This window comes from Zoogloea sp. (genome assembly GCF_030157465.1).
Classification (GTDB): domain Bacteria; phylum Pseudomonadota; class Gammaproteobacteria; order Burkholderiales; family Rhodocyclaceae; genus Zoogloea.
In genome coordinates, this window is the sequence record NZ_JAOAUU010000060.1 from 114,366 (window position 1) to 157,264 (window position 42,899).

Sequence of the window (42,899 nt, forward strand, 5' to 3'; positions counted from 1 at the left end):
GCCGACTTCCGCAACCGCTTCGGCCCGGAGCGTCGGGTGCTCCTTGCCGCCAGCACCCGCGAGGGCGAGGAAGGGCCGCTGCTCGAAGCCTTTGGCCGCCTGTGCCCGCCGGATGTGCTGCTGGTGCTGGTGCCCCGCCACCCGCAGCGCTTCGACGAGGTGGCCAAACTGGTCAAGCGCGCCGGCCTCAGCCTGCAAAAGCGCTCGAAAGATGTTCCGGTAATGGCCGAAACCCGGGTCTGGCTGGGCGATTCGATGGGCGAGATGTACGCCTATTACGCCGCGGCCGGCGTGGCGGTGATTGGCGGATCATGGGAGAAACTCGGCGGGCAGAACCCCATCGAGGCCAGCGCGGTGGGCTGCCCGGTGATCCTCGGCCCCCACACCTTCAATTTTTCGGTGGTGTGCGAGCAGGCCATCGAAGTCGATGCCGCCCTGCGCGCCGACAACATCGAGAACGGCATTCAGGCCGCGCTCGAAATCCTCGACAACCCGGCCCGCCGCAAGGCCATGGGCGAGGCCGGCAGCCGCTTCGCCCAGTCCCACCGGGGCGCCACCGGGCGCACGATGGACCTGCTGACCCCGCTCCTCAAAACAGCCCAGCCGCGCAAGCCTGGGCAACGCGAGTAAGCGCAGCCCCGGCTAACGCATCCAGTAGTCCAGCACCCAGCCTGCAAAAATCGCCGCGCCCACCCAGTTGTTGTGCAGGAAGGCCTTGAAGCACTTGGGCCGGTCGCGCTCGCGGATCAGCGTGTAGTGATAGGCGATGATCCCGGCCGACACCACCAGCCCGGCCAGAAAGATCGCGCCGCCGCCGGTGGCGAGGCCGACCCAGCCGAGAATCAGCAGGGTTGCCGCGTAGCACGCCATCACCGCCGCCACGTCAAAGCGGCCAAAGGTGATCGCCGAGGTCTTGATGCCGATCTTCAGGTCGTCGGGGCGATCGACCATCGCGTACTCGGTATCGTAGGCCACCGCCCAGAACACGTTGGCGAGCAGCATCATCCAGGCCTCGAGCGGAATGTCGTTCTGGAAGGCGGCAAAGGCCATCGGAATGCCAAAGCCGAAGGCAATCCCCAGGTAAGCCTGGGGAATCGCGAAAAAGCGCTTGGTAAAGGGGTAGCTCCCGGCCAGGAAAACCGCCGGCACGCTCATCGCGATGGTCAGGCCGTTGAGGGGCAGCACCAGCAAGAAGGACAGCACCGACAGCCCGGCCGCCAGCCACAGCGCCTCTTTCGGGCTGACCCGCCGGGCCGCCAGCGGGCGGTTGCGGGTGCGCTCCACATGGCCGTCGAAATCCTTGTCCGCGTAGTCGTTGATCACGCAGCCGGCCGAGCGCATCAGCACCGTGCCGATCACGAAGATCGCCACGATCCACGGCGCCGGCCGCCCGTCGCTGGCCACCCACAGCGCCCACAGGGTCGGCCACAGCAGCAGCAGGATGCCGATGGGCTTGTCGAGGCGCATCAGTTTTTCGTATTCGGACAGGCGCTGGCTCAGGGTCAGGGACGGGGTCGAGGAAGTCATGGGGCCAGGTTCAGGATTGCAGGCAAAAAGATTTCGGTGATCAGGAGCGGCACGCCGCCCCGGTGAAAGGCCGAACGCCGCGCCCACAGGGCGGGCAGATCGTCATGGCCGGTGGCGCGCGCGGCATGATGCCAGCGCGAATCGCGGGCATCCAGGCGGGCCGCCTCCAGCGGCGCACGGCGCACCCGCGGATCATCGAACAGCACCGCCGCCAGCGGCCGCCCGCCCAGGCCGCGCAACAGGTGCCAGGCGGCCGGAACCGTCGTCTCCGCCACCAGCGAGCGGGCGAACACCACCGGCTCGCCGTCGGCGATCAGCAGCACTTCGCGCTGCCACACGCTGCCGTGGCGATGCACACCGAGGGCCGCCAGCTCGTCGGGCAGCACGGCGCCCTTGCCCTGAAAAACCACCTGCAACGAAAACTGCCCGCAGCGGGCCCGGATACGTGCGGTGAGCGAACTATCGTCGGTCAGCCAGCCGCGCATGCCGCGCGGCGCACGCCAGGCCGCCATACGGAAGGGATCACGGCCCGGAAAATGGGCGAGGGTCATGGAAAGCGGAAAAGGGTTGAAGCGGGCGCAATTGTAGGGGGTCAGGGCACGACTTTGTAAGGGCGAACACCCACCGCCGCACCCTCACGCCTTGAGCAGCGAGGCGCGTCCGCCGAACCAGCGCGCGGTCACCGCGTCGGCCACCCGCGGCGCGTCCTGCAGGATTTCCTCGGCCAGTCCGCGGGCGATTTCCACGAGGCCGGCGTCTTCTTCCAGGTCGGCATAGCGCAGCAGCGGCACGCCGCTCTGGCGGGCACCGATGAATTCGCCGGGGCCGCGGATGCGCAGATCCTCGCGGGCGATGATGAAGCCGTCGGTGTGCTCGTAGATCGCCTTGAGGCGCTCGCGGCCGGTTTGCGACAGCGGCTGGGCAAAGATCAGGATGCAGGCCGACTCATGGGCCCCGCGCCCCACGCGCCCGCGCAACTGGTGAAGCTGGGCGAGGCCGAAGCGTTCGGCGTGCTCGATGACCATCAGGCTGGCGTTGGGCACGTCCACGCCCACCTCGATCACCGTGGTCGCCACCAGCACCTTGATGTCGCCCGCCACAAAAGCCGCCATCGTCGCCGATTTGACGTCGTTCTTGAGGCGGCCATGCACCAGCCCGACGGCCAGATCAGGCAGCGCGGCAGACAGCATTTCATAGCTTTCTTCGGCCGTCTTGAGCTGCAACGCCTCGGATTCCTCGATCAGCGGGCACACCCAGTAGGCCTGGCGACCCGTCACGCAGGCGTCGTGGACGCGGCGAATCACCTCCTCGCGACGCGCCTCGGCCACCAGTTTGGTCACGATGGGGGTGCGCCCGGGGGGCAGTTCGTCGAGCACGGAGACGTCGAGGTCGGCGTAGTAGCTCATCGCCAGCGTGCGCGGAATCGGCGTGGCGGACATCATCAGCATGTGCGGCGATTCGCCGGCCTTGCCCTTTTCGCGCAGGGCCAGGCGCTGGCGCACGCCAAAGCGGTGCTGTTCATCGACCACCGCCAGCGCCAGGCCGGGCAGGGTGACCGGATCTTCGATCAGCGCGTGGGTGCCCACGGCCAGCAGGATTTCACCGGCGGCGAGGCGCGCCAGCGTGGCCTCTCGTTCTTTTTTCTTGCGGCTGCCGGACAGCCAGGCCACCTCCAGCCCGATCGGCGTGAGCCAGTCGGTGAGCTTGCGGTAGTGCTGCTCGGCAAGGATTTCGGTGGGCGCCATCAGCACCGCCTGGCGCCCGTTTTCGGCCGCCTGCAGCATGGCCAGCGCGGCGACGCAGGTTTTGCCGCTGCCCACGTCGCCCTGCAGGAGGCGCTGCATCGGATGATCCGAGGCGAGATCGGCGGCGATCTCGGAAAAAGCGCGGCGCTGGGCGCCAGTCAGCGCAAAGGGCAGCTGCTTGAGCAATTCGCGGGTCAGCGTGTCCCGCTGGGGCAGGCTGGCGGCGTTCTTGGCCCGGCGGGCGGCGTAGGCCCGGCGCAGCGAAATCTGCTGGGCCAGCAGTTCATCCAGTTTGATGCGCTGCCAGGCCGGATGGCCGCGATCCTCGATGTCGAGGATGGACACCGACGGCGGTGGCGCGTGCAGCATGCGCAGCGCGTCGGGCAGCGCCGGCAGGTTGAGGTTGCGACGCAGCGCCTCGGGCAGCTCGTCGCGCATGTCGTTGTGGCGCAGCGCGCCGGCGATGATCTTGCGCAGCGCCGACTGGGCGAGGCCCGCGGTGGTCGGGTAGATCGGCGTGAGGCTTTCGGGCAGCGGCTCGCCGGCCGCCACCGGCTTGATCCGCGGATGGATCATTTCGGCGCCGAAAAAACCGTCGCGCAGCTCGCCAAAAATGCGCAGGCGGGCGCCGGCGGCCATCTGCTTTTGCTGGCTGGGGTAAAAGTGCACGAAGCGCAGCATCACCTCGCCGCTGGCATCCGCGGCGCGGGCCACCAGCTGGCGGCGCGGCGGCGGCGTGACTTCGCAGGACAGCACCTCGACCTCGCACTGCACCGCAATGCCGGGCCGGGCGTCGGCCAGCATGGTGAGGCGGGTTTCGTCCTCGTAGCGCAGCGGCAGGTGCAGGATCAGGTCGGCCGGCGAAAAAACGTCGATCTTCGCCAGCCGCTCGGCGAGCTGCGGCCCCACGCCCGGCCAGCCGCGCACCGCCGCCTTTTTGGGCGGCGCGGCTTCAGGCGCAGGATCGGCCGGCTTTTCGCCGACGGGCTCGACGAGCACGGGCTCAGGCTCAGCCGATGACGAGGATCGCGTCGGCCTCGACGACGGCGCCACGGGGCAGCTCCTTGACGCCGACGGCGGCGCGGGCTGGGTAGGGCTCGGCAAAGTAGCGGGCCATCACTTCGTTCACCTTGGCAAAGTTGGCCAGGTCGGTGAGGTAGATGGTCAGCTTGACCGCGTCGGCCAGCGAGCCGCCAGCGGCTTCGGCCACCGCCTTGAGGTTTTCGAAAACGCGCACGGTCTGGGCTTCGAAGCCTTCGATCATCTGCATCGTCACCGGATCGAGGCCGATCTGGCCGGACAGGTAAACCGTGTTGCCGGCCTTGACGGCCTGGGAATAGGTGCCGATGGCGGCGGGGGCGCTGGGGGTGGCGACGATCTGTTTGGACATGCGGGAAGGCTCCGGTGGTTGGAATCGCAACGGGAAGTTTACTGCGGGCGAGTTTACCGGGGGAAATGGCCGCGCGGCGCAGCGCATGGGTGGAAGGACGCAGGAAAAGCGCGCTAACCTAGCGGTTTGCCGCTTTTACGTACCGATCCCATGCCCTTGCCCGACACTTTCGCCCGCGCCCTCGCCGACCGCTTCGGCAAGCGCTTTTCGGCCGCCGAAGCCGTGCGCGCCCACCACGGCCACGACGAATCCCATTTTTCCGACGCCCTGCCCGACGGCGTGGTGTGGCCGCATTCCACCGCCGAGGTGGTCGAAATCGTCAATCTGTGCCGCGAACACCGCGTGCCGCTGATCCCCTTCGGCGTCGGCAGTTCGCTCGAAGGGCACATTCTCGCCACCCACGGCGGGCTCAGTATCGACCTGTCGGAGATGAAGCAGGTGGTCGCCATTCACGACGAAGACATGGACGCCGTCGTCCAGCCCGGCGTGACGCGCAAGACGCTCAACGCCGCGCTGCACGGCAGCGGCCTGTTCTTTCCGATCGATCCGGGCGCCGACGCGTCGCTGGGCGGCATGGCCTCGACCCGCGCCTCCGGCACCAACGCCGTGCGCTACGGCACCATGCGCGAAAACGTGCTCGGGCTGGAAGTCGTTCTGGCGGACGGCCGCGTCATCCGCACCGGCGGCCGCTCGCGCAAATCGTCGGCCGGCTACGATCTCACCCGCCTTTTCGTGGGCTCGGAAGGCACGCTCGGCATCATCACCGAACTCACCGTGCGCCTGCACCCGCTGCCCGAAGCCGTATCCAGCGCCACCTGCGCCTTCCCGGATGTCGCCAGCGCCGTGCGCACCGTCATCCAGACCATCCAGCTCGGCGTGCCGGTGGCGCGCATCGAACTGCTCGACGCCCTCACCGTGCAGGCGGTCAATCGCTACAGCAAAACCACGCTGCGCGAATCGCCGATGCTGTTCTTCGAATTCCACGGCTCGCCCACCGGCGTCGAGGAGCAGGCCCACACCGTGCAGGACATCGCCCGCGACAACGGCGGCCAGGATTTCGAATGGGCCACCCGCCCCGAAGACCGCACCCGCCTGTGGCAGGCCCGCCACGACGTGCTCTTCGCCAGCCTCAACCTGCTGCCCGGCTGCCGCGGCATTTCCACCGATGTCTGCGTGCCCATCTCGCGCCTGGCCGAAGCCATCGCCGGCACCCAGCAAGACATCGCCCAGAGCGGCCTCATCGCCCCCATCGTCGGCCACGTGGGCGACGGCAACTTCCACGTCGTGATCCTCACCACGCCGGACGACCCTGCCCAGGTTCACGCCTCGGAAGAACTCGGCCGGCGCATCGTCGAGCGCGCCCTCGCCCTCGACGGCACCTGCACCGGCGAACATGGCATCGGCATCGGCAAGCGCGATTTCCTGCTCGCCGAACACGGCGAAGGCGTGGCCGTGATGCAGAGCCTCAAAGCCGCCCTCGATCCGCTGAACATGATGAATCCGGGCAAGATTTTTGCCCTGCCCGGCTAAGCGCCAAGCCTGCGCACGCATCCACCCCCGGGCCTGCGTGCGCGGGCTCGTGATAAAATTGCTCCCCGCCCAAGGCGCATGCAACACCCCGCCCGCCAAACCATCCGGAACACCATGACCACGACGCCCACCGACGCCGCGCAGACTCCCCCTCCGTCCATTGCCGACATCGCAGAAATCATCGTGACCGCCCTGGGCCTGGAAATGACGCCCGACGAGATCGACCCCGACGCCCCCCTCTTCGGCGAAGGCCTCGGCCTCGACTCCATCGACATCCTAGAGATCGCCCTGGTCATCTCCAAGCGCTACGGCATCCAGCTGCGCGCCGACAACGACAACAACACCACCATCTTCAGCTCCCTGCGCAACCTGACCGACTACGTGGTCAGCCAGCTCGAGGCATGACCGGCCCGCGCGAGCCGCTCCTTGCGCTGTTGTTGCCCGCCCTCCTTCTCGTCGCCTACGACGGCCTGGTTCACTACGTCAGCACCATCCCCAACGCCGCAAACTGGGCCGTGGCGGTCACGCTGCTGCCGGCCCTCGGCATCGGGCTCGGCCTCGTTGCCCGGCGGTTCGGCCCCCTTGCCGCCGCCCTCGGCGGGCTTGCCCTCGCTCTATTCGCCACCTTTTTCTGGCCCGCCTTGCAGCACCGCCTCGGCCTTCAGCCCGGCGGCCATCTCCGCGGGCTCTACCTCACCCAGTACCTCGCCACCAACCTGACGCTCGCCCTGTGGTTCGGGCGCACCCTCGTCGGCGGGCGCACCCCCGCCTGCACCGCCTTCGCCGCCGCGCTCCAGCCTGCAGTCAGCCCGCTTGTGGCGCGCTACACTCGCCGGCTCACGCTCGCCTGGACCGCGTTTTTCGTGCTTTCGGCCGCCACCTCCGCGCTGCTCTACGCCGTCGCCCCGGCCGCCGTCTGGTCTTTCTTCTCCAACCTTTTCTACCTGCCCTCGCTGGCGCTGATGTTCATCGTCGAAGGCCTGATCCGGCGCGTCGCGCTGCCGCCCGAAGAGCGGCACGGCATCGTCGAATCGATCCGCGCCTACATGGCCAGCACCCGCCCCGGCCCCCCGATCCGGCAATGACGCCCCAAAGCCTCCCGCTCACCGACCACCCGACCCCGGACAGCATCGTCGCCTGGTGCCCCGACGGCCCGGTCAGCCGCGACCGCTTCCTCGCCGACGTGGCCCGGCTCGCCGAGCTTTTTCCCCCCGGCGGACACATCCTCAACGTCTGCCAGAACCGCTACCACTTTCTCGTCGGCCTCTCTGCCGCGGCGGTCAGCGGGCGGGTCAGCCTGCTGCCCCCCAACCTCACCGAAGAAACCATCGCCCGGCTCGCCGCCGCCACCCCCGATCTCGTCTGCCTCCATGACGGACAGGGCGCCGTCGGCACCCTCCCCAGCCTCGCCTTCCCGCCCCCCGCACCGGTCGGCAGCGGCCATCTCCCGGTGCCGCTCATCCCTGTCGACCAGGTCATCGCCCACGTCTACACCTCCGGCTCCACCGGCGTGCCCGGCACCCACCATAAAACCTGGGGTTCCCTCGTCACCAACGGCCTCGCCGCCGCCGAGCGCCTCGGCGCCGCCGGCCACGCCCTCGTCGGCACCGTGCCGGCCCAGCACATGTACGGCTTCGAATCCACGGTGCTGATCTGCCTCCACGGTGGCGCCGCGCTCTCCAGCGGACATCCCTTCTACCCCGCCGACATCGCCGCCGCGCTGGCTGCCGTACCGCGCCCGCGCGCCCTCGTCACCACGCCCTTCCACCTGCGCGCGCTGCTCGACGCCGACGTCGCCGTGCCGCCCCTCGACTTCATCCTGTCCGCCACGGCGCCGCTCTCGGAAGACCTCGCCCGTCGTGCCGAAGCCGCCTTCGGTGCGCCGCTGCTCGAAATCTACGGCTGCACCGAAACCGGCCAGCTCGCCAGCCGGCGCTCCACCGCCACCCGCCTCTGGCACCTTCTCGACGACGTGCGCCTGTCGCCCCTCGGCGAGCGCCACGCCGCCAGCGGCGGCCACGTGGAAGGCCTGGTACCCCTCGGCGACGTGCTCGAACCCGTCGACGAACACCACTTCATCCTCCACGGCCGCGACGCCGATCTCATCAACATCGCCGGCAAGCGCACCTCCCTCGCCTACCTCAACGAACAACTCTGCGGCATCCCCGGCGTTATCGACGGCGCCTTCCTGATGCCCGACGACGAACCCGACGACCACGTCACCCGCCTGCGCGCCGCCGTCGTCGCCCCCGGCCTCACCACCCGCGACATCCTCGCCGCGCTGCGCCTGCACATCGACCCGATCTTCCTGCCGCGTCCGCTGATCTTCGTCGACCGCCTGCCGCGCAACGCCGCCAGCAAACTGCCCCGCGCCGATCTGGCGGCGCTGTTTGCCGCCTACGCTGCGGGTCACGGATCCGCCCGATGAACAAAATCCGCTGGACGGTCCCGTCCGACCACCCCGCCTTTCCCGGCCACTTCCCCGGCCGCCCGATCCTGCCCGGCGTGGTGCTGATCGACCAGGCCATGCGCCTCGCCCCGCTCGCCGCCGGGCAAGCCATTCGCGGCCTCGCCAGCGCCAAGTTCTTCCAGCCGGTGCCGCCCGGCGCCGAACTCGTCTTCCGCTTCGCCCCGGCCACCGCCCGCGGGATGGGCTTCGAAATCCGCCTCGGCGAAACCACCGTCGCCAGCGGCAGCTTCACCTTCGGAGCCGCGCCGTGAGCCAGCCGGCGGGCACCCCGCCGGCCACCGCAGCCACCTGGACCCGCCAGGCCGAGCGCAGCAGCGCGGCCGTCATGCGCTTCATGGTCTGGCTGTCACTCACCCTGGGGCGCCGCGCCAGCCGCGTCGTCCTCCACGGCATCGCCGCCTACTTCCTGCTCTTCGCCCCCGCTGCCGGGCGCGCCTCGCGGGGCTACCTGACGCGCATCCTCGGCCGCCCGCCCACGCTCGCCGAGCGCTACCGGCACGTGTTCACCTTCGCCACCACCATCCACGACCGGATCTACTTCCTCAACGGCCGCTTCGACAGCTTCGACATCGAGATCAAGGGCGCCGAACTCGTCGACGCCGCCCTCGCCGACGGTCGCGGCCTGCTGCTCTTCGGCGCCCACCTGGGCAGCTTCGAAGTGCTCCGCGCCCTCGGCCGCCACAACACCGACCGCGCCGTGTGCATGCTCATGCACGAAGAAAACGCCCGCAAGATCAACAGCGTCCTCGCCACCATCAACCCCGCCGCCACCCAGGACATGCTCGCCCTCGGGCACCTCGACTCCATGCTCGAGCTGCGCGACCGCCTCGACGCCGGCCAGATGATCGGCATTCTTGCCGACCGCGCCCCGCGCCTCGACGCCACGGCTCCGCAGCCCTTCCTCGGCGGCCCCGCCGCCTTCCCCGTCGGGCCCTTCCGTCTCGCCGCCATACTGCGCCGCCCGGTGATCTTCATGAGCGGCCTGCACCTGGGCGGCGCGCGCTACCGGGTGGAGTTCTCGCAACTTGCCGACTTCGGCGAGGTCGACCGCAAATCCCGCGACGCCGCCATCGCCGCCGCCCAGCAACACTACGCCGCCCTGCTGGCGGAGCGCGCCCGCAGCGCCCCCTTCAACTGGTTCAACTTCTTCGACTTCTGGCGCGCCGCTGGCGCCGACGACACCCCACCATGAACCTCCGCCAGCTCCTCGCCGCCCTCGCCCTCGCACTGTGCTGCCCCCCGGCCCTCGCCGCCTGGAACATCGCCAGCCTGATGGGCGAACTCGCCCGCAACCCCGGCGGGCGGGCCGTATTCACCGAAAAAAAATACATCGCCCTGCTCGATCGCCCGGTCGTCTCCTCGGGCGAAATGCGCTACGTTGCCCCCGACTACCTGGAAAAGCGCACCCTCGCGCCCAAGCCCGACTACCTGCTGCTCGACAAGGACCAGATCACCGTCGAGCGCGGCAAGCACAAATTCACCCTGCGCCTCGCCGAGCAGCCCGAAATCCTCGCCTTCGCCGCCAGCATCCGCGGCACCCTCTCCGGCGACCGTGCGGCCCTCGAACGCAACTACGCCCTGCACCTCTCAGGCACCCGCGACAGCTGGACGCTGAACCTATCGCCAAGCAACCCGCGCATCGCCGAACTCGTCACCCGCATCACCATCGGCGGCAAGCGCGACCAGGTGCTCAGCGTCGAATACCTGCAGGCCGACGGCGACCGCGCCGTGATGACCATCGCCCCCATCCCCGGCCAATGAACCTGCCGCTCAAGCCCGGCGCACGGGCCCGGATTCCCCGCGCCGTACTGGTCTGGCTCTGCGGCCTCGTCGCCTGCGCGGTGCTGGCCCTGCGCGCCGATTACACCGCGGACATGTCCGCCTTCCTGCCGCGCAGCCCCACTCCGGCCCAGCAACTGCTCGTCGACCAGCTCACCGAAGGCGTGCTGTCGCGCCTGCTGCTGGTCGGCATCGAAGGCAGCACGCCGGAAGCCCGTGCCGGGCTGTCCCGCGCGCTCGCCAAACATTTGCAGGACGGCGGCCTGTTCGTCTCGGTGCGCAACGGCGACGCCGCCACCCTCGCCATCGACCGGGAAATCCTGTTCTCCAACCGATATCTGCTGAGCCCCGCGGTCACGCCGGAACACTTCAGCCCCGTCGGTCTCAGGGCCGCCATCGAAAACAGCATCGAGCTGCTCGGCTCGCCCGCCGGCATGATGCTCAAGCAACTGCTGCCCCGCGACCCGACCGGCGAAATGGTCGAGCTGATCGGCAGCCTCGACACCCAGGGCGGCCCCGCCAGCCAGCACGGCGTGTGGGCCTCGAAGGACGGCACGCGCGCCATCCTGATGCTGCAAACCCGCGCCGCGGGCTCCGACACCGACGCCCAGGAAGCCGCCATCGAGCGCGTACACAGCGATTTCGCCGCCCTCGCCAAGGCCGCGCAGCCCCCCGAAGCCCGCGTGCTCATCTCCGGCGCCCCCGTCTTCGCCGTCAATTCCCGCGCCGCCATCCAGTCCGAAGCCGTGCGCCTGTCCACCCTCGGCAGCGCCGCGGTGGTCTGCCTGCTGCTCATCATTTACCGCTCCCTCACCGCCGTCGCCCTCGGCCTGCTGCCGGTGGCCAGCGGCGCGCTGGCCGGCATCGCCGCCGTGTCCCTCGGCTTCGGCAGCGTGCATGGGCTCACCATCGGCTTCGGCACCACCCTCATCGGCGAAGCGGTCGATTACAGCATCTACTACTTTGTCCAGTCCGACAGCGCCCGGCGCGACGGCAGCCAGGGCAACTGGATGGAACGCTTCTGGCCCACCATCCGGCTCGGCGTATTCACCTCGGCAATCGGCTTCGCCTCGCTGCTTTTTTCCGGCTTTCCCGGCCTCGCCCAGCTCGGCCTCTATTCCATCGCCGGTCTCGTCAGCGCCGCCGCGATCACCCGCTTCGTGCTGCCGCACCTCTGCCCGGCCACGCTGCCGATCCGCGACATCAGCCCGGTCGGCCTCGCCATGGCCGGCCTGTGGCGCCGCCTGCCGCGCCTGCGCCCGCTGGTGGCGGTGCTCGCCGTGGCCGCAGTTGCCATCCTCGCCGCCCACCACGACCGGGTGTGGAATGCCAGCCTGTCCGGCCTCAGCCCGGTTTCCGAGGCCGACCAGGCCATCGACCGGAGCCTGCGGGCCGACCTCGGCGCCCCCGACCTGCGCTACCTCGTCGTGCTCAAGGCCGCCGACCGGGAAAGCGCCCTCGCCGCCGCCGAGCGCACCGGGCGGCGTCTCGACGGACTTGTGGAGGCAGGCACCCTCGGCGGCTACGAAAGCCCGGCCCGCTTCCTGCCCGCCAGCGCCACCCAGGAGGCCCGCCGGCAAGCCCTGCCCGAGCGCGCCGAACTGGCCCGCCGCCTCGATGCCGCCCTCGAAGGCCTGCCCCTCAAGGCCGACAAACTCAGCCCTTTCCTCGATGCCGTGGACGCCGCCCGCCACCAGCCGCTGCTCAGCCCCGAATCCCTGCACGGCTCAACCCTGGCACTGGCCGTCGACACCCTGCTGCTCCGGCGCGCTGACGGCTGGACGGTGCTGATGCCGCTGCGCGCCCCGGCCGGCGATGCGCCTCTCGACCCTGCGCCGATCCGTGCCGCCCTCGCCCAGGATGGCGAGACCGGCGCCCTGTTCGTCGACATCTTCAGCGAATCCACCAATCTCTATCAGGCCTACCTGGACGAAGCGATCCTGCTGTCCCTGGCCGGCAGCTTCGCCATCGTGGTGCTGATGGCCGTCAGTCTGCGCAACCCCGGCCGCCTGTGGCGCGTCATCGCACCGCTGCTGGTGGCCGAACTGCTGGTGATGGCCGGCCTCGCCCTGGCCGGCACCCAACTCACCCTGCTGCACCTGGTCGGCATGCTGCTCATCGTCGCCGTCGGCTCCAACTACGCGCTGTTCTTCAACCGGGCCGACGACAACCCCGCCGACGATCCGCGCACCCTCGCCTCGCTGCTCCTCGCCAACCTCGCCACGGTGATCGGCTTCGGCATCCTCGGCGTCTCGCCGGTGCCGGTGCTCCAGGCCATCGGCGTCACCGTCGGCCCCGGCGCGGTGCTCACGCTGCTGCTCTCGGCGATCCTGGCCCGCCCGCCCAAGGGCCGCAGCCCGCCATGAAGCGCTGGCGACCCAGCCCGTTCATCACGTTCAGCCTCGGCCTTCACGCCGCGGCGGGCGCTAGCCTTCTCATCGCCCCGTCGGCGTGGGAGCTTGCCGTCGGCGCGCTGGTCGCCGACCACCTCGTCCTCGCCCTCGCCGGGCTGCTGCCGCGCAGCCGCCTGCTCGGCCCCAACCTCACCCGCCTGCCGCCGGCCGCCATCGCCCGCCGCGAAATCGCCCTGACCATCGACGACGGCCCCGACCCGCAGGTCACGCCGCAGGTGCTCGACATCCTCGACGCCGCCGGCGCCAAGGCCACCTTCTTCTGCATCGGCCGCCGCGCCGCCGCCCACCCGGCCCTCGTGCGCGACATCGTCGCCCGCGGCCATGCCATCGAAAACCACAGCGAACATCACTGGAAGCGCTTCTCGACCTTTGGCTTCAAGGGTATGCACGCCGAAGTCGCGGCCGCCCAGGCCACCCTCGGCGGCCTCACCGGCCGCCCGCCGCGCTTCTTCCGCGCCCCCGCCGGCCTGCGCAACCCCTTCCTCGACCCGGTGCTGGCACGCCTCGACCTGCGCCTCGCCACCTGGACACGCCGCGCCTACGACACCCGCAACGGCAACCCGGCCCGGGTGCTCGCCCGCCTCGCCGGCGATGGCCCAAGCACACTCGCCGCTGGCGACATCCTGCTCCTCCACGACGGCAACGCCGCCCGCGGCCCGGACGGCCAGGCCGTCATCCTCGCCGTGCTGCCCCCCCTGCTGGCCCGCATCCGCGCAGCCGGCCTCACCCCCGTCACCCTCGCCGCCGCCTGCCCCTGACCCAGCGCGCCCGGCCGGATGGGCCCGATAGTCATTCTGGTAAACTCCGCCGACTCCATCCGCGCGCCGAACCGTGACCCCTCTCCACCTTCCCCACTACACCCAGGTCAGTTGCGTCGGCGACGGCCTTGCGCCCTTTCGCCAGGCGCTGCGGACAGGCATCGGCGGCCTCGCGCCCTGCCACTTCGACGGCACCGCGCTGCCCACCTGGATAGGCGAAGTCGCAGGTTTGGACGACGCCCCGCTGCCCGCCCCCTTTGCCGATTACGACTGCCGCAACAACCGCCTGGCCCTGCGCGGGCTGCAGGCCGACGGCTTCGACGCCGCGGTGCGCGACAGCATCGCCCGCCACGGTCTGCGCCGGGTCGGCGTGATCCTCGGCACCAGCACCTCCGGCATCCTCGAAACCGAAATCGCCTTCCGCCACCGGGACGCCAGCGGCGCGCTGCCCGCCAGTTTCAACTACCACGGCGCCCACAGCACCTACTCGCTGGCGGCCTTCGTGCGCGCTTGGTTCGGGCTCGAAGGGCCGGCCGCGGTCGTCTCCACCGCCTGCTCGTCATCCGCCAAAGTGTTTGCCGCCGCCGCGCGCATGATCCACGCCGGGCTCATCGACGCGGCCGTCGTCGGCGGCGTCGACAGCCTGTGCCTGACCACCCTGCACGGCTTCGCCTCCCTCGAACTCACCGCCCCCGAGCCCTGTCGCCCCTACGACGCCGCACGCCAGGGCATCTCGGTGGGCGAAGCCGCCGCCTTCGCGCTGCTCGAGCGCCCGCCGGCCACGCCCGACGCCGGAGCCGTACTGCTCCTTGGCTGCGGCGAATCCAGCGACGCCTACCACATGTCCTCGCCCCACCCCGAAGGCCTCGGCGCGCGCATGGCCATGGAAGCCGCCCTCGCCGACGCCCGCCTGACGCCCGCCGCCATCGACTACATCAACCTCCACGGCACCGCCACCCTCAACAACGACGCGGCCGAAGGCTGTGCCGTCGGCGCGCTGTTCGACGGCCGCGTGCCGTGCAGCTCCACCAAGGGCCTCACCGGCCACACCCTCGGCGCCGCCGGTGCCCTCGAAGCCGTGGTCTGCGCGCTGGCCCTCACCGACGGTCTCCTGCCCGGCAGCGCCAACACCCGCCAGCTCGATCCGGCGCTGCACCTCGACTACCTGCTCGCCAGCCGCGACGCCCCGGTCAAGCGCGCCATGAACAATTCCTTCGGTTTCGGCGGCAGCAACTGCAGCCTCGTTTTCGGGAGGGGCGCATGAGCCACACCCTCACCGCCTGGATCGAAGGCGTCGGCCTGATCGCCCCCGGCCTGCCCGACTGGGCCACTGCCGCTCACGTGCTGGCCGGCCGCACGCCCTACGCGCCGGCCCCCAGCGTGCTGCCCGCGCCGGCCCTGCTGCCGCCCGCCGAGCGTCGCCGCGCCAGCCGTATCGTGCGCGTCGCCCTGGCCAGCGGCCTCGCCGCCATCGAACACGCCGGCGCCGACGCCCGCCGCCTGCCGGCCGTGCTCTCGGCCTCCACCGCCGACTGCCACAACTGCGTCGCCCTGTGCGAAACCCTGGCCTCCGACGACCCCCGCGTGTCGCCGACCCGCTTTCACAACTCGCTCCACAACACCCCCGCCGGCTACTGGGGCATCGCCACCGGCTCGATGGCGCCCAGCCAGTCGTTGTGTGCCTACGACGGCAGCTTCTCGGCCGGCCTGCTCGAAGCCCTCGTCGAAGCCGCCAGCAGCCACACCCCCACCCTGCTGATCGCCTACGACGCCGAACACCCCGCGCCGCTCTTCGCCTTCCGCCCGATTCCCGACGCCGCCGGCATCGGCCTGGTACTGAGCCCCGAACCCACCCCGCAGAGCCTCGCGCAGATTTCCGTCGAACTCACCGACGCCCCCGCCACGCTCCTCGCCGACCCGGCGCTGGAGGCGCTGCGCCTGGCCATCCCGGCCTTGCGCGGCCTTCCACTGCTCCAGCTGCTGGCAAGCGGCACGCCGGGGCGGGCACACCTCGATTACCTCGCCCCCCTCAGCCTCGCCGTCAGCCTCACGTTCGGGCCCGCGCCGTGCTAGACCGCCAGGCCATCGCTGCCCGCATCCCCCACCAGGCCGACATGTGCCTGCTCGACACCGTGCTCGACTGGACCCCGGACGCCATCCGCTGCACCAGCGGCAGCCACCGCCAGCCGGGCAATCCGCTTTGCAGCGACACGCAGCTCGGCATCGCCGCCGGCATCGAATACGCCGCCCAGGCCATGGCCCTGCACGGCGGCCTGATCGCCGACGCAGGCGCAGCGCCGCGCCAGGGCTATCTGGTCAGCGTTCGCGGCGTGAGCTTTCACGCAATGCGCCTCGACGATCAGCCCGACGATCTGCTGATCGAGGCCGAACGCCTGTCGGGCGATGCCAACCAGGTGCTCTACCGCTTCAGCGTCTCGGCCGGCGGCACGCCGCTGGTGGAAGGCCGCGCGGCGGTGGTGCTCGACGCCGACGCCCTCGAGCACAAAGCCACAACCGGAGAACCCTCATGAAACGCGCCCTCGTCACCGGCGCCAGCGGCGGCATCGGTGCCGCCATCGCGCGCCGGCTCGGCGCCGACGGCCATCACGTCATCGTCCACGCCAACCGCCGGCGCGACCAGGCCGCCGCCGTGGTGGCCGGGATCGTCGCCGCCGGTGGCTCGGCCGAAGCCGTCGCGTTCGACATCACCGACGCTGCCGCCACCTCCGCCGCCCTCGACGCAATCCTCGTCGCCGGCCCGGTGCAAATCCTGGTGAACAACGCCGGCCTGCACGCCGACGCGGTCTTCCCCGGCATGGGCGCGGAGCAGTGGCACATGGTGATGGATGTCAATCTCAACGGTTTTTACAACGTCACCCAGCCGCTCACCCTGCCGATGATCCGCACCCGCTGGGGGCGCATCATCACCATCACCTCGGTGGCCGGGCTGGTCGGCAACCGGGGGCAGGTCAATTACGCGGCGGCCAAGGGCGCGCTGCACGCCGCCACCAAATCGCTGGCGCTCGAGCTGGCCAGCCGCAAGGTCACCGTCAATGCCGTGGCACCGGGCATCATCGCCACCGAAATGAGCGAAGGCAGCTTCGATCAGGCCGCCATCGACCGCCTCGTGCCGATGAAACGCGCCGGACAGCCCGAGGAAGTCGCCGATCTCGTGGCCTTCCTGGCCTCCGACCGGGCCGCCTACATCACCGGGCAGATCCTCTCGATCAACGGCGGAATGGTCTGAACCTGCGTGCAAGCAGCAGCGGCAGGCGCAGCACAAAGCCGACAAACAGCCGGGAATGCATCCAGGTGAGCAGGCGGTTGTCGCGGAAGTAGCGGAAGTGCGAGACACCTCCCTCGTCGGCACGAAAGTAACGCACCGGAGCGGGCAGGTTGATCGGACGCACGCCGGCCCAGGCCAGGCGCACAACGGCTTCCGGATCGAAATCGAAGCGGCGCATCCAGCGCTGGCGGCTCATGATTCTTTCGAGCGGCGCGACCGGATAGACGCGAAAGCCGAACAGCGAATCGCCAATGCCTGCCCACAAGGTTTCGAGATTCGCCCACCAGTTGGAAATCTCCCGGCCCTTCACCCGCAGCTGCGGCGCGGCGGCGTCGAACACCGGCTTGCCGAGCACCATGCAGCCCGGATTGCGGGCCGACACAGCCATGAATTCGGGGATACGATCGGCCGGGTGCTGGCCGTCGGAATCCATCGTCAGCACGTGAGTGAAGCCCGCTGCCTGCGCCGCGCGCAGGCCTTCCAGCACGGCGGAACCCTTACCGCGGTTTTCCGGCAGCACAATGATGCGCAGGCCGCAATCGGCCGCCGCCATGGCCTGCAGGCGCGCGGCGCTGCCGTCGGTGCTGCCATCGACGACGACCCACACGGGATTCCAGAACCGCCGCGCCTGGCGCACGGTGTCGTCCAGCTTCACGCCGGGGTTGTAACTGGGGATGAGGACGAGATGGGTGGTGGAGGCGGCGGTCACGATGGCGTGTTGTGGGCGTGCGTGGGGTCGGCGCTCAGCTCGGCGCGAAAATAGTCTTCCAGCTCCCGCGCGAAGCGACGCGCGTGGGTGGGCACCTCGAAGCGCCGGCCCACGCGGATGCCAAAGCGCAGCGGCAGATCGGGCTTGCGAAAGAGCGGCCAGCTCTTGCCCAGATAGGGCGAACTGAATTCGATGACGAGCGCCTGCAGCGGCGCCTTGGCGGCCTGGGAGATCAGGCCGGACGCGCCGGTGCAGGCGTCGATGGGAAAGTTGCGGGTGCGCGAGCCTTCCGGAAAGATCACCAGGTGGGCCCCCTGCTGCAGCGCGATGCGCGCCTGGCGGACCATGCTGACCGGTGCGTCGTTACGGATGTAACGGGCCAGCCGGGCGGCCGCGCCAAGCAGGATATTGTCCATCAGCGCGGCCTTCATCACGCACACGGCGTCGGGCAGGCGCGAGACGATCATCACCACGTCGAGCAGCGAGGGATGGTTGGCGACGAGCACCAGCGAGCGCTCGCGACGCAGGCTGTCGAGGGCGGAAAGATCGAAGCGGCAGGCGCAGAAGATCGTCAGGAAAAGCAGGTAAACGCGAAAGCCGATCATGATCACCCGCCGCCCGACGAAGCGCCCCACCCGCTCGGGCAGCACCGAACACACGAGCGCAAAAGGCAGCCAGGCGAGGCACAACAGCGCCAGCGCGCCCAGGCCGGCAAACATCGCGATGTATTCGTAAGCAGTCCAGAGGCTGCGGCCGAGCCGGGCGGCCAGACTACTCATCGATCGTCACGCACGAACCACGCCCGCCGCCGGGCCGCGCCAATGCGGAGCCCTCCGCCGGGCGGCTGAATGGAACGCGAGAGTTTTGCGACAAACGCATGGCGGGATCGGCGTGGCGGATGGAATGACAGGCGTGGAGCGAGGATCGGGGTTCCGGCATCGGGCGACGTTCAGGCGTCGAATGCATTCACAGGCCAGCGCGAGCCCCCGGCCTCCACCCGCGCGGGTTATACCGCAATCGGGCGGGCACGGCTACCTTCCCCGGCCCGGCGCAGGCCCGGCGACAGCCCCGCGGCCAACAGGGCCAGCGCCGTACCCGCCAGCACGTCGAGCATCACGTGCTGCTTGGTGGCCAGCGTCGAAAAGACGATCGCCGCACACCACAGCCAGTTGAGGCCGCGCACCCAGCGGGCGGCGCCCACCTCGCGAAACCCGGCGGCCAGCCAGATCGCCGAATACAGGGCCGTCGCCACATGCAGCGACGGGCAGGCATTGCCACCGGCGTCGATGCCCTTGAGCAGCCCATAGCCGGGGTAGAGGCTCCAATCCACGTCGGCCGGCGGCACCGCGGTGGGCCAGAACACGAACACCACAATCCCCGCCAGACACAGCCCGCCCATGTGCCGCGCATAGCTGAACAGCCGCGCCAGCGTCGGCGCCAGCGCCGGCGGCAGGGCCACGTAGACCCACAGCGACGCGTAGGCCACCAGCGCCCACGGCTGAAAACCGATGGCCCGGTCCACCGCGATGAGCGGCATGACGGTGACGGGATAGCGCGGAAAATGCAGCAGATGCAGATAGGCCACGAAAAACGCGCCCATGAACAGCGCCGTGCCGACGGCCTTCAACCACCACAAATAACCCAAGCGCTGCAGCAGCGCGCGATGCCACGGCACCGCCGACACAACAGATGTCCCGGCGCTCAAGGCGCGTGATTCCGACATTCGACTCCACCAGGGGCTACCGACCGGCGAACGCCGCCGGTTCGGGCTGCCAATATTACCGCGCCCCGCGGCCCGCCCGGGGCGCTCGCCGACACCCGGCAGGACATCACCCGAGCGACGGCAAGGTCCACGTCGTGGTCCTTACTGCGCCGGGTATTTGTATAAAAACAACACACCTTCCCTGGAAACAACCCTTCGCAAAAGAGTGCGCTAGTATTTCCTCGGCATTGCGCTGGCAATGCCCGGACAGGCAACACAAACCAAGAGGACCTCATAATGAAAAAGATTCTTCTCGCACTGGCTGTTTCCCTTCCTGTCACCGCGTTCGCCGCCGCCAACAACGTGGGCTCCTGCGGTCTCGGCTCCAAGGTTTTTGAAGGTCAGAAGGGCGTGGCCCCGCAGGTTCTCGCCGTAACCACCAACGGCACCTTCGGCAACCAGACCTTCGGCATCACGTCCGGCACCCTCGGTTGTTCCCAGGATGGCGTCGTGACCTCCACCTGGAAGACCGCCATGTTCATCGACGGCAACAAGGCCCAGCTGGCCCGTGACGCCGCCTCCGGCCAGGGCGAAACCCTGGATGCACTGGCTGCACTGCTGAAGATCGAGGCCAGCGACAAGGCCGCCTTCGTCAGCCTGACCAAGGCCCGTCACGCCGAAATCTTCGCCTCTGTCGATTCCGCCGACACCATCGCTACCCAGCTGAAAGCGGCGCTGCAGTCCGACGCCCGCCTGGCCAAGTACGCCGAAGCCGTCTGATCCAGACTTCGTTGCGGGTTGTCGGCAAGTCCGGAGCCCGCAAACACCAAAGCCCTGTAACGCCCCGTGGCCACCCAGCCCCTGGCACAACAGGGCTTTTTCATGTCTGTTGTTTGCCGCCCATCCGCATGAAGACATTGCTCGCCCTCGGCACCGCCCTGTGCCTGGCCGCGGCCAGCGCACCGGCCCGCGCCGACACGCTTTCAGACCTGCAGGCCAGAGCCCGCAGCGAGCGGCTCGCCGACGACCCGGCGTGGTCCGACCTGCTGCAATACGAGCCCTACCCGGTCACCGGTCAGTTGCGCAGCCTCGCCGACGACAAGGGCTTCTTCAATGCGCCCGACGGCGCCCGCAACCCGGCCGCCGAGCTGGAGGCCACCCTCGCCCGGCTTTTCGAGCCGGCCCGGCCCGAAGCCCCCGACGACCATCCCCAGTGCCGCTTTCCGGCCCGCCTTCACTGGCTTAAAACCCGCCTCGCCATCGCTCCGGCGCAACTTCCCGGGCAGCCCTGCCCGCGCCTCGAAGCGTGGGCGAAAGAGATCAACCCGGCCGGGGTCACCCTGGTTTTTCCGTCGGCCTACGTGAACAGCCCGGCCTCGATGTTCGGCCACACGCTTTTGCGCATCGATGCCGTCGGCCAGACCGACCAGACCCGGCTGCTCGCCTACACCATCAACTACGCCGCGAAGGCCGATGCCACCGACGGCTTCAGCTTCGCCCTCAAGGGGCTCACCGGGCTCTACCCCGGCATGCTGTCCAGCTCGCCCTACTACGCCAAGGTGCGCGAATACAGCGACATGGAGAGCCGCGACGTGTGGGAATACCGGCTCAACCTCAGCGCCGATGAAACCCGCCAGCTCCTGCGCCACGCCTGGGAGATCGGTGCCACCCGCTTCGATTACTGGTTCTTCGACGAAAACTGCTCCTACATGATCCTGCGCCTGCTCGACGTGGCGAGGCCGGGCCTCCGGGTGGCAAAGCAGTTCTACTGGACGGCGATCCCGGTGGACACCGTAAAGGGCGTGGTGGCCAGCCGGCCGGGCCTGGTCACCGACGTCACCTTCCGCCCGTCGGCCGGCACCGAGCTTGCCCACCGGGCCACACGCCTCGCGCCGGAACAGATGGCCGCCGCCATCGCCGTGGCCGACGGCCACACCGCCCCCGAAGCCTTGGGAGACAGCGCCGCCGCCATCGAACAGCTCGAATTCGCCGACCGCCTGGTGTCGTTTCGCGGCCATGCCGGCAAGCTGGAACAGGATGACGCGCTGGCCCGCCTGAAAACCATCCAGACCCGCCGCAGCACCCTGCCGGCCATCGACACCGGCGCAGTGCCGGTGCCGCCCCGCCCCGAATCCGGCCACGCGTCCGGGCGTTTCGGCCTTGCCGCCGGCCACCTTGCCGGCGACAGCGCCCTCTTTCTCGAACTTCGCCCGGCCTACCACGATCTCCTCGACCCCGAAACCGGCTATGCCCGCGGCGCCCAGATCCGCTTTGGCGACCTGGCCGCCAGCCAGCGGGAGGGCCAGGGCTGGCGCCTCGAACGCTTTCTGCCGGTGGACATCGTCTCGGTAGCCCCCCGCCGGGCCTGGACCCAGCCGCTGTCGTGGAAAGTGCGTTTCGGCTGGGAGCGCGTCCTCGGCGCCGGCCATGCCGCCAGCCCGATGGTTGCCGGCGGCCCGGGCGCGGCCTGGGAATTGAATGTGGGACAAGGCCGGCTGATCGGCTACGTCTTCCTTGAAAACCAGATCCTGAGCAGTGGCCAGCTCGAAAAAAACTGGGCCATCGGCACCGGCCCGCTGGCCGGTCTGCTGATGGACGCCGGCAGCCACAGCCGCCTGCAACTGGAAGCCGGCCGCCAGTGGTACATCGACAAGCGCCTCGATCGCAGTGTGATGCGCGCCAACTTTCGCACCCGTCTCGGCCCCCACGACAACCTGGTGGCGGGCTACGAATGGACGCAGATCGAGCAGCCATCCGCCAGCGGCGACGAGCGCCGCATCAGCCTGGGCTGGCAGCACTACTTCTGACCCCGTCCGGCGCCCCGGCGCCGGAACCTCGCTCCCCTCGCAGCATCCAATCATTGAAGCGCCGCCCGGCAACGTCTAGGCTTGATTCGCAGCCTTAGTGCGGCGCCCGTCAATGCATCGACATGATTTTTGCGAGGAACCCACCATGGCCGAGCAGGATCCCGTCCGCAGCCCGACACACACACCCGGCGCCAGTCTCGACGACAAATACACCACCCCCACCGGGCGCGTGTATCTCACCGGCTACCAGGCGCTGACGCGTCTCCTGATGATCCAGCGGGAACGGGACCGGGCTGCCGGCTTCAACACGGCCGGTTTCGTATCGGGCTACCGCGGCTCTCCGCTGGGCGGGCTCGACATGACGCTCTGGAGAGCCCGGGAACACCTCGCCGGCCACGACATCGTCTTTCAGCCCGGCGTCAACGAAGACCTCGCCGCCACCGCCGTGTGGGGCACCCAGCAGCTGGCTCTGTCGCCCAAGGCGCGGGTTCAGGGCGTTTTTGCCATGTGGTACGGCAAGGGGCCGGGGGTGGATCGCTGTGGGGATGTGTTCCGCCACGCCAACGCCGCCGGCAGCAGCAAATTTGGCGGCGTGCTGGCCATTGCCGGCGACGACCATGCCGCCAAGTCGTCTACGCTGCCCCACCAAACCGACCACTTTTTCAAGTCGATGATGATGCCGGTGCTGGCCCCGGCCGGCGTGCAGGACTATCTCGACTTCGGCGTGCATGGCTGGGCGCTGTCGCGCTACTCAGGCTGCTGGGTGGCCTTCAAGGCGCTGGCCGACACCGTGGAAACCTCGGCCTCGGTGGACGTGGACCCGCATCGCGTGACGACCGTGATCCCGTCCGACTTCGCGCTGCCGGAAGGCGGCCTCAACCTGCGCTGGCCCGACCCGCCGCTGGTACAGGAAAAACGCCTCCTCCACTTCAAGCTCTACGCCGCGCTGGCCTACTGCCGCGCCAACGGGCTCAACCGCATCGTCATCGATTCGCCCCAGCCGCGCCTGGGCATCATCACCAGCGGAAAAAGCTATCTCGACGTGCGCCAGGCCCTGGAAGACCTGGGCATCGACGACGCCCTCGCCGCCGAAATCGGCATCCGCCTCTACAAGGTGGGCATGGTGTGGCCGCTGGAGGCCGAAGGCGTCCGCCGCTTTGCCGAGGGGCTGGACGAAATTCTGGTGGTCGAGGAGAAACGCCAGCTCATCGAATACCAGCTGAAGGAAGAGCTGTACAACTGGCGCGAGGACGTGCGCCCGCGGGTGGTCGGCAAGTTCGACGAAAAGGGTGAATGGGCGCTGCTCAGCCGCACCGGCCCGGACGGCCGCAACACCGTGGACCACGGCGAATGGCTGCTGCCGGCCGCCGGCGAGCTTAGCCCGGCGCTGATCGCCCGGGTGATCGCCGAACGCATCGGGCGCTTTTTCACGTCGGAACGCATCGAAAGCCGCCTCGCCTTTTTGCTCGCCAAGGAGCACACCCTCGGCCACCGCGTCTTCGCCATCGACCGGGTGCCCACCTTCTGCCCCGGCTGCCCGCACAACGTGTCGACCCACGTGCCCGCCGGCAGCCGCGCGGTGGCCGGCATCGGCTGCCACTACATGGCCAGCTTCATGCCCGACCGCCACACCGCCACCTTCACCCACATGGGCGGCGAGGGCGTGCCGTGGGTTGGCCAGGCGCCCTTCACCGACGAGCCGCACATCTTTGCCAACCTGGGCGACGGCACCTATTTCCACTCTGGCATCCTGGCCATCCGCCAGGCCGTGGCCGCCTTCAACCGCCCGGCCCACCACCGCCAGCCCACCAGCGGCATCACCTACAAGATCCTGTTCAACGACGCCGTGGCGATGACGGGCGGCCAGCCGGTGGATGGCGAACTCACAGTACCCAAATTGCTGCGCCAGCTGCAGGCCGAAGGCGTGGGCAACATCGTGCTCGTCACCGACGGCACCGACCGGCCCTGGCACGTCTCCGACATTCCCCACGGCGTGTCCATCCGCCACCGGGACGAACTCGACGTCATCCAGCGCGAACTGCGCACCCTGGCCGGCGTGTCGGCGCTGGTTTTCGACCAGACCTGCGCCGCCGAAAAACGCCGCCGCAGAAAACGCGGCCGCTTCCCCGACCCGCAAACCCGCGTCTTCATCAACGAAGCGGTCTGCGAAGGCTGCGGCGACTGCGGCCGTGAATCCAACTGCATGGCGATTCTGCCGGTCGAAACCGAGTTCGGCCGCAAGCGCCAGATCGACCAGTCGGCCTGCAACAAGGATTATTCGTGCATGAACGGCTTCTGCCCGAGCTTCGTCACCATCGAAGGCGGACGGCTTAAAAAGGGCCGCGCACAAGCCGTGGACGCCCGCCGCTTCGCGCCACTGCCACCGCCCACCCTGCCCTCGACGGCGCAGCCTTACGGCATTCTCGTCACCGGCGTCGGTGGCACCGGCGTCGTCACCATCGGCGCGCTGATCGGCATGGCAGCACACCTGGATGGCAAGGGCGTCACCGTGCTCGACATGACCGGCCTCGCCCAGAAGGGCGGCTCGGTGTTCAGCCACATCCGCATCGCCGACAAGCCCGAAGACCTGCACGCCGTGCGCATCGCCACCGGCGCAGCCAACGCGGTGATCGGCGGCGACGTGATCGTCACCGCCAGCGTCGATGCACTGGCCAAGATGGCCGTCGGCACCACCCGCGGCGTGGTCAATTGCAGTGAAACCCCCACCTCGGAATTCACCCGCAACCCCGACTGGCAGTTTCCCCTCGAAAAAATGCAGTCGGCCATCGCCGAAGCCGTCGGCAGCACCGCCTGCGACTTTCTCGACGCCCACAAGCTGGCCACCGCGTTGATGGGCGACGCCATCGCCACCAACCTGTTCCTGCTTGGCTACGCCTGGCAAAAAGGCTGGGTGCCGGTCTCCGAAGCCAGCCTCGACGCGGCCATCGTACTCAACGGCGCGGCCATCGATATGAACCGCCAGGCGCTGCTGTGGGGCCGCCGCGCCGCCGTCGATCCCGCCGCCGTCGAACGGGAAGCCACCCCGGCGCCGGTCAGCCCGATCAAGGCCGAAACGCTGGACGAGCGCATCGCCCGCCGCGCCGCCCTGCTCACCGACTACCAGGACGCCGCCTACGCCCGCCGCTACCTCGACCTCGTCGCCCGCGTGCGCGCCGCCGAAGCCCCGCTGGGCAGCCAGCAGCTCACCGAAGCCGTGCTCGCCAACCACTTCAAGCTGCTCGCCTACAAAGACGAATACGAAGTGGCCCGGCGGTTCAGCGACCCGACCTTCCGGGCGCAGATCGACGCCGGCTTCGAGGGTGATTTCAAGGTGAATTTCCACCTCGCCCCGACCTTCCTCGCCCGCCCCGACCCGGCCTCCGGACGCATCAGGAAGATCACCCTGGGCCCGTGGATGGAAACCGTTTTCCGCTGGCTGACAAAGTTTCGCCGCCTGCGGGGCACGCCCCTCGACGTCTTCGGCTACCACCCCGAACGCAAGGCCGAACGGGCGCTGATCACCCAGTACGAAGCCGATATCGCCCTGCTGCTGGACGGGCTGAGCGCCGAGCGCCTGCCTCTGGCAACCGAAATCGCCAGCCTGCCCGACGGCATCCGCGGCTACGGGCACATCAAGGCGGGGTCGATGAAGCACACGGCGGAAAAACGCGATGCGCTGCTGGCAAAGTGGCGGGACGCCGTCAGGAAAAGCGCGCAAACCGGCGCCCACGCGGCCTGACTCACGAGTAGCGGCGGGCAAGGTGATGCCGCGTAGGTGGGTTAGCGCCGCGTAACCCGACACCTCCATTGTCAGACGAGACCATCGATGTTCAGTTTGATGTCGGGTTACGCTGCGCCAAACCCGGCCTCCCTGGCTGCACAGCACCCGGAGCCGTTAAACTTGGGGCTCTCCCAACAGCCCCAAAGCGCCCCGGAACCCCACCCATGCCCCCAGCCCTCAAAGCCCTTCTCGCCCAGCTTGCCGGCTGTGTCGTCGCCTTCGTGGCGGCCAGGAGCGGTGTGCTGCCGGCGGGCATCTGGCCGCTGGTCGCGGTGCAGGCGGCGGCGGCCACCGGCACGGCCATCGCCCTGAAAAGTGCCCCCTGGTGGCGCTGGATTCATCTCGGCTTCACGCCGCTGGTGGCCGGCGCGCTGCTGCTGCAGATCGCCCCCGGCTGGTATCTCGCCGCCTTCGTCGCTTTTGCGCTGTTCTACTGGAGCAGCTTTCGCACCCAGGTGCCGCTCTTTCTCTCCAACCGGCACACCGCCGAAGCCGTCGCCAAGCTGCTGCCGCGGGATCACCCGACCATGCTGCTCGACCTGGGCAGCGGCACCGGCTCGCTGCTGCGCCCGCTGGCCCGGCTACGGCCCGACTGCCGCTGCGAAGGCATGGAATCCGCCCCGGCGCCCTACGCCCTGTCGCTCTGGCTGTCGCGCCGACAGCCCAACATCAGCGTGGCGCGGGGCGACTTCTGGCAGATTTCCTGGGCCGACTACGACCTGGTGTACGCCTTCCTGTCGCCAGTGCCGATGCCGGAGGTCTGGCGCAAGGCCTGCGCCGAACTGCAGCCCGGCGCACTGCTGGTGAGCAACAGCTTTCCGGTCGAGGGGATCGAGCCGTACAAGGTGGTGGACGTGGATGACCGCCGCCGCACCCGCCTTTACTGCTACCTGCCCGGCGGCCCCAAACCGTTGGCCAAAAAAGGAATTAGGCGGGCTTAGCCCCTCAATTCCAGCCCTCCTGCGGCCGTTAAAGCGCCAATAATGGCGTCATCGCGCCCTGCGTTCAGCGAGAGGTTTTCAACATGTCCCGAATCATCTGCATCATCGGCAACAAGGGCGGCACCGGCAAGACGACCCTGTCCCACATGCTCTGCCAGGGGCTCGGGCTACTCGGCCAGCGCTCCGCCTGCGTGCTCACCGACAGTTCCCGCGAGCCCCTCTCGCCGGACGGCCGCCGCTACGTCACCGCCGACGGTCGCACCCCCGAGGCGCTCCACAAGGTTGTCGGCAAGCTGCGCACCATGCAGGGCTGGATCGGCGTGATCGACGGTGGCGGCAACCGCGCCGAGGTGGATCGCACCCTCGACGGTCTCTGCGACATCGTGCTCTTGCCCTTCCGCGACTCCCACGAAGATCTGCGCACCGTGCTGCGCGATCTCGAAGCCTTTCCCCACGCCTACGCCCTGCCGTCACAGTGGCCCACCAACGCCTGGCAGCGCGACGCTGCCGACCGCAACGTGGCCCAGCTGCTGGGCAGCTACCGGGACCGCCTCCTGCACCCGGTTGCGAGCCTGTCGGCCTCCAAGCTGCTGCTGCAAAAAAACATCCCCGACAGCCTCCCGTCCACGCTCGGCAACGCCTGCCGGGCACTGGCCAGGCAGGTGATGGACGTGCTGGAGATCGGCGAAGCGGAAGCCGACGCCCACCAGAACACCGTCGACGCCGCCCAACGCGCTCCGCTTGCGCCGCCTTCCACCGTGCTGCCGGAAGGCTACGTCAGCACACGGCACCACTGAACCCCTCCCGCCCGCACGCCACACATCCTGGAAACCCCGCCGCCGGGCAGCTGCATCACCGCGGCCAGCCAGGCGGGCGATCGGGCAGAAAACATCAAGCCACGGGTCGCCCGCTCTCGGGCCTGAACCCGCCCGGGCTGCACCTGATGCCTGCGCCAGCTTTACCCCGGGGGGTAGGTCGGGCAGAATGCGCCCGACTCCGACTTCCCGGCTTGCCCCTCCCGATGCTCCGTGTCCACGGCCTGGCCTGCGACCGCGGCGACCGCCGCCTCTTCTCTGACGTAGACTTTTCGGTCGCGACCGGCGAATGGCTGCAGATCGAAGGCGCCAACGGTGCCGGCAAGACAAGCCTGCTGCGCATCCTGGCCGGGCTCGCCCCGGCCGCCGGGGGACAGATCGAGTGGGACAACCAGCCGGTCAGCAAGGTGCGCGACGAATTCCACGCCCGGCTGCTCTATCTCGGCCACGCGGCGACGATCAAGGATGATCTTTCCGCCCTCGAAAACCTGCAAACCGCCGCCGCCGTGGCCGGCAGCCCCCTCGAAGAATCCGTGGCGCTGCTGGCCCTGCGCCGCATCGGCCTGAAGGGGCGCGAAGATCTGCCCAGCCGGGTGTTGTCGCAGGGCCAGAAGCGCCGCGTCGCGCTGGCCCGCCTGCTGTGCAGCCAGGCACGGCTGTGGATCCTCGACGAACCCTTCGTCGCCCTCGACGTGGCTGCGGTCGACCTTCTGTGCGGCATCCTCGACGAGCATCTCGCCCGCGGAGGCATGCTGCTATTCACCAGCCACCAGGCCGTGCATCTCGCCGGCACCGGATCCAGCCTGAGGCTCGGCAAATGAGCGCCTTCATCGCCATCGTCCGTCGCGACCTGCTGCTTGCCGCACGGCGCAAGAGCGAAGTGTTCACCGCGCTGTTCTTCTTCATGATCGTGGTCAGCCTGTTTCCCCTCGGCATCGGGCCGGAAACCGCGCTGCTGCGGCGCATCGCCCCGGGCGTGCTGTGGGTGGCGGCACTGCTGGCAGCCATGCTCTCGCTCAACCGCCTGTTCGCCGCCGATCACCAGGACGGCACCCTCGAACAAATGGCCCTGTCGCCCACCCCGCTGGCCCTGCTGGTCAGCGGCAAGGTGCTCGCCCACTGGCTCACCGCCGGCCTGCCGCTGGTCCTGCTGGCGCCGGTGCTGGGCCTGCAGTTCGATCTGTCGGCCCGGGCGCTGGGCGTGCTGATGCTCTCGCTGCTCCTCGGCACGCCGCTCCTGTCACTGATCGGCGCGATCGGCGCGGCGCTCACCCTGGGCCTGCGGGGCGGCGGGGTGTTGCTGTCGCTGCTGGTGCTGCCCCTGTATATTCCGGCCCTGATCTTCGGCGCCGGAGCGGTGGAAGCCGACATGGCGGGCCTTGGCGCCGGCGGCCACCTGTCGCTGCTGGGGGCGCTGCTGGCGCTGGGTGTTTTCTTTGCTCCGTGGGCAGCCACCGCGGCCCTGCGCATTGCGCTCGAATAGCCCGCAAGCCCGGCCCGCGACCACCCGGTCGTCGCCGCACTGCATTGCACAAAAGGTGGCATTAAGCTTCAATCCTTACCCTTTGCCAGACTCGGGTCTGTACCGCCCGGCGGCAGCTCAATCAACCGGATTCGCCCCATGAGTCAGCGTTTCGTAAACTGGTTCAAGTTTGCCTCCCCGGCAAGCTTCTACCCCCTCGCCGGCAAGGCCTGGCCGTGGTTCGCCGCGCTGGCTGCAGCCTTCTGCGCCGCCGGCTTGTGGCTCAGCTTCTTCGTCGCACCCACCGATTTCCAGCAGGGCGAGGGCTACCGCATCATCTTCATCCACGTGCCGGCCTCGTGGATGTCCATGTTCATCTACTGCGTGATGGCCTTCTGGGCCGCCATCGGCATCACCTTCAACACCCGCCTGTCAGGCATGATGAGTTCGGCGCTCGCGCCCACCGGCGCGCTGTTCGCCTTCATCTCGTTGTGGACGGGGGCGCTGTGGGGCAAACCCATGTGGGGCGCCTGGTGGGTGTGGGACGCACGCCTCACCTCCGAACTGATCCTGTTCTTCCTCTACGTGGGCTACATCGCCCTCACCGCCGCCATCGACGACCCGCGCCGTGCCGACAAGGCCGGCGCCATCGTGGCGCTGGTGGGTGTGGTGAACGTGCCGATCATCTATTTCTCGGTGAAGTGGTGGAACACCCTGCACCAGGGCGCCTCGGTGTCACTCACCAAGGCGCCGTCCATGGCCACCACGATGCTGTGGGGCATGCTGATCATGGCACTGGCCTTCTGGATGTACAGCATCGCCGTCGCCCTGTACCGGGTTCGGGCGATCATCCTCGAACGGGAACGTCACACCACCTGGGTGGCCGAACTACCGGAGATGCAGCAATGAACTGGGGCAGCACCAGCGAATTTTTCGCGATGGGAGGCTACGGCCTCTATGTGTGGGGCAGTTTCGGCGTCACCGCCGCGGCCCTTTTGATCGAAACCCTGCTCGTCCGGAAACGTTTTTCCGACACCCGCCGAACCCTGCGCCGGGAACTGGCAGCCGACCGGGACAGTCAAGACCAATCATGAAACCACGACACAAGCGCCTCGCCATCATCGTCGGCGGGCTGGCAGCCATCGGCATCGCCGCCGCCCTCATCCTCAACGCCTTCCAGAGCAACCTGGTGTTCTTCTTCACGCCCACCCAGGTGGCCAGCGGCGAAGCCCCCAAGGGCCGCCCCTTCCGCATCGGCGGACTGGTGAAGGAAGGCAGCCTGCAACGCACCGACATCACCGCCCGCTTTGTCGTCACCGACACCGCCAAGGAAATCCCGGTCACCTACAAGGGCATCCTCCCGGATCTCTTCAGCGAGGGCAAAGGTGTGGTCGCCCAGGGCGAACTCGGGCAGGACGGGCAATTCACCGCCTCGGAAGTGCTCGCCAAACACGACGAAAACTACATGCCGCCGGAAGCCAAGGCCGCTGTCGATCAGGCCCACGCAGCCTCCAAGACCCTCAAGCAGTAAGCCCGGAGCCCCTCCCCATGATCCCGGAAATCGGCAGTTTCGCCCTCGTCCTCGCCCTGCTTGTCGCCATCGTGCAGGGCACCCTGCCGCTGATCGGCGCCCAGCGCGGCATTTCGGCCTGGATTGCGCTGGCGCGGCCGGCTTCGAGCATCCTGTTCCTGCTCATTGCCATCGCCTTCTGCTGCCTCACCGCCAGCTTCATCGACAACGATTTCTCGGTGCTCTACGTCGCCCAGCACTCCAACTCGCGGCTGCCGCTCGAATACCGCATCGCCGGCGTGTGGGGCGGCCACGAAGGCTCGCTGCTGCTGTGGGTATTGATGCTGTCGCTGTGGGCGCTGGCCGTGGCGGCCTTTTCGCGTAGCCTGCCGGACGACATGGTGGCGCGCGTAGAAGGCGTGCTCGGCCTCGTCGCCGCTGGCTTCCTGCTGTTCATCCTGGCCACCTCCAGCCCCTTCGAACGCCTGCTGCCCGCCGCCCAAGACGGTCGTGACCTCAACCCGCTCCTGCAGGATCCGGGCCTGATTTTCCACCCGCCCATGCTCTACATGGGCTACGTGGGCTTCTCGGTGGCCTTCGCCTTTGCGATTGCAGCGCTGCTGTCGGGCCGGCTCGACGCCGCCTGGGCGCGCTGGTCGCGGCCCTGGACCACCGCGGCGTGGATCTTCCTCACCCTGGGCATCGGCCTCGGCTCCATCTGGGCCTACTACGAACTGGGCTGGGGCGGCTGGTGGTTCTGGGATCCCGTCGAAAACGCCTCCTTCATGCCCTGGCTGGTCGGCACCGCGCTGATCCACTCGCTGGCCGTCACCGAAAAACGCGGCAGCTTCAAGAACTGGACCGTGCTGCTCGCCATCGGCGCCTTCTCGCTGTCGCTGCTCGGCACCTTCCTGGTGCGCTCGGGCGTGCTGAGTTCGGTGCACGCCTTTGCCTCCGATCCCAAACGCGGCGTTTTCATCCTGGTGTTCCTGGCGGTGGTCGTCGGCGCCTCGCTCACGCTGTTCGCCTGGCGCGCACCGAAGGTCAGCCTCGGCGGCGCCTTTGCGCTGGTGTCCCGTGAAACCCTGCTGCTGATCAACAACGTGCTGTTGCTGTCCGCCGCCGGCGCGGTGCTGCTCGGCACGCTCTACCCGCTGGTGATCGACGCGCTCAACCTGGGCAAGCTGTCGGTCGGCCCGCCGTATTTCAACGCGGTGTTCGCCCCGTTGATGGTGCCGCTGCTGTTCCTGATGGCAGTAGGCCCGGTGGCGCGCTGGAAGCAGGCCAATATTGCCGACATCGTCCGCCCGCTGCGCGGCGCCTTCACGCTGGCGGTCATCGCCGGCGTGGCCGTGCCCTTTGCGGCCGGCGAATGGTCGGCCGGCGTGGCGCTGGGCATCGGCCTGGCCATGTGGATTGCCGGCTCGTCGGTGGTCCAGATCATCGCGCGCACCAAGTCCGGCCTGCCGCCGCGCGCCTTCTGGGGCATGCACATGGCACACGTGGGCATGGCGGTAACGCTGGTCGGCATCGTCATGGTCAAGCACTACGAAACCGAGCGCGACGTGCGCATGGCGCCCGGCGACACCGTTGCCGCCGGAAGCTACACGATCCGCTTCCTGGGCGTCGAAGACGCACCCGGCCCCAACTACACCGCCGCCCGCGGCAACCTCGAGCTGCTCAAGGACGGCGCGCTCGTGATGCCCCTGCACCCCGAAAAGCGCAAATACCTGTCGTCAGCCATGCCCATGACCGAAGCCTTCATCGATCCCGGCCTGACCCGCGACATCTACGTTTCCCTCGGCGACCCGCTGGAAGGCGGCGACAAGGCCTGGAGCGTGCGCGTGTATTACAAGCCCTTTGTCAGCTGGATCTGGGCCGGCGCGGTCTTCATGGCCCTCGGCGGCCTGCTGGCAGCCAGCGACCGGCGCTACCGCCTCAAATCGAAAGCCGCCAGCGCAAGCCGCCTGGCCAGCACCGGAGCCGCATCTTGAAACGTTTCCTGATTCCCCTCGGCATCTTTTTGGTCCTGGTGGTTTTCCTCGCCGTCGGCCTCAACCGCGATCCCCATGAGGTGCCCTCGCCGCTGGTCGGCAAGCCCGCACCCGAATTCCGCCTCGAACAGCTCGGCGCCGCCGGAAAAACCTTCTCCCCGGCCGACATGCGCGGCCAGGTCTGGCTGCTCAACGTATGGGCGTCGTGGTGCGTATCGTGCCGCGCAGAGCACCCGCTGCTGGTGGCCTTCGCCAAACAGGGCGGCCTCCCCATCGTCGGCCTCAACTACAAGGAAGTGCGCGGCGACGGCGAAACCGACGTGAAAAAACTCGCGGCCGGCGCAGAAGCCAGCCTCACCCGCCAGCGCGCCGATGCCTGGCTCACCCGCCATGGCAACCCTTACACCCTGTCGGTGCTCGACATGGATGGCCGGGTCGGCATCGACTACGGCGTGTACGGCGTGCCGGAAACCTATCTGATCGACAAGAAAGGCGTCATCCGCTTCAAGCAGATCGGCCCGATCACTCCCGAAGCACTCCAGCAGAAAATCCTCCCGCTGGCCAAGAAGCTCGCCGAGGAATCCTGAAATGAAGCTCGCCACCGCCGCGGCAACCCTGTTGCTCGCCCTCGCACCCCTCGCCCATGCGGGCGAGGCCACCCCGATGGCCGCAGATCCGGTCATCGAAGCACGCCTTATCGTCATCTCCGAAGAACTGCGCTGCCTCGTCTGCCAGAACGAAAGCCTCGCCGCATCCCGCGCCGAACTCGCCAACGACCTGCGCGAGGAAGTACGCAAGCTGATCAGCCAGGGCAAGACCGACGCCGAGATCAAGGAATACCTCGTCGCCCGCTACGGCGATTTCGTGCTCTACCGGCCGCCGGTCAAGCCAACCACCTGGCTGCTGTGGTTCGGCCCCTTCGTGCTGCTGGCCGGCAGCGTGATCGGCCTGATCCTTTACCTGCGCCGCCGCACCCGCCTGCTTGCCCCGACTGCACTTTCCGCCGCAGACAAAGCCGCTGCCAAGGCCCTCCTCGCCGATGACGGCGCCTCACCCACCCGTCCGAAAGACGCCGCATGACCGCCTTCTGGATAGCCGCCGGGCTGCTCACCCTCCTCGTCCTCGCCGTGCTGTGCTGGCCGCTGCTGCGCCGCCGCCAGGCCGGCCACGCCTCCCGCAAGGCCATCAACACCGCCATCTACCGTGACCAGATGGTCGACATCGACCGCGACCTCGCCAACGGCGCGCTCACCGCGACCGACCACGCCATCGCCCGCGACGAACTCGAGCGCCGCGTCCTCGAAGACGTGGCCGACGATGCGCCCACCACCGCCAACGCCCCCCGCCGGCTGCCGCGCACGGCCCTTGTGCTCTCGGCAGCACTGCCCGTCGCCGCCGTCGCCCTGTACTTCGTGCTCGGCACCCCGGCAGCCCTCGATCCGGCCGTCCAGCAAAACGCAAGCCCGACAGCTGCCGAAGTCGAAAAAATGGTCGCAACCCTCGCCGCCAGGCTCGAGCAGAACCCCAACAATCCCGAAGGCTGGGTCATGCTCGGACGCAGCTACAAGGCCATGGGCCGCTTCGACGAAGCCGCCCGCGCCTTCGACCGGGCCGGCCCTGCCATTGAAAGCGAACCCGAGCTGATGCTCGACGTTGCCGAACTCTCGGCCGAGCTCAACAAGGGCAGGATCGAAGGCAAAGGCCTGGAGCTCCTCCAGCGGGTACTCAAGGAGCAACCCGACAACCCCCAGGCCCTCGTGCTGGCCGGCACCAACGCCTTTTTCCGCCAGAATTACGCCGACGCCGTCCGCCACTGGGAACGCCTCCTCGCGCAGGTTCCGCCCGACTCCCAGGACGCCCAGAACCTCAGCGCCGGCATCGACAAGGCACGCAGCCTGATGAACAGCGGCGCCAAGCCCACGTCCGGCCCCTTCGAAGCCCCGGCAGCGACGCCCGAAAAACCGCGGGCAGCAGCCCCGGCCAACGGCGCCACCGCGGTCGGCGGTCGGGTCGACCTCGCCCCGGCCCTCAAGGCCAAGGCCAGCCCCGACGACCTGGTTTACATCTTCGCCCGCGCCGCCCAGGGGCCGCGCATGCCGCTGGCCGTGCTCCGCGCACGGGTTGCCGACCTGCCGATGGATTTCAAGCTCGACGACAGCATGGCGATGAGCCCGGACTTCAAGCTCTCCTCCGTTGCCGAGCTGCGCATCGAGGCACGGGTGTCCAAATCCGGCGACGCCATCGCCAAGCCGGGTGATCTCAGCGGCGACATCAGCCCCGTCAAGCCGGGTGCCACGGGCCTCAAACTGGTCATCGACAAGGTGCTGCCGTAACACACCGCAAACTGATAGGCCCAGCCTATTACGAGCATCGTTTTAAACAATTAGCCCACCCACGGGTGCTCCCGTAGCATCCGCGGGTGTTCAAAGCCCCCTCTCTTGAAGGGGGCTCTCAGACCAAGCCTCTTAAAGCGCGCCGGGGTACCCAAAAAAGCCCCCAATACCCAACAGAGATTCATCCCGGCGCAGCCTTTTTCCTTCCGCGGCAATCAGCGGCATACTGTTCCAATCCTCACCGGGAACAGCACCATGCCCTGCAAGAACCTCCTCGCCGATCTTCCACCGCCCACGGAAGAAGAACACTTCGAAACCCTGTTTTGCAATCCACAGCTGCGCATCGAGCGCATCGTGTCGCACCGTCACGCCAGCCCGCCCGGCTTCTGGTATGAGCAGGCCGACGACGAGTGGGTGATGCTGGTTCAGGGCTGCGCCGAACTCGAATTCGACAACGCACAGCGCCAGGCCCTCACCCCCGGTGACTGGCTGCTGATCCCGGCCGGCCAGCGCCACCGGGTCGCATCCACCGGCCCCGACACCGTCTGGCTGGCCGTGCACGCCCGGCGCTGACAGCCCCGCAGCGACAGTTTGTCGTATCCTCCTGTCCTTCCCAAACAGGAGTGACACCCATGATCCGTCGCAGCATCACCGCCCTGGCCGTGGCCATTGGCGCCAGCTTCCTTCCGGTTTCGCCCGCCTTCGCCGAAGCCCCGGCCGTCAAAACCCAGGCCCCCGGCTACTACCGCGCCACCGTCGGCGATCTCGAAATCACCGCCCTTTACGACGGCTACGTGGACCTCGCCGCAAACCTGCTGCTGGGCGCCAGCAAGGCCGAAGTCCAGCGCCTGCTGGCCAGCAGCTTCATCGCCGGCGAGAAGGTCCAGACCGCGGTGAATACCTACCTCATCAACGTCGGCGGCAAACTCGTTCTCGTCGACACCGGCGCCGCCAAGGCCTTCGGCCCGACCCTCGGCTTCGTCGGCGAGCAGATCCGCGCCGCCGGCTACACGCCGGAACAGGTGGACATCGTGCTGCTGACCCACCTCCACGCCGACCACGTGGCCGGCCTCCTCGGCGCCGACGGCAAGCCGCTCTTCCCGAATGCCGAAGTGCGCGTGGACCAGACCGAAAGCGACTTCTGGCTCTCCGAAGCCAACGCCGCCAAGGCGCCCAAGGATTTCCAGCCCTTCTTCCAGATCGCCCGCACCAGCGCCGCCCCCTACCAGGCCGCCGGCAAGTGGAAAACCTTCAGCGGCGCCGCCGAGCTGGCTCCGGGCGTCAAGGCCGTTCCGGCCATCGGTCACACCCCGGGCCACGCCGCCTACCTCATCGAATCGAAGGGCGAGCGCCTGCTGATCCTGGGTGACGCGGTCCATGCCCATGCCGTGCAGTTCGCCCGCCCGCAGGTCGCCATCGAGTTCGACAGCGACAAGAAGCAGGCCGTGGCCACCCGCAAGAAGCTCTTCGCCTGGGCCGCCAAGGAGAAACTGCTGGTTTCCGGCATGCACCTGCCCTTCCCCGGCCTCGGCCACGTCCGCGCCGACGGCAAGGGCTACGCCTGGGTGCCGGTGGAATACAGCCCGCTGCGCAGCAAGTAAGCAAAAAGGGCGACCCGCGGGTCGCCCTTTTTGCTGCGCTGTCGCTACCGAAGCAGCGTGCCGCCGAAATTACAGCCCGGCGTCGGCCCGCAGTGCGGCGGCCTTGTCGGTGTTCTCCCAGGTGAAGCCAACTTCGTCACGGCCGAAGTGGCCATACGCCGCGGTGCGGGAGTAGATCGGGCGCAACAGGTCGAGGCTGGTGATGATGGCCTTCGGACGCAGGTCGAAGTGCTGCTTCACCAGTTCGACGATCCTCTCGTCAGACACCTTGCCGGTTCCGAAGGTCTCGACCATCAGGCTCACCGGACGGGCAACGCCGATGGCGTAGGCCACCTGCACTTCACATTTGTCGGCAAGGCCCGCGGCAACGATGTTCTTCGCCACGTAGCGGCCGGCATAGGCCGCCGAACGGTCGACCTTGGAGGGATCCTTGCCCGAGAAAGCGCCACCACCGTGGTGAGCCGCGCCGCCGTAGGTATCGACGATGATCTTGCGGCCGGTCAGGCCGCAATCGCCGGCCGGGCCGCCGATGACGAAACGGCCGGTCGGGTTGATCAGGAAACGCGTGTTGGCAGTCAGCATGTCCTTGGGCAGCACCGGCTTGATTACATGCTCGATGACCGCTTCGGAAAGATCGGCGTGGGAGATGTCCGGATCATGCTGGGTGGACACGACCACGGTGTCGATGGCAACCGGCTTGCCGTCCACGTATTTCACGGTGAGCTGGCTCTTGGCGTCCGGGCGCAGCCACGGCAGACGGCCGTCCTTACGCACTTCGGCCTGGCGCTGCATGATGCGGTGGGCGTAGTAGATCGGGAAGGGCATCAGGCTCGGCGTTTCGTTGCACGCGTAGCCAAACATCAGGCCCTGGTCGCCGGCGCCCTGGTCGAGGTCGATGCCTTCGCCTTCATTCACGCCCTGGGCGATGTCGGACGACTGGCGGTTGATCGCGGTCAGCACCGCGCAGCTCTTGTAGTCGAAACCGATGTCGGAATCGTCGTAGCCGATGCGCTTGACGGTGGCGCGGGCGATGTCCATGTAGTTGATGTCGGCCTTGGTCGTGATCTCGCCGGAGATCACCACCAGGCCGGTGGACACCAGCGTTTCGCAGGCGACGCGCCCGTGCGGATCCTGGGCCAGGATGGCGTCCAGCACCGCATCGGAAATCTGGTCGGCGACCTTGTCGGGATGGCCTTCGGAAACGGATTCCGAAGTAAACAGGTATTCTTTGGCCATGAAGCGCTCCTAAAAAACAAAAATCCCCAGTGCTGGCGGCGTTGCCGTCTCTGGGGATGTTTCGGAGCGGCGACGCTTTAGCAGTATTTTTTTGGCCCTGCACACAGCAATGCTGTGCGCCACCTCCGCCCTGCAAGTTGTCGGATTAACTCGGCGGAATCACAATTATAGCTTTGCACACCCGGCAGTCAATTCGGCCGATTCCCTACACTGTCACTCAGCACCGATGGCGTCGCACATTCTCTCCCTTCTTGCCCGCCTGCCGCTGGGGCTGCTCCAGGCTTTCGGCGTCTTTGCCGGCTGGCTGACCTACGCCCTGTCGCCCACCTACCGACGGCGCCTGCGGGCCAATCTCGAACAGGCACTGGGTGCCGAAACCGCCGGCCGGGTCTGGCGCCAGGTGGTTGCCGAAACCGGCAAGCAGGCGCTGGAGCTGCCCTGGATGCTGCTGCGCCCACAGGCGGAACTCGTCGCCAAGGTGGTCAAGGTGAGCGGCTGGGAGCACGTCGAGGCCGCCGAAGCCACCGGTGGCGGCATCCTGTTCATCACGCCCCACCTGGGCTGCTTTGAAATCACCGCACAGTATTTTTCGACCCACCAGCCGATCACCGTGCTCTACCGGGCACCCAAAAAAGCCGTGTTGCAACCCTTCATCAACGCCGGACGCAGCCGCGGCGCCATGCGCCTGGCACCGGCCGACGTGGGCGGCGTGCGGCGACTGATCAAGGCCCTTCGCGCGCGCGAGGCCGTGGGCATGCTGCCGGACCAGGTGCCCGGCAGCGGCGAAGGCGCCTGGCTGCCTTTTTTCGGCCGCCCGGCCTACACCATGACGCTCGCCGCCCGCCTCTCCGAAGTGGCCGGCGTCAGCACGATTTTCGCGTGGGCCGAACGCCTGCCCGGCGGCACGGGCTATCACCTGCACCTGCGCCCGCCGCTGGCGCCCCTCCAGGGCGACACCGAAACCCGCGCCGCCGCCATCAACCGCGAGATGGAAGCCCAGATCCGCGAAAATCCGGCCCAGTACCTGTGGGGCTACAACCGTTACAAACGTCCCAAGGGCGCCAGGAACAACGGATGAAGCGCCCCTCTCGATGCGGACGCGCTGGCGATCAACGCACGCGCAACACGCCGCCCCGGCCCGTCCAACGATCAACCCCTCACTCCTCACTGCCTTCCTATGAGCCGTATCGTCGTCGCCCTGCTGTGGCTGCTGCACTGGCTGCCCCTGTCGATCCAGGCCCCCATCGGCCGCGCCATCGGCCTTCTGCTGTACGCGATCATCGCCCCACGGCGCAAAGTCACCCTCACCAACCTGCGCCTGTGCTTCCCCGAGCTTTCCGAAGCCGAGCGGCGCAAGCTCGCCCGCGAGCACTTCGCCCTGGCCGGTCGCAGTCTGGTGGAGCGCGGCCTGGCGTGGTTTGCATCCGAGGAGCGCATCCGCCGCCTCGTGCGCATCGACCGCGAGGACATGCTTAAAAAACTCGTGGACGCCGGCCAGCCGGTGATCCTGCTCACGCCCCATTTCCTGGGGCTGGATCTCGGCGGCACGCGCATGGCGATCTCGTTCAACTGCGTCAGCATCTACGCACGCCAGAAAGACGCGGTGATCGACCGCTGGCTCTTTCACGGCCGCAGCCGTTTTGGCAACCAGCTGCTGCTGCGCCGCGACGAAAGCATCCGCGCCTCGATCAAGGCCATGAAGGAGCCGCGCCCCTTTTACTACCTGCCGGACATGGACAACGGCCCCAGCGAATCGGTATTCGTGCCGTTTTTTGGCGTACAGGCCGCCACGCTGGCCGCCCTGCCGCGCTTTGCAAAGCTTGGCGCCGCCGTGGTGGTCCCCTGCGTAACCCGCATGCTGCCGGGCGGCCAGGGCTACGTGGTCGAGCTGGGCGACCCGTGGGAACACTTCCCCGGCACCAGCGTCGAAGCCGACGCCCGCCGCATGAATGAATTTCTCGAAGACCGCATCCGCACGATGCCGGCCCAGTACTACTGGGTGCATCGCCGCTTCAAGACCCGCCCGCCGGGCGAGCCGAAGATTTACTGAGAAGTGGGGCGCGCGCTAACGCTCGCCATCCCGCGCAGCCAGTTCGGCCAGCACCAGCGGAAACGCCGCGCTGCCCAGGAGCGCCACGCCCGACACCAACAGCACCAGCCCCGCGCCGGACTCCTCCAGCAGCGGATGCAGATCCGCCCCAAAACCCGCCAGCAACAAAAGGCCGGCGGCAAGGCAGGCCAGGCCGGGAATCCCCATCAGCCACGCGCCGGCCGGAAGTCGCTTGAACGCCATGCTCAAACCCGCCTGAAAACCAGATCCCACACCCCGTGGCCGAGCTTGATGCCGCGGTTCTCGAACTTGGTGAGCGGGCGATAGTCGGGCTTCTCGGCGAAGCCTGCGGCGGTGTTGACGAGCAACGGCTCGGCCGAAAGCACTTCGAGCATTTGCTGGGCGTATTCCTCCCAGTCGGTGGCGCAGTGCAGATAGCCACCCGGCGCAAGGCGCGAGGCAATCAACTTGACGAAGGGCGACTGGATCAGCCGGCGCTTGTGATGCCGCTTCTTCGGCCAGGGATCCGGAAAATAAACATGCACGCCGGCCAGCGAAGCTTCCGGAATCATGTCGCGCAACACCTCCACGGCGTCGTGCTGGACGATGCGCAGATTGGGGATGTTGCCCTCCTCGATCAGCTTGCACAGGCCGCCAACGCCCGGAGCATGCACCTCGATGCCCAGAAAATCGTCACCCGGCCGGGCCTGGGCGATGGCCGCGGTGGATTGCCCCATGCCAAAGCCGATTTCCACGACATGCGGCGCCTGGCGGCCAAAAACCTCGTTCAGGTCGACGGGCGCCGGACGGTAGGCAAGGCCCACCCTGGGCATCATCTCGTCAAGAAAACGGTGCTGGGCATCCGACATGCGGCCCTGGCGCAGCACGAAACTGCGGATCGACTGGGACGTGAGGCGGGGGGTGGAGTGCTGCGGCTCGTCGGCGGGGGTCTGCTGGATTTCTTCGCTCATGGCGCGGTCCGGAATGGAAAACGGCGCACCGTAGCGCGCCGCAGGTCAATCGAATGGGGTGTATCAGCTGCCGATCAGGCCCGTGGTGGGCGAACTCGGGCTCGCAGTGTAGAACTTCTTGGGCATGCGCCCGGCGAGGAAAGCCTCGCGGCCCGCCTCGACGCCCTTCTTCATGGCGCCGGCCATCCTCACCGGATCCTGCGCCAGCGCGATGGCGGTGTTCATCAGCACACCGTCACACCCCAGCTCCATGGCAATGGCGGCATCCGAAGCCGTGCCCACGCCGGCATCCACCAGCACCGGCACCTTCACCGCATTGCGAATCAGCTGCACGTTCCAGGGATTCAGGATGCCCATGCCCGAGCCGATCAGCGAGGCCAGCGGCATCACCGCCACACAGCCGATGTCCTCCAGCATCCTGGCCTGGATCGGGTCGTCGGCGCAGTAAACCATCACCTCGAAGCCTTCTTTAACCAGCACCTCGGCGGCCTTGAGGGTTTCAGGCATGTTGGGAAAGAGCGTGTGCGGGTCGCCCAGCACTTCGAGCTTCACCAGCTTGTGGTCGTCGAGCAGCTCACGGGCAAGGCGCAGCGTGCGGATCGCGTCCTCGGCGGTGTAACAGCCGGCCGTGTTGGGCAGATAGGTAAATTGCGAAGGCGGCAGCGCATCGAGCAGGCTGGGCGCGTTCGGATCCTGACCGATGTTGGTCCGCCGGATCGCCACGGTGACAATCTGCGCCCCGCTTGCGTCGATGGCCTCGCGCGTCTGCGCAAAATCCTTGTATTTGCCGGTCCCCACCAGTAGCCGGGAGGAATAGCTCTTGCCTGCAATCGTCAGCAAATCGTCCATCGAAGGGCTAGCCTCATCCAATCAGGGAAATAAAACAAACGGGCCGAACAGCCCGCAGCAAACGAAAACCGCTCAACCGCCACCCACCGCCACGACAATCTCGAGCCGGTCGCCATCCACCAGCGCGGTGCCGGCGTGAAGACCTTTCGGCACGATCTCGCCGTTGCGCTCCACCGCCAGACGCTTGCCGGTCAGCCCCATCTCGTCGAGCAGGGCCGCCACCGTAGCCGGCGCCACCAACGACCGCGCTTCGCCGTTGATCGTCAGGGAAAGAGTCGGGGAAGAATTCGAAGTAATCATGGCCAGAAGTTTACCACGCCCACCCGGTTGCCCTCCCCCCCGCCGATGCGTACAATCCTGGTCTCTCGAGCGGGCGTCGTATAATGGTAATACCCTAGCTTCCCAAGCTAGAGCCGTGGGTTCGATTCCCATCGCCCGCTCCACATCGGATTCCGGCAGGTCGTTGATCTGCAAGCAAAAAGGCCAACCTGAGAGGGTTGGCCTTTTTGCTGTCTGGTCGATATCTGATCACCGCCACATCAGACCATATCCTGCCACTTGCGGCCCAGGCATTTTTCCGACAGAACGCCTGGCGCTTTAGTCTAAAGCCGGAACGTGCCGAGGTTCGTGCTTGCACCCGACTCCGACCGTAGCAAAACCTGCTGTTCGGACACCCTCCGCCGCTCAGCTCCTACGCCAAATCAAGCTGCGGTTCGATGTGGTTCATGGTTTTTTCCTGGCGCGTGGCGCCATGTCGCTGGTTTTCACCCCCGAGTCGGCCTTGGCCTCAACGAGCAGGGTTTTGCAATTGCTGCCGCGCTCTGTACCAAAATCGAGTAGCGGAATAAGGGCGCCGACACCTGACGAGATGGCGCCCAATGCCACGGCGAGCCCGCCACGGACAATTACGCCGCCCAGTTCTGGCCGCAAGACTGGCGTTTTGAAAGTACCGGTGATGACGATGGGGCCACGCAACGAGGCGAGGCTGAAGCCTTTTGACTCCGGCACCAGCCGGAGGTGGATAGTCTCGTCGCCGAAGTTGATGTTGCCAGTGCCAACGATGTTGACCTTGGCGGTATCGAGCAGCATGTCCTTGACGATGAAATCGCCGTCCACGGCCTTGAAATTGCCGACCATGCAACGAATGGGCACCTGTTTGTCACCGCCGAGCAAAACGAGGAGGGAGTTTGGAGCACCTCGAATAACCCGAGGTTTTCAGCGAACTCCCACCGCACAACG

At 68.0% G+C, this 42,899-nt stretch carries 45 protein-coding genes and 1 tRNA gene (1 of these 46 only partly in view); 33 read left to right on the plus strand and 13 right to left on the minus strand.

The features are described from left to right. Positions 1-630, plus strand: the 3' portion of a protein-coding gene (gene waaA, locus Q1W26_RS08520; protein ID WP_300438454.1) for a lipid IV(A) 3-deoxy-D-manno-octulosonic acid transferase. 669 nt of this gene lie to the left of the window's left edge; only the last 630 of its 1,299 coding nucleotides appear in the window; its start codon lies off the left edge, out of view; it ends in the stop codon at positions 628-630. A gap of 12 nt (positions 631-642) precedes the next feature. Here the strand turns inward: waaA and ubiA are convergent, their stop codons facing one another. From ubiA to Q1W26_RS08540, 4 genes are all read right to left on the minus strand, one after another. Next, entirely contained in the window at positions 643-1,527 is an 885-nt protein-coding gene (gene ubiA / locus Q1W26_RS08525) for a 4-hydroxybenzoate octaprenyltransferase (protein ID WP_300438457.1), read from the minus strand. Next, entirely contained in the window at positions 1,524-2,078 is a 555-nt protein-coding gene (locus Q1W26_RS08530) for a chorismate lyase (RefSeq protein ID WP_300438460.1), read from the minus strand. The genes ubiA and Q1W26_RS08530 overlap by 4 nt, the downstream gene beginning before the upstream one ends. Before the next feature lie 84 nt (positions 2,079-2,162). Continuing rightward, entirely contained in the window at positions 2,163-4,271 is a 2,109-nt protein-coding gene (recG, locus tag Q1W26_RS08535; protein ID WP_300438462.1) for an ATP-dependent DNA helicase RecG, read from the minus strand. Between the two features lie 10 nt (positions 4,272-4,281). Continuing rightward, positions 4,282-4,662, minus strand: coding sequence for a RidA family protein (locus tag Q1W26_RS08540; RefSeq protein ID WP_300438464.1), 381 nt, complete (start codon positions 4,660-4,662; stop codon positions 4,282-4,284). A 150-nt stretch (positions 4,663-4,812) separates the two neighbouring features. Between Q1W26_RS08540 and Q1W26_RS08545 the strand changes: the two genes are divergently transcribed. The 13 genes from Q1W26_RS08545 (at position 4,813) to fabG (ending at position 16,860) form a co-directional block, all read left to right on the plus strand. After that, positions 4,813-6,192: an FAD-linked oxidase C-terminal domain-containing protein gene (locus Q1W26_RS08545; RefSeq protein WP_300438467.1), complete on the plus strand. Its 1,380-nt coding sequence runs from the start codon at positions 4,813-4,815 to the stop codon at positions 6,190-6,192. Between the two features lie 114 nt (positions 6,193-6,306). Further along, the gene (locus tag Q1W26_RS08550; protein WP_300438470.1) at positions 6,307-6,597 is read left to right on the plus strand and encodes a phosphopantetheine-binding protein; all 291 of its coding nucleotides are present in this window, start codon (positions 6,307-6,309) and stop codon (positions 6,595-6,597) included. Next, positions 6,594-7,277: a hypothetical protein gene (locus tag Q1W26_RS08555; RefSeq protein WP_300438472.1), complete on the plus strand. Its 684-nt coding sequence runs from the start codon at positions 6,594-6,596 to the stop codon at positions 7,275-7,277. The genes Q1W26_RS08550 and Q1W26_RS08555 overlap by 4 nt, the downstream gene beginning before the upstream one ends. After that, positions 7,274-8,620 carry an AMP-binding protein gene (locus Q1W26_RS08560; protein ID WP_300438474.1) on the plus strand — a complete coding sequence of 449 codons (1,347 nt, stop codon included), beginning with the start codon at positions 7,274-7,276 and terminating at the stop codon, positions 8,618-8,620. Before Q1W26_RS08555 ends, Q1W26_RS08560 begins: the two co-directional genes overlap by 4 nt. Beyond that, positions 8,617-8,913 (plus strand): hypothetical protein, encoded by a 297-nt coding sequence (locus Q1W26_RS08565; protein ID WP_300438476.1) that lies wholly within the window; start codon positions 8,617-8,619, stop codon positions 8,911-8,913. The genes Q1W26_RS08560 and Q1W26_RS08565 overlap by 4 nt, the downstream gene beginning before the upstream one ends. Further along, complete coding sequence (locus Q1W26_RS08570) at positions 8,910-9,854, plus strand: acyl-CoA synthetase (RefSeq protein WP_300438479.1); 945 nt, start codon at positions 8,910-8,912, stop codon at positions 9,852-9,854. Before Q1W26_RS08565 ends, Q1W26_RS08570 begins: the two co-directional genes overlap by 4 nt. After that, a complete protein-coding gene (locus Q1W26_RS08575) occupies positions 9,851-10,423 on the plus strand; it encodes a LolA-related protein (protein WP_300438482.1) in 573 nt (190 codons plus the stop codon). Before Q1W26_RS08570 ends, Q1W26_RS08575 begins: the two co-directional genes overlap by 4 nt. Continuing rightward, a complete protein-coding gene (locus Q1W26_RS08580) occupies positions 10,420-12,807 on the plus strand; it encodes an MMPL family transporter (protein ID WP_300438485.1) in 2,388 nt (795 codons plus the stop codon). The genes Q1W26_RS08575 and Q1W26_RS08580 overlap by 4 nt, the downstream gene beginning before the upstream one ends. Next, the gene (locus Q1W26_RS08585; protein WP_300438488.1) at positions 12,804-13,613 is read left to right on the plus strand and encodes a polysaccharide deacetylase family protein; all 810 of its coding nucleotides are present in this window, start codon (positions 12,804-12,806) and stop codon (positions 13,611-13,613) included. Before Q1W26_RS08580 ends, Q1W26_RS08585 begins: the two co-directional genes overlap by 4 nt. A 73-nt stretch (positions 13,614-13,686) precedes the next feature. After that, on the plus strand, positions 13,687-14,877 hold the full coding sequence (locus Q1W26_RS08590; protein ID WP_300438490.1) for a beta-ketoacyl-[acyl-carrier-protein] synthase family protein: 1,191 nt from the start codon (positions 13,687-13,689) through the stop codon (positions 14,875-14,877). Continuing rightward, positions 14,874-15,686 carry a beta-ketoacyl synthase chain length factor gene (locus Q1W26_RS08595; protein ID WP_300438492.1) on the plus strand — a complete coding sequence of 271 codons (813 nt, stop codon included), beginning with the start codon at positions 14,874-14,876 and terminating at the stop codon, positions 15,684-15,686. The genes Q1W26_RS08590 and Q1W26_RS08595 overlap by 4 nt, the downstream gene beginning before the upstream one ends. Beyond that, a complete protein-coding gene (locus tag Q1W26_RS08600) occupies positions 15,680-16,144 on the plus strand; it encodes a 3-hydroxylacyl-ACP dehydratase (RefSeq protein WP_300438494.1) in 465 nt (154 codons plus the stop codon). The genes Q1W26_RS08595 and Q1W26_RS08600 overlap by 7 nt, the downstream gene beginning before the upstream one ends. Then, positions 16,141-16,860 carry a 3-oxoacyl-ACP reductase FabG gene (gene fabG, locus Q1W26_RS08605; protein ID WP_300438497.1) on the plus strand — a complete coding sequence of 240 codons (720 nt, stop codon included), beginning with the start codon at positions 16,141-16,143 and terminating at the stop codon, positions 16,858-16,860. The genes Q1W26_RS08600 and fabG overlap by 4 nt, the downstream gene beginning before the upstream one ends. Here fabG and Q1W26_RS08610 read toward each other — a convergent pair. The 3 genes from Q1W26_RS08610 to Q1W26_RS08620 form a co-directional block, all read right to left on the minus strand. Then, positions 16,841-17,608, minus strand: coding sequence for a glycosyltransferase family 2 protein (locus Q1W26_RS08610; protein ID WP_300438499.1), 768 nt, complete (start codon positions 17,606-17,608; stop codon positions 16,841-16,843). The two genes, fabG and Q1W26_RS08610, sit on opposite strands and share 20 nt — an antisense overlap. After that, positions 17,605-18,387 carry a lysophospholipid acyltransferase family protein gene (locus Q1W26_RS08615; RefSeq protein WP_300438502.1) on the minus strand — a complete coding sequence of 261 codons (783 nt, stop codon included), beginning with the start codon at positions 18,385-18,387 and terminating at the stop codon, positions 17,605-17,607. The genes Q1W26_RS08610 and Q1W26_RS08615 overlap by 4 nt, the downstream gene beginning before the upstream one ends. A gap of 227 nt (positions 18,388-18,614) precedes the next feature. Then, a complete protein-coding gene (locus Q1W26_RS08620) occupies positions 18,615-19,331 on the minus strand; it encodes a phosphatase PAP2 family protein (protein WP_300438505.1) in 717 nt (238 codons plus the stop codon). A gap of 276 nt (positions 19,332-19,607) precedes the next feature. Here Q1W26_RS08620 and Q1W26_RS08625 point away from each other — a divergent pair, with 276 nt between their 5' ends. From Q1W26_RS08625 to Q1W26_RS08700, 16 genes are all read left to right on the plus strand, one after another. After that, positions 19,608-20,090, plus strand: coding sequence for a DUF3015 family protein (locus Q1W26_RS08625; RefSeq protein WP_300438507.1), 483 nt, complete (start codon positions 19,608-19,610; stop codon positions 20,088-20,090). 128 nt (positions 20,091-20,218) lie between these two features. After that, positions 20,219-22,117 carry a DUF4105 domain-containing protein gene (locus Q1W26_RS08630; RefSeq protein WP_300438510.1) on the plus strand — a complete coding sequence of 633 codons (1,899 nt, stop codon included), beginning with the start codon at positions 20,219-20,221 and terminating at the stop codon, positions 22,115-22,117. 145 nt (positions 22,118-22,262) lie between these two features. Continuing rightward, complete coding sequence (locus tag Q1W26_RS08635; protein WP_300438513.1) at positions 22,263-25,856, plus strand: indolepyruvate ferredoxin oxidoreductase family protein; 3,594 nt, start codon at positions 22,263-22,265, stop codon at positions 25,854-25,856. A gap of 206 nt (positions 25,857-26,062) precedes the next feature. Beyond that, entirely contained in the window at positions 26,063-26,839 is a 777-nt protein-coding gene (locus Q1W26_RS08640) for a class I SAM-dependent methyltransferase (RefSeq protein ID WP_300438515.1), read from the plus strand. Between the two features lie 83 nt (positions 26,840-26,922). Next, positions 26,923-27,636, plus strand: coding sequence for a hypothetical protein (locus Q1W26_RS08645; RefSeq protein ID WP_300438518.1), 714 nt, complete (start codon positions 26,923-26,925; stop codon positions 27,634-27,636). A 224-nt stretch (positions 27,637-27,860) separates the two neighbouring features. Further along, entirely contained in the window at positions 27,861-28,475 is a 615-nt protein-coding gene (ccmA, locus tag Q1W26_RS08650) for a cytochrome c biogenesis heme-transporting ATPase CcmA (protein WP_300438520.1), read from the plus strand. Then, a complete protein-coding gene (gene ccmB, locus Q1W26_RS08655; RefSeq protein ID WP_300438523.1) occupies positions 28,472-29,137 on the plus strand; it encodes a heme exporter protein CcmB in 666 nt (221 codons plus the stop codon). The genes ccmA and ccmB overlap by 4 nt, the downstream gene beginning before the upstream one ends. A 138-nt stretch (positions 29,138-29,275) precedes the next feature. Further along, the gene (gene ccmC / locus Q1W26_RS08660) at positions 29,276-30,025 is read left to right on the plus strand and encodes a heme ABC transporter permease CcmC (protein ID WP_300438525.1); all 750 of its coding nucleotides are present in this window, start codon (positions 29,276-29,278) and stop codon (positions 30,023-30,025) included. Continuing rightward, positions 30,022-30,210 carry a heme exporter protein CcmD gene (ccmD, locus tag Q1W26_RS08665; RefSeq protein WP_300438528.1) on the plus strand — a complete coding sequence of 63 codons (189 nt, stop codon included), beginning with the start codon at positions 30,022-30,024 and terminating at the stop codon, positions 30,208-30,210. The genes ccmC and ccmD overlap by 4 nt, the downstream gene beginning before the upstream one ends. Beyond that, the gene (gene ccmE / locus Q1W26_RS08670; RefSeq protein WP_300438530.1) at positions 30,207-30,647 is read left to right on the plus strand and encodes a cytochrome c maturation protein CcmE; all 441 of its coding nucleotides are present in this window, start codon (positions 30,207-30,209) and stop codon (positions 30,645-30,647) included. The genes ccmD and ccmE overlap by 4 nt, the downstream gene beginning before the upstream one ends. Positions 30,648-30,664: 17 nt before the next feature. Next, a complete protein-coding gene (locus Q1W26_RS08675; protein WP_300438532.1) occupies positions 30,665-32,620 on the plus strand; it encodes a heme lyase CcmF/NrfE family subunit in 1,956 nt (651 codons plus the stop codon). Next, entirely contained in the window at positions 32,614-33,207 is a 594-nt protein-coding gene (locus Q1W26_RS08680) for a DsbE family thiol:disulfide interchange protein (RefSeq protein WP_300438580.1), read from the plus strand. The genes Q1W26_RS08675 and Q1W26_RS08680 overlap by 7 nt, the downstream gene beginning before the upstream one ends. Before the next feature lies 1 nt (position 33,208). Then, entirely contained in the window at positions 33,209-33,700 is a 492-nt protein-coding gene (locus tag Q1W26_RS08685) for a cytochrome c-type biogenesis protein CcmH (RefSeq protein WP_300438535.1), read from the plus strand. Continuing rightward, entirely contained in the window at positions 33,697-34,953 is a 1,257-nt protein-coding gene (gene ccmI, locus Q1W26_RS08690) for a c-type cytochrome biogenesis protein CcmI (protein WP_300438537.1), read from the plus strand. Before Q1W26_RS08685 ends, ccmI begins: the two co-directional genes overlap by 4 nt. Positions 34,954-35,208: 255 nt before the next feature. Beyond that, positions 35,209-35,526, plus strand: coding sequence for a cupin domain-containing protein (locus Q1W26_RS08695; RefSeq protein WP_300438539.1), 318 nt, complete (start codon positions 35,209-35,211; stop codon positions 35,524-35,526). A gap of 59 nt (positions 35,527-35,585) precedes the next feature. Beyond that, entirely contained in the window at positions 35,586-36,554 is a 969-nt protein-coding gene (locus Q1W26_RS08700; RefSeq protein WP_300438541.1) for an MBL fold metallo-hydrolase, read from the plus strand. A 69-nt stretch (positions 36,555-36,623) separates the two neighbouring features. On the opposite strand, the gene metK is transcribed toward Q1W26_RS08700, so the two are convergent. After that, positions 36,624-37,790, minus strand: coding sequence for a methionine adenosyltransferase (gene metK / locus Q1W26_RS08705; protein WP_300438544.1), 1,167 nt, complete (start codon positions 37,788-37,790; stop codon positions 36,624-36,626). A 226-nt stretch (positions 37,791-38,016) separates the two neighbouring features. Between metK and Q1W26_RS08710 the strand changes: the two genes are divergently transcribed. Continuing rightward, complete coding sequence (locus Q1W26_RS08710) at positions 38,017-38,868, plus strand: lysophospholipid acyltransferase family protein (RefSeq protein WP_300438547.1); 852 nt, start codon at positions 38,017-38,019, stop codon at positions 38,866-38,868. 99 nt (positions 38,869-38,967) lie between these two features. Continuing rightward, positions 38,968-39,840: a lipid A biosynthesis acyltransferase gene (locus Q1W26_RS08715; RefSeq protein WP_300438550.1), complete on the plus strand. Its 873-nt coding sequence runs from the start codon at positions 38,968-38,970 to the stop codon at positions 39,838-39,840. A 15-nt stretch (positions 39,841-39,855) separates the two neighbouring features. Here the strand turns inward: Q1W26_RS08715 and Q1W26_RS08720 are convergent, their stop codons facing one another. The 4 genes from Q1W26_RS08720 to thiS all read right to left on the minus strand — a co-directional run bounded on the left by Q1W26_RS08720 (position 39,856) and on the right by thiS (position 41,960). Continuing rightward, on the minus strand, positions 39,856-40,083 hold the full coding sequence (locus tag Q1W26_RS08720) for a hypothetical protein (RefSeq protein ID WP_300438553.1): 228 nt from the start codon (positions 40,081-40,083) through the stop codon (positions 39,856-39,858). Between the two features lie 2 nt (positions 40,084-40,085). Next, on the minus strand, positions 40,086-40,811 hold the full coding sequence (gene trmB, locus Q1W26_RS08725) for a tRNA (guanosine(46)-N7)-methyltransferase TrmB (protein WP_300438555.1): 726 nt from the start codon (positions 40,809-40,811) through the stop codon (positions 40,086-40,088). Between the two features lie 63 nt (positions 40,812-40,874). Next, positions 40,875-41,660 carry a thiazole synthase gene (locus Q1W26_RS08730; protein ID WP_300438557.1) on the minus strand — a complete coding sequence of 262 codons (786 nt, stop codon included), beginning with the start codon at positions 41,658-41,660 and terminating at the stop codon, positions 40,875-40,877. A gap of 72 nt (positions 41,661-41,732) precedes the next feature. Continuing rightward, entirely contained in the window at positions 41,733-41,960 is a 228-nt protein-coding gene (gene thiS / locus Q1W26_RS08735) for a sulfur carrier protein ThiS (RefSeq protein WP_300438560.1), read from the minus strand. Between the two features lie 69 nt (positions 41,961-42,029). On the opposite strand from thiS, the gene Q1W26_RS08740 reads away from it, so the two are divergent. Beyond that, positions 42,030-42,103: transfer RNA gene (locus Q1W26_RS08740), tRNA-Gly, on the plus strand. 280 nt (positions 42,104-42,383) lie between these two features. Here the strand turns inward: Q1W26_RS08740 and Q1W26_RS08745 are convergent. Beyond that, on the minus strand, positions 42,384-42,797 hold the full coding sequence (locus Q1W26_RS08745; protein ID WP_300438563.1) for a hypothetical protein: 414 nt from the start codon (positions 42,795-42,797) through the stop codon (positions 42,384-42,386). Positions 42,798-42,899: the final 102 nt, after the last annotated feature.

Bases quoted from the DNA above. Each gene is read 5' to 3' on its own strand.
- Q1W26_RS08700 (WP_300438541.1), top strand. From the start codon at position 35,586: ATGATCCGTCGCAGCATCACCGCCCTGGCCGTGGCCATTGGCGCCAGC.
- fabG (WP_300438497.1), top strand. From the start codon at position 16,141: ATGAAACGCGCCCTCGTCACCGGCGCCAGCGGCGGCATCGGTGCCGCC.
- Q1W26_RS08635 (WP_300438513.1), top strand. From the start codon at position 22,263: ATGGCCGAGCAGGATCCCGTCCGCAGCCCGACACACACACCCGGCGCC.
- Q1W26_RS08625 (WP_300438507.1), top strand. From the start codon at position 19,608: ATGAAAAAGATTCTTCTCGCACTGGCTGTTTCCCTTCCTGTCACCGCG.
- Q1W26_RS08620 (WP_300438505.1), bottom strand. From the start codon at position 19,331: ATGTCGGAATCACGCGCCTTGAGCGCCGGGACATCTGTTGTGTCGGCG.
- Q1W26_RS08585 (WP_300438488.1), top strand. From the start codon at position 12,804: ATGAAGCGCTGGCGACCCAGCCCGTTCATCACGTTCAGCCTCGGCCTT.
- Q1W26_RS08615 (WP_300438502.1), bottom strand. From the start codon at position 18,387: ATGAGTAGTCTGGCCGCCCGGCTCGGCCGCAGCCTCTGGACTGCTTAC.
- Q1W26_RS08675 (WP_300438532.1), top strand. From the start codon at position 30,665: ATGATCCCGGAAATCGGCAGTTTCGCCCTCGTCCTCGCCCTGCTTGTC.
- ubiA (WP_300438457.1), bottom strand. From the start codon at position 1,527: ATGACTTCCTCGACCCCGTCCCTGACCCTGAGCCAGCGCCTGTCCGAA.
- Q1W26_RS08550 (WP_300438470.1), top strand. From the start codon at position 6,307: ATGACCACGACGCCCACCGACGCCGCGCAGACTCCCCCTCCGTCCATT.
- ccmC (WP_300438525.1), top strand. From the start codon at position 29,276: ATGAGTCAGCGTTTCGTAAACTGGTTCAAGTTTGCCTCCCCGGCAAGC.
- Q1W26_RS08695 (WP_300438539.1), top strand. From the start codon at position 35,209: ATGCCCTGCAAGAACCTCCTCGCCGATCTTCCACCGCCCACGGAAGAA.
- Q1W26_RS08715 (WP_300438550.1), top strand. From the start codon at position 38,968: ATGAGCCGTATCGTCGTCGCCCTGCTGTGGCTGCTGCACTGGCTGCCC.
- Q1W26_RS08640 (WP_300438515.1), top strand. From the start codon at position 26,063: ATGCCCCCAGCCCTCAAAGCCCTTCTCGCCCAGCTTGCCGGCTGTGTC.
- ccmE (WP_300438530.1), top strand. From the start codon at position 30,207: ATGAAACCACGACACAAGCGCCTCGCCATCATCGTCGGCGGGCTGGCA.
- metK (WP_300438544.1), bottom strand. From the start codon at position 37,790: ATGGCCAAAGAATACCTGTTTACTTCGGAATCCGTTTCCGAAGGCCAT.
- Q1W26_RS08720 (WP_300438553.1), bottom strand. From the start codon at position 40,083: ATGGCGTTCAAGCGACTTCCGGCCGGCGCGTGGCTGATGGGGATTCCC.
- Q1W26_RS08685 (WP_300438535.1), top strand. From the start codon at position 33,209: ATGAAGCTCGCCACCGCCGCGGCAACCCTGTTGCTCGCCCTCGCACCC.
- Q1W26_RS08575 (WP_300438482.1), top strand. From the start codon at position 9,851: ATGAACCTCCGCCAGCTCCTCGCCGCCCTCGCCCTCGCACTGTGCTGC.
- Q1W26_RS08630 (WP_300438510.1), top strand. From the start codon at position 20,219: ATGAAGACATTGCTCGCCCTCGGCACCGCCCTGTGCCTGGCCGCGGCC.
- Q1W26_RS08540 (WP_300438464.1), bottom strand. From the start codon at position 4,662: ATGTCCAAACAGATCGTCGCCACCCCCAGCGCCCCCGCCGCCATCGGC.
- Q1W26_RS08565 (WP_300438476.1), top strand. From the start codon at position 8,617: ATGAACAAAATCCGCTGGACGGTCCCGTCCGACCACCCCGCCTTTCCC.
- ccmB (WP_300438523.1), top strand. From the start codon at position 28,472: ATGAGCGCCTTCATCGCCATCGTCCGTCGCGACCTGCTGCTTGCCGCA.
- trmB (WP_300438555.1), bottom strand. From the start codon at position 40,811: ATGAGCGAAGAAATCCAGCAGACCCCCGCCGACGAGCCGCAGCACTCC.
- Q1W26_RS08545 (WP_300438467.1), top strand. From the start codon at position 4,813: ATGCCCTTGCCCGACACTTTCGCCCGCGCCCTCGCCGACCGCTTCGGC.
- Q1W26_RS08730 (WP_300438557.1), bottom strand. From the start codon at position 41,660: ATGGACGATTTGCTGACGATTGCAGGCAAGAGCTATTCCTCCCGGCTA.
- Q1W26_RS08555 (WP_300438472.1), top strand. From the start codon at position 6,594: ATGACCGGCCCGCGCGAGCCGCTCCTTGCGCTGTTGTTGCCCGCCCTC.
- Q1W26_RS08710 (WP_300438547.1), top strand. From the start codon at position 38,017: ATGGCGTCGCACATTCTCTCCCTTCTTGCCCGCCTGCCGCTGGGGCTG.
- Q1W26_RS08560 (WP_300438474.1), top strand. From the start codon at position 7,274: ATGACGCCCCAAAGCCTCCCGCTCACCGACCACCCGACCCCGGACAGC.
- ccmD (WP_300438528.1), top strand. From the start codon at position 30,022: ATGAACTGGGGCAGCACCAGCGAATTTTTCGCGATGGGAGGCTACGGC.
- ccmI (WP_300438537.1), top strand. From the start codon at position 33,697: ATGACCGCCTTCTGGATAGCCGCCGGGCTGCTCACCCTCCTCGTCCTC.
- Q1W26_RS08580 (WP_300438485.1), top strand. From the start codon at position 10,420: ATGAACCTGCCGCTCAAGCCCGGCGCACGGGCCCGGATTCCCCGCGCC.
- thiS (WP_300438560.1), bottom strand. From the start codon at position 41,960: ATGATTACTTCGAATTCTTCCCCGACTCTTTCCCTGACGATCAACGGC.
- ccmA (WP_300438520.1), top strand. From the start codon at position 27,861: ATGCTCCGTGTCCACGGCCTGGCCTGCGACCGCGGCGACCGCCGCCTC.
- Q1W26_RS08745 (WP_300438563.1), bottom strand. From the start codon at position 42,797: ATGGTCGGCAATTTCAAGGCCGTGGACGGCGATTTCATCGTCAAGGAC.
- Q1W26_RS08595 (WP_300438492.1), top strand. From the start codon at position 14,874: ATGAGCCACACCCTCACCGCCTGGATCGAAGGCGTCGGCCTGATCGCC.
- Q1W26_RS08645 (WP_300438518.1), top strand. From the start codon at position 26,923: ATGTCCCGAATCATCTGCATCATCGGCAACAAGGGCGGCACCGGCAAG.
- Q1W26_RS08530 (WP_300438460.1), bottom strand. From the start codon at position 2,078: ATGACCCTCGCCCATTTTCCGGGCCGTGATCCCTTCCGTATGGCGGCC.